Source organism: Streptomyces sp. NPDC104381, from assembly GCF_055583745.1.
Window position 1 is genome coordinate 337,338 of record NZ_JBVJNK010000002.1, and the last position, 55,743, is coordinate 393,080.

A 55,743-nucleotide genomic window follows, 5' to 3' on the forward strand; every position below is an offset into this window, starting at 1 on the left:
AGTCGATCCCGAGATCAGCCTCGACATCCATGCCCGGCTCAAGCATCTCCACCGGGTAACCGGTCTTCTCCGCCACGACCTCGAGCAACGCCCCGAGAACAGCAGCGTTCACCTCGCCAGAAGGAGCAGCGACCACAGGCCCCGGGGCCACCGGAGCGGCGGGAGCAACTGGGGCAGGATCGGCCGGGGACGCGGTCGCACCGGAAGCAGAGGCCAGGAAGCCGGCGATGTCATCCAGCGTCCGCAACTCACCCATCTGCTCCGGATCCACCTCACCGGAGACCGGGAAGCGCTCCTGGAGCGCGCCCATGATCTGGACCCGCTTGATCGAGTCGATCCCGAGATCAGCCTCGACATCCATGCCCGGCTCAAGCATCTCCACCGGGTAACCGGTCTTCTCCGCCACGACCTCGAGCAACGCCCCGAGCACAGCGGCATTCACCTCGCCGGACGGAGCAGAGACCACAGGCTCCGAGGTGACCACCGGAGTGGCGGCCGGGGCGTCCACCGGAGCGACGGCAACCGGCTCAGCAGGCTCGACACGCTCAACAAGCTCAACAGCCTCGACAGGCGCAGCAATCGCAGCCGGGGCGGCCGTCGGCGTCTCCTCGCCCTTCAGGGCGTCGATCAGGAGTCGCGTCGCGCGCTCGTGTGCCGTCGTGATCGACGCACCGTGCTGCTCGATGAGCCGCAGTGCCGCGTCGGCGTCGGGGTGGGTGCCGGAGCGGACCGACTGTTCGAGGGTCTGGACGGCCTCGCGGATCGTCTCGACGTGCGCGTCGAGGATCTCGGCCTGGAGGTCCAGCCCTTCCTTGGCCACCGCGCTCAGGCTCTCCGCGCTGTCCTCCGTCGACGGTGCCGGCGACTCGGGAACCGGCCGGGGGACCGACTCGGAAACCGGCTCGGGCAGCGCCGCCGGCAGCGCCTCACGCGCCGGCTCGGCAAGCGCGTCGCGGTACGCCGAACGGCGGGCGTCCGTCACGTAGTTGATGCCGCGCAGCGGAATCGCCATGCCCTTGCCCGGACGTACCTCGGGCACCTCGGCGCTGTGGTCGTCGATGCCCGTGACCGGGAGGCCCAGGACCGCCAGTTCGATGACGGCGCGCTTGAGGGCGATCTCGCCGTCCTTGGCGGGGCCGCCGTCGACCGCGACGGTGCGTACGCCCTCGCGGCCTTCGAGCACGCGGTCCACCAGGTCGGAGAGGACCCGCTTGGGGCCGAACTCCACGAAGACCCGGAAGCCGTCGGCGTACATCTCCTCGATGCGGTCGGCGAAGGCGACCGGACGCAGCAGCTGGTCGACCAGGGTGCGGCGGCTCTCGGCCTGGTCGGTGCCGTAGGAGGCGCCGGGGGTGTTCGCGTAGACGGGTATGCGCGGGGAGTTCAGGGCGACGCCCTCGACCGCCTCGCGGAACGCGTCGGCCGCGTGGGCGACGAACCGGGTGTGGAAGGCCGCGGAGACGGGGAGCCGCTTCGCGGGGACCTTGCCGCTCGCCGAGTCGGCGACCAGGCGGTCGATCTCGGCGGTCGGGCCGCCGACCACGATCTGGCCGGGGGCGTTGATGTTGCAGACCGACACGTCCCGGTAGCCGGCGACGAGTGCCTCGACCGCGCTCAGCTCACCGCGTACGGCGGCCATGGCGCCGGAGTCGTGGGTGTGGGAGGCGTCGACGGGCGGGGCCATCGCGAGTCCGCGGGCCCGGGCCAGCTCGGCGAATCCGTCGTCGTCGAGGACTCCGGCCGCCCACAGGGCGGTCAGCTCGCCGAAGGAGTGCCCGATGACGCCGTCGGGGGCGAAGCCGAGCTCCCTGAACCAGGCGAACTGCCCTGCGGACAGGGCGCCGATCGCGGGCTGGGCGAACTCGGTGCGCCGCAGCGATTCCTCCTGCGCCTTGCGCGTGGCGTCGTCGAAGGCGGGCGGCGGGAACACGACGCGGCCGAGGGTCTCGGCCCCCGCGGTCAGCCGGTTGGCCCTGTCGTACGCGGCGAGGACCGGCGGGACGGCGAGTGCGGCCTCGCGGCCCATGCCGACGTACTGGCTGCCCTGGCCGGCGAAGACCGCGGCGGCCTTCGTGCCGGCCGGGACGCCGGAGCGGCGGTACGTGATGCCCTTGGGGTGCTGCCAGGCGTCCGCGCCCGCCTTGGCGCGCAGCAGCTCGACGGCGGTGGTGCGCAGGGCCTCGAACTCCTCGTCGGAGCGGGCCACGATGCCGATGCGCGCGTCGCCCGCGGGGACCCAGCCCAGCGGGTCGGGTGCCGCGCCCTGCTCCAGGCGGCGGATGAGCGCCTCCGGGTCGGCGGCGTGCCACAGGCCGGTGCGGGCGACGGGGCCGAGCACCTTTCCGCCGGTGGTGTCGTGCTCCTCCAGGACCATGTGGAAGTTGGTGCCTCCGAAGCCGAACGAGGAGACGGCGGCCCGGCGCTTGTCGCGGCTCGGGTCGGCGATCCACGGACGGGCCTGGGAGTTGACGTAGAACGGGGTCTCGGCGGGGTCGACGGCGGCGCTGGGCTGCTCGACGTTGATGGTCGGCGGCAGGACCTTCTGGTGCAGGGCGAGCGAAAGCTTGATGAGCCCGGCCGCGCCGGCCGCCGCCTTGGTGTGCCCGATCTGGGACTTGACGCTGCCGATCGCGGCGTAACCGCGGGCGTCCTGGCCCTCGGCCACGAAGGAGCCGAGCGCGGAGAGCTCGGTGTGGTCGCCGACGGCGGTGCCGGTGCCGTGCGCCTCGAAGAGCTCGATGGAGCCGGCGGGGACGTCGGCGTCCTCGTAGGCACGGCGCAGGGCGAGCTGCTGGCCCTGGGCGCGCGGGGCGTAGATGCTCTTGAAGCGGCCGTCGCTCGACGTGCCGATGCCGCGCAGGACGGAGTAGATCCGGTCGCCGTCGCGCTCGGCGTCGGCGAGCCGCTTGAGGGCGAGCATGCCGATGCCCTCGCCGATCAGCGTGCCGTCGGCGGACTCGTCGAAGGGCCGGATGATCTGGCTCTTGGAGAACGCCGGGGTCTTGCTGAAGCACATGTACATGAGGATCGTGTTCTCGGCGTCGCAGCCGCCGGTGATCATCAGGTCGGAGCGGCCCTCGACGAGCTCGCTGACGGCGAGCTTGACGGCGGCGAGTGCGCTGGCGCAGGCCGCGTCCACGGTGCAGTTGGTGCCGCCGAGGTCGAAGCGGTTGGCGATGCGTCCGGCGACGACGTTGCCGAGCATGCCGGGGAAGGAGTTCTCCTCCCACGGGATGTACGCCTTCTTGAAGCGTTCGGCGACCTCCTCGGCCTGGGCCTCGCTCAGGCCGACGCTGCGGACGACCTCCTTCAGGACCGGCGTCTGGAGCCGCGCGGAGAGCGGCTGGGTCAGCGAGTTGGCGCCGGTGACGCCGAGGATGACGCCGGTGCGGGTCGGGTCGTACCAGCCCGAATTCTCGGTGCCCGCGTCGCGCAGGACGTCGCGGGCGACGGTCAGCGAGAGGAGCTGGAGGATGTCGGTGACCTCCAGGGTGTTCGGCGGCAGGCCGAACTCCATGGGGTTGAAGGCGATCTCGGGCAGGAACCCGCCGCGCCGGGCGTAGGTCTTGTCCTCGGCGGCGGGGTCGGGATCGTAGTAGTCGTCGAGGTTCCAGTGGGTGTCCGGGACGTCCTCGATGCAGTCGTTGCCGTCGACGATGTTGTGCCAGAACTCGCGCACGTTGCGCGACTGGGGGAACAGGCCGGCCAACCCGACGATGGCGATGGGTGTCTCGGCCAGACGTGAGTGGTGCACGACGGTCCTCTCGTTCAAGTGCGGCGGGTGGGCGGGGCGCGGGTCCATGGGGTGGTTCAGACGACGGCGGAGCCGGCCAGCAGTCCGGCGATCGCACTCACGGCCTCGGGGTCCCGGAGCATGGTGTAGTGGTCGCCCGGGACGCCCACCTGTCGTACGGGATGTGCGCTGAGACCGCTCCAGCCGAGGTCCCCGCTGGCGGGCAGCAGGGAGCGTTCCGGCTTGACGAGGGTGAGGGGGCGGTCGATCGGGCCCGGCTCGTACGGGGCGGTGCAGCGGTTGTTACGGGACAGTCCGCCCTGGTAGGCGGCGTACAGCTTGCGCAGGCCGGCGAGCTCGGTGCCCTGCGGCAGGAGCCCCTGGGCGACGGCGGCGTCGAGCACCTGGGGCAGCCCGTCCTCCGGTGCGGCGAGGGACGGGACGCTCACGGTGAGGGGCCTGCGCCGTTTGGCTCCCAGGTACATCGCGAACCAGTCGAGGAGCATCGAGGCGTCGAGCAGTTCGTCGGTGCGCTTGAAGGCCGGTACGGGGGCGATGCTGTCGAGCAGGACGAGGTCCCGCAGGACGCCGCCGCGTCCGGCCGCGTGGAGCCGGGTGGCGATCTGGTAGGCGACGACGCCGCCGAAGGACCAGCCGACGAGCGAGAACGGCGCGGAGTCGAGCCCCGCCGCCGCGAGTTCGGTCAGACAGCGGTCCGCCAGCGCCTCGACGGGCACGACGGGTGCGCGCGGGTCGAGGGCCGCGGCGAGGAACTCGGGGACGTTGCCCAGGTCGAGCAGGTGCAGGGCGGTGTCCTCGGGCAGCCGCGCGGCGAGCGCCTCCCACTCACCGGCCGCGAGTGCGCCCGGGTGGACGGCGCAGATCCGGTGGGCGGTCTCCCCGCCCGCGTCCCGCAGGGTGCGCAGGACGGGGCGGGGCGTGGACGGGTCAGGCCGCGGCGACATGGTTGGCGCTCTCCTCGGCGATGTGCTCGGAGAGCGCGGCGACGGTCGGGTGGTACCAGAGCGCGGTGGCCTCCAGCTCGAAGCCGAGCCACTTCTCCAGCTCGCCGGCGAGGATGAGGGCCTCGGTGGAGTCGAGGTCGAACTCGTCGAAGTAACGGTCGACGTCGATCTCGGAGGCCTCGACCTCCAGGCGGACGGCCAGCTTCTCTACCAGCCAGGCCTGTGCTTCCGATGCGGTGACGGTCTGCATGGGATTCCCTCGATTCACTTCTTGACGGCGGTGGGGCGGAGATCACGGGCGATGGACTCGGCGGCCTTGAGCCCCGAGACGAAGCCGGCCTCGTGGGACCCGATCAGGTCGTGGCCGATCTTCGGGGAGTGGAAGTACGAACCGGCGAGCTTGACGCGCCCGGTCTCGTTGACGGAGTAGATGGTGCGCTGCATGGTGCGCACGTCCAGGTCGATGATCGGGTGGGTGAACGGCAGCTCGCGGATGACGAGTTCGTCCTTGGGGACGATCGGCGAGTCGAGCGTGACGAAGTAGTCCTTGGCCGCGGTGAAGCCCTGGAGCGAGTTCATGTAGTACGCGACCCAGGTGCGGGTGCGCCCGTCGACGGTCTTGAGGCCGTAGTTCCAGCTCTGCCAGCGCTCCCGGTTGGGCGGCATGGCGGCCGGGTCGGTGTGCAGGACGGCGCTGGTGGAGCTGTAGCGGACCTTGCCGAGGATGTCGGCCTGGAGCGCGGTGGGCTGTTCGAGCATCGCGAGTGTCTGGTCCGCGTGCGAGGCCAGGACCGCGTAGTCGTAGCGCTCCTCGCCGTCGGCCGTGCCGATGACCACCCCGTCGGCCTCCTCACGGACCCGGGTGACCGGGCTGGAGGTGCGGACCTTGCCGTGGATGCCGGAGACGACCCTGCGTACGTACTCGATGCTGCCGCCGGCCACCGTCTTCCAGTTGACCGTGCGGCCGCCGAGGCCCCCGGGGTCGTGGGACATGAAGAAGGCGATGACGGTCGTGGCGGGCATCTCCCAGATGAGCTCGGCGGGGACCGACCAGACGGCGGTGGCGAGCAGCACGACGTACCCGTACTTGAAGGCGTCGGAGTAGCCGCCGCGTCGCAGGTACTCACCGAGCGCCATGTCGGTGCGCTTGCGCAGGAAGTCGCGCGGCGCCTCGCGGTGGAAGCGCTCCGCGTCACGCCACAGGGTGAGGAAGTCGGCGGGATAGCGCTTGGCTATCTCCTCCTCGGTGAGCTCGAACTCGGTCGTGCCGTAGTCGAGGCCACGGTCGAGGTCGAAGAAGTCGAATCCGCCGGTGTGGTCCAGGGCGGGGGCGCCGATCTCCTCGAAGAAGGCGGTGATCTGCGGATAGGTACGGGAGTTGAAGACGACGAAGGCGGTGTCGATGCCGATCGTCCGGCCGTCCTCCTCCTCGACCTCGACGGTCAGCGCGTGGCCTCCGGGCCGGTCGTCCTTCTCGTACACGGTGACTTCGACGTCGTCCGGCAGGTGGTGGGCGGCGGACAGTCCGGATATGCCGGCACCGACGACAGCGACACGGGTGGTCATGGCAGGCAGCCCTTCGGCGTGAGCGGTACTCGTGGAACCGGTCGCGCGACGCGACGACGGCTGGGGCGCAGAGGAGTGGGACCTCTGAGGAGGGAGTTCGCGTGTGCCCCGTACGGCGTTGACGGCCGGTGTGACGGCGTCGCTGCGACAGCGGGGTGGAGCGGCGGTGTGAACGGTGTGCCGGCGACGGGCCGGCATGGCCAGAAAAGTAGGTCGGCCGCCGCGTGGGGGTCAATCGCCGGATCGGGGATGACCAAACACCCATCGGATTATCCGATGGACCGAAAACCTGGTGTCCGGATTCGAACGTCTCTGCGCTCGTGACTGTTATTCAGCCAACTCCGCACACGATCCGAAGTTCATCCTCCGCGACTGTCCGGATCGCGGTCAGGGTGGGCTCTTGTAGGAGGCAGGTACCCCTGCCCCCGATGCCCAGTGTCACGCCGTAGCAGTAGTAGTAGAGGAGGGGCTTCCATGCCCACCATTCCCTGGATGCCAGGGGCAGCCGCCGACGAAGCGACCGCCGACTCCGGCCAAGCCGTGGTCATGGCTTCCAAGTTCCATGTCACCTCGTTGCTCCAGGTCCCCCGCTTCTTCCTCCTGTCGCTGGTGGTCTGGAAGCAGGTCCGGTCCGCGCCCGGCGTCATCGGCGCCTCGCTGCGCGCCGAGCCGCTGAAGAAGACCTTCTGGACCCTGTCGGCGTGGAGCTCCCAGGAAGCCCTGGACACGTTCTCGCGCTCGGAGCCGCACGCCGGGATCGCCGGCCGCCTCCGCAAGGTGATGGCCCGTTCGGTGTTCGTCTTCTACCCCACCGGCCGCGACCAGCTGCCCGCCGGCTGGGACGACGCGGTGAAGCGTCTGACCGAGAAGGAGGCGGGCCGATGAGCGCCGTCACGGGCCAGGCCGCCACGGACACTCCCCCGAAGCCGGTGATCCCGCGCGGCGCGCTGGTGCTGACCGCCGCCTGCCTCGGGCTGTTCATGTCCTTCATCGAGGTGACGGCCGCCATCTCGACCCTGCGCGCCCTGCAGGTCGACATGCACGTCGCCCCCGCCGACCTCAGCTGGGTGTCGAGTACGTACACCCTGGTCGTGGCCGCCTGCGTGCTCTCCGGTGGCGCGCTGGGCGAACGCTTCGGCCGACGGCGTGTCTTCGTCGTCGGCGTGGTGGCACTCGCCGCCGGCTCGCTGGTCGTCGCGACCGCGAGCGACTTCCCGCAGGTGCTCGTCGGCCGGGCGATCAGCGGCGTCGGCGGCGCACTGGTGCTGCCCACGTCGCTCGCCATCATCACCACGACCTTCTTCGTCGACCTGCCGCGCATGCTGCGCTACATCACCATCTGGGTCTCCATGTCGGGTGTCGGCCTCGCCGTGGGCCCGCTGCTCGGCGGCGCGCTGCTGGACCGGTTCGACTGGCCCGCGGTCTATCTGGTGAACGCCCCGCTCGCGGTGGTGACCGTGGCCGTCACCCTGTACGCGGTCAAGGAGACGAAGGTCCCCGACCGCGCTCTCGACCTGCCGGGCCAGTTCCTGTCCATCGTCGGCCTCGGGACGCTGGTGTACGGCATCGCCGTCGGTGGCCGTGAGGGGTACGGCGACCCGGTGGTGGTGACCACGCTGGTGGTCGCCGTGGTCGCGCTGACCGCACTGGTCCTCGTCGAGCGGCGGGCCCCGGTGCCGATGCTCGACGTACGGATGATGGCCTCGGTCCCGCTGTCCGCCACGCTGGTGGTGGCGGCCAGCGCGCTCTTCACCTTCGTCGGCGTCGTCTTCCTCGAAGTGCTCTTCCTGCAGCGGGTCCAGGGCGCCGCGCCCATGGACACCGGCCTCAAGCTGCTGCCCGCGATGATCGCCTTCGTCCTGTCCACCCTGGTGGCGCAGCGGATCGCGACCAAGGTCGGCCCAGGCCGGCTGCTCGCCGTGGGCTCCCTGGTCACGGCCGCGGCCGCGGTCGTCCTGGTCGGGCAGCAGCCCGACAGCTCGTACGGGATCACGGCCGTCGGCCTGGCGCTGCTCGGCCTGGGCAGTGGTCTGGTCGTCGCGCCGTCGACGGCGGCGGCGTTCGCCGTGGCGGAGCCTGCCCAGATGGGCGCGGCGTCCAACGCGGTGACGGCCTTCCGCCAGGTCGGCTCGGTGCTCGCCACCGCGATCCTGGGCGCGGTGCTCGCCGTACGGTTCATCGGCGCGCTGCCGGACCGGCTGGACACGGCACACGTGCCTCCGCAGGTCGCCACCCAGGTGGTGGCCGTGGCGCGGGAGGGCGGCAACAGCGCGGGCCGTTCCACACCCGAGGTCACCGAAGCCGTCGCCGCGTCGTTCAACGTCGGTATCCACACCGGTCTGTGGGTCGTGGCCGGCGTGTCCGCACTGGCCGCCGTACTCGCTTTCGCATTCGTCTCCCGCAAGGCCAAGGCAAGTTAGGATTCGGAATTCCTGATAAGGCTTCAGGAATTCCGATGCCGCGCAGAACCTCCCCCGAAAACTATGTACTCGGCGCCACAGCGGTGGTGTCATTGAATCAACGCGGAGAACCCTCCGCGTTGATTCAAGAATTCGAGGGGAGGTAAGAAGATGGACATCGTCATCATCGAGGACCGCGAGGTCGTCGCCCACCACCCGAGCCTCTGATACGAGAGCACCGGCCGCCCTGGCCCCCGCACCGCGGGGGTCGCGGCCGACTCGTCCGGCATCCGCCTCCCGGAATTCAGCTTGAAGAATTCCGACGGGAGGTAAGGAGACGGACATCGTCATCATCGAGGACAGCGAGGCCCTCGCACATCACCAGGGCCTCCGAGAGAAAAGGCCCCCGCATTTCTGACGAGGGGCCCGGGCAATGAACGTTCCGGCTGCGAGACGGGCTGTGTCTCGCAGCCGGGCGTGCCCCGCCACTTGACTGCGCACCTTCCACCGTAATGCCCCGCAGCACGTCCAGGAAACAGACGAGGAGATTCGACCATGAAGGTCCGCCGCAGGGATCACCTGGTCTGCAGCTGGCATCAGGACGGGCTGCGCATGGGAATTCCCGGACACCGCCGCTGGATCGAGGTCACCCCCGATCTGCTCGACCTCCTGTCGAAGGCCGGCGACGGGGCCGACACCGACGAGCTCGCCGCACAGTTCCCCGCCGAGGAGCGCGACCGTGTGCGCACCGCCGTGGGGACCCTCACGGAACTGGGTGTGCTGGTGCCCCAGGAGGGTGCTCCGCCGCTCCCCCCGCTGTGGGAGCGCTGGGGCGCCGTCGCGGAGCGCTTCCACGACGAGGCCCGCAACGCCAACTACCTGGTGCACTCCCCCGCCCGCGTCGAGCTCGTGGAGGACATCGTCACCGAGGGCGGCTCCCCGGACATCTTCAAGGAGTACCCCGACAAGCCCGTGGTGATGCTGCCCCGCCGGCCGCTGCGCCTGGACGAGCGGGTCGAGGAGGTCTTCGCCACCCGGCGTACCCACCGCCGCTTCACCGGCGCCCCCGTCTCGCTGGACCAGCTCGGCACCCTCCTCTTCCACAGCTTCGCGCCGCACCGCTTCATCCACGGCGGCCCGTTCGGCGCCCAGCAGTGCCGCGTCAGCTCCTCGGCCGGCGGCCGCCACGAGGTCGAGGCGTACGTCGTCGTCTACGACGTCGAGGGGGTCCAGCCGGGCCTCTACCACTACTCGGCCGCCCGCCACGCCCTGGAACTGCTCGACCCGGACGCGCCGCGCGAGCGGGTCGCCGAGCTGACGTACCACCAGGAACCCTCGTACGAAGGCGCGTTCACGGTCTTCACCACGGCCGTCGCCAACCGGCTGGCCTGGAAGTACCGCCATCCGCGCGCCTACCGGCTGTGGATGTACGACGCCGGCCACTACGGCCAGACCTTCGCCCTGGCCGCGACCGCGCTGGGCCTCGGCCCCTTCCAGACGGTCGCCTTCGCCGACAGCGAGGTGGAGCGGTTCCTCGGCGTCGACCCCGACGAGGAGTTCGCCGTGTACCTGCTCTCGGCGGGCGTACCGGAGCGTCCCGGTCCCCTGGTCCCCACCGATTTCGCCTTCCCGCCACCGTCGGAGGTGCGCTGATGAGCACGGCACCGAGCGAGACCGCGGAGGCCGTCCGGACTCCCGTACCCGCCGATTCGCACGCCCCTGACGCCGGTGGTGAGCTCGCACGGCTCGTGGGTGACCCCGGGACGTTCCTGCGGGAGCACTGGACGAGCACCCCGCTGCTGCGGCGCGCCGCCTCGGCCGACGCCTTCGCCGGGCTCCTGACGCTGGCCGGTGTCTCCGACCTGCTCACCACCCGGGCGCTGCGGCTGCCCCACGTGCGTCTCGTGCGGGACGGACAGCAGGTGGCCGAGGGCCAGTACACCGGGGTGCGCGCCATCGGGCACGGCACCGTGACCGACGCGATCGTCCCGGAGAAGGTGCTCAGCCACTTCAGCCTCGGCGCCACGCTCGTCCTGGACGCCGTGGAACTGCTCGTGCCGTCCGTACGGGCGCTCTGCGAGCGGCTCTCCGCCTCCCTGGCCTGCCCCGTGGACGCGGTGGCCTTCCTCACCCCGCCCGACCGCAAGGGGCTCTCCCCGCACATCGACGACGAGGACGTCTTCGTCCTCCAGCTCTCCGGCACCAAGCAGTGGACCGTGCACGAGCAGCTGCGCCCGGTCCCGCTCACCCCGGGCGTGCTGTCCCCGTCCGCCCTCGGCCCGGTGGCCCTCACCCCGCTGCTGAGCCCGGGCGACGTGATGTACGTACCGCGCGGGACACCGCACCACGCGGTGTCCACGGGGGGCCACTCACTGCATCTCTCCCTCGCCGCCCGGCGCCCCACCCTGGGCACGCTCACCGCCGACACCGTCCTGGCCGCGTTGCGCGAAGCCGCGCCGGACGGCGACCTGGACAGCCTCGCCCCCGCCGAGGAGATCGGCGCCCTGGTGCGCGAACGCGCCACCCGCGCCCTCGGCCTGCTGACGCCCGCGCCCGCCGCCCCCGGCAGCGCGGACGCGGAGGGCGCCCCTCTGGCCGCCGTACTGCACGGCCTGGACGCCCTGGCCGCCCCCGGCGCCCGCTACGCGGCGACCGGCGCGATCTCGCTGCACGACGGGGAGGACGGCACGGTCGCGGCCGACTTCGGACGCTTCCGCGCCCAGTTCCCGGCGACCGCGCGCCCCGTCCTTCGACGCCTCGCCGACGGGGAGACGGTCCACGCGGGCGACTTCGACCCGGACGACCCGCACGCCGTGGCGGGCGGCGCACTGAGCCAGCTCCTGGTGCGCGGCGCCCTGCGCCTCGCCGGCTGACCCCGCACCCCACCGCGAGGCCCGCACCCTCACGCCCGTACCGCACCACCCGGCACCCGTACGCCGGCCGCACACCGTCCGGCGAGGCCCACACCGGCGCCCCGAACCGAGCAATCTGACCGAGCCCCCGAAGGGAGCGGACCATGGCCCTGGAACGCTGCGTCTCCACCTCCCCCGACGACTTCCGCGACCGGATCTTCGGCCGTCGGCATCTGCACAGCACGGCGGCCGAACTCCCCGGGGGCTTCGCCGATCTCTTCTCCCCCGAGGCGCTCGACGACGTGCTCGCCACCGGGCTGCGCACCTCCTCGATCCGGCTGCTCCGCGACAACGTCGAGGCCCCCGTCACCAAGGGCACCGTCACCGAGGAGGGTGACAGCCCGGGGAGCCCGCCGTTCGTGTCGACGGACACCGTGCGCGCGGCGCTCGCCTCGGGGCACACGCTCATCATCCGTTCGCTCCAGCGCATCCACCCTCCGCTGCGCCGCCTGGCGCACGAGCTGTCGGCCGAACTCGGCCACCCCGTACGGATCAACGCCTTCATCACCCCGCCGCACTCGCAGGGCGTCGACCTCCACTACGACGTCGAGGACGTCCTGGTCCTGCAGATCGCGGGCAGCAAGAGCTGGGAGCTCCGCACCCAGCCGTTCACCGACCCGCTGCCGCGCCACGCCTGGTTCCACTCGACGGACCGCCGCCGGGACGAGCTGCGCTCCGGGAGCGAGCCGCTGGCCGAACTGGTCCTGAACGAGGGCGATTCGCTCTATTTCCCGCGAGGGACCTTCCACTCGCCGCGCACCCGGGAGGACCTGTCCATGCATCTGACCATCGCCATACCCCCGGTCACCCGTCACGATCTGCTCACCGAGCTGGTGGCCCAGGCCGTCGGCGACGACGACTGGCTCCGGGGCACCGTCTCGCTCGACGACCTGGAGAACGACGGGGACCTGGCCCGCGGCCTCCTCCTGGAGGCCGCGGAGCGCCTGGCCTCGTCCGCGAAGACCGCCGATACGGCCGACGTCCTCTGGGCCGTACGCAAGGCCGCCTTCAGGTCCGTGGTCCCGGAACCCGTCCCCGTGCTCCCCGGCACCGGCGCGGGCGGGCCCTACCGGCTGCGTGACGGCGCCGTGTTCCGGGTGACGGAGGAGGACGACGGCAGCGCGCTGCTGACGACCCGTTCGCACGCCGCGCGCCTTCCCGCGGCGGTCGCCCCCGCGCTGGAATCCCTGCGGCGCGGCCCCGAGCTGGACTTCGGCGCGCTGGTCGACGCACTGGGCGTCAACGACGCCACCGAGGTCTCCCAGGCCCTGGTCGGCATCGGGCTCGTCAGCCCCGCGGGCCCGGCCGACCGTGACGAGGAGACCGCGGCATGAGCACCGACCTCACCGAGAAGAGGACCGGCCCGGACGTCGCCGGCACCCTGCGGGCGCATCCCCGCTTCGTGCGGGTCTGGCTGGGCCAGGCCAGCGGCGCCGTCGGCGACCAGCTGCTGCCGGTGGCGCTGAGCCTGTACGTGCTGCACGCCGGCGGCGGTGTCGCCGAGGTCGGTCTGGTGCTCGGCGGCCGCGCCGTGTCCCTCGTGCTGTGTCTGCTGGTGGGCGGCGTGCTGGCCGACCGGCTGAAGCGTACGCGCATCCTCTTCGGCGCCGATCTGTTCCGCGCCGTGCTGATCCTGACGGCGGCCGCCGTGCTGCCCTGGCTGCCGCTCACCGCGGTGCCGCTGCTGACCATGCTGATGGGCGCGGGCGAGGCGATGTCGCGCCCGGCCGCCCGCTCCCTGATCCCCACGCTGCTGCCCGACGCGCTGCTGGAGCGGGGCAACGCCCTGGTCGCCGCCGCGCACCGCAGTTCGGCCGTGCTGGGCGCCCTGCTCGGCGTCTCGCTGGTGGCCCTGATCGGGACCCGCTGGGCGCTGATCCTGGCCGGTGCGGTCTTCGCGCTGGGCGCGCTGACCGTCCTCAACGTGCCGGAGAACGCGCCCGGTACGCCGGGAACGCGGCGGCCGGTGCTGGCCGACGCCGCGCACGGGCTGCGCGCGGTACGCCGCCGGCCGTGGGCGATGGCCGTCATGTTCACCGTGTGCCTGCATCTGTTCGCCGGCACGGCGACCGCGCTGACCCTGCTGCCGGTGATCTCCCGGGAGCACTTCGGCGGTGACGTCGCCTACGGCGTGGTCCTGGCCTCCATGGCCGTCGGGGCGCTCCCCGCGATCGTGGTGGCGGGCCGCTGGCGGCCCAGGTCACCGGGCACGGTGGCCATGCTGATACTCACCGTGTACGCCCTGGTCCCCGTCTCGCTGGCGGCGCCCTTCCCGCTCGCGGGGGTGGTCGTCTGCTTCGCGCTGGGCGGCTTCGTCGTGGAGCTGTACTTCGTGTACTGGGCGAGCGCGCTCCAGCGGACCTTCCCCGGCGACGTCCTGGGCAAGGTCTTCGCCCTGGACCAGCTCAGCGCGTACGCCCTGCTCCCCCTGGGCTACGCCCTCGTCGGCCCGGTCGTCGCCACGTTCGGCGCCACCGCCACGCTGCTCGGCGGCGGTGTCCTCGTGGCGGCCTCCAGCCTGCTGTGCCTCCTCGTCCCCGGGGTCGCGCAGCTCGGCGGAGGCGACCGGGCGCGCTGAACGGGCTTCCCCCCGGAGCCCGTTCGGCGACCCGCCGGGGCGGTGCCGGGCCGGTCCGTCGGGCACTCCCCCGACGGACCGGTTCCGCACCGCCCCGTCGGCGTCGGCCACCGACCAGCCCGGCTGCGGACTCGCCGTGTGCTCAGGCGCGGGAGCGGCGGCTGCCGAGGACCAGGACGGTGCCACCGGTGAGAGCGAGCAGGGCGGCGCCGCCGAGCGCCAGGGTCCGCGGGGAGGCTCCCGTACCGGCGAGACCCGGGCGGGTGTCGTGGGCGGCCTGGAGGATCAGGTCGGTGATGTCACCGGGGTTGGTCTCCATCACCGCGTGCGGGGCATCCACCTCGACCGTGGTGGAGCCGGCCCGCTCGGCCATGAACCGCAGGTTCTCGGTGCCGATGGTCCGGTCGTCCGTGGCGACCAGGTACCAGGACGGGATCGTCTTCCAGGCGGGCGTCCCGGACTTCTCCGCGCCGGTCACCGCTGTCGCGGGGCGCTGGGAGGCCGCCAGGACGTTGGCGCGGCTCGCGTCGAGCCGGTTGCTCAGGAACACGTCGCTGAACTTGTCGGGCTTGACGTACAGGTCGACGTCGGTGGGGCCGCCGCCGAGCGGTACGGCGTCGAGCGCGGTGGGGACGGGGGCCGCGGGGTCGTCCGTGAGGCGGCTGCCGGGGTACTTGGCCGCCAACTGGAGGGTGGCCTCACCCCGGTCCGGGGCGAACGCGGCGATGTAGACGAGGGACTTGACGTTCGGGTTGCCGGTGGCCGCGTTGGTGATGACGGCGCCGCCGTAGGAGTGGCCGACCAGGACGATCGGTCCCTTGATCGTCTTCAGCCGGGCGGCGAGGTAGGCGGAGTCGCCGGTCAGGCTGCGCAGCGGATTGGCGGTGGCGACGACCGGATACCCCTTGGCCTGGAGGCTCTCGGTCACCTCGCTCCATCCGGAGGCGTCCGCCCAGGCGCCGTGCACGAGCACCACGGTCGGCTTGGCGCTGGTGTGCGGCTCCCCGCCGCCGGGGCCCTCGGAGGCCGCGGAGGGCCCGGCGGATATCAGCGCCGCCGCGGGGAGGAGCAGGGCGAGGGGGAGAACGCGTCGGATGCGTGCGGGTCTTGGCTGCGTCATGACCGCTCTTTCGAGGAGGAGGGGCGGAACGCTGATGACACTGCCGCCGGGAGGAACGCCCGGCACCGTCAGACGGTCCGGGCGGGTGAACGGGGTGGACCCACGCCACGAAATGATGCTTTTGAGCCTTGAAGGTATCGTTTGAAGCGTTTGCTCGAGGTCCTCGTCCTCCTCGACGACGGCGTACTCCGCCTCCCGGGAGGCACACGAACAGCACACGCACACCCGCACGCCACCGCTCCCCCGTATCACCGCGGTCCCACCGCACGAGCGCGATCCCAGCGGAAGGATTGATCATGGGCACGATCACCACCATCGACGGCACTGACATCTACTACAAGGACTGGGGCCCGCGCGACGCCCAGCCGATCGTGTTCCACCACGGCTGGCCGCTCAGCGGGGACGACTGGGACAGCCAGATGCTCTTCTTCCTCGGCCACGGCTACCGCGTGATCGCCCACGACCGGCGGGGGCACGGGCGCTCCAGCCAGAGCGCAGACGGGCACGACATGGACACCTACGCCGCCGACGTGTGGGCGCTGGCCGAGGCGCTCGACCTGCGGGGAGCGGTGCACATCGGCCATTCCACCGGCGGCGGCGAGGTCGCCCGTTACGTCGCGAGGTCCGGGCCCGGGCGGGTGGCGAAGGCGGTACTGGTCAGCGCGGTGCCGCCGGTCATGGTGAAGTCCGCGTCGAATCCGGGCGGCCTGCCGATCGAGGTCTTCGACGGGTTCCGCGCCTCCCTCGCGGCCAACCGCGCGCAGTTCTACATCGATGTGCCGGCGGGCCCGTTCTACGGCTTCAACCGCCCCGGCGCCGAGGTGTCGCAGGGGCTGATCGACAACTGGTGGAGGCAGGGCATGCGGGGCGCGGCCAACGCCCACTACGAGTGCATCAAGGCCTTCTCGGAGACCGACTTCACCGAGGACCTCAAGAAGATCGAGGTGCCGGTCCTGGTCGCCCACGGCACCGACGACCAGATCGTGCCCTACGAGGACGCGGGGCCGCTTTCGGCGAAGCTTCTGCCCAACGGCAGGCTGAAGAGCTACGAGGGCTACCCGCACGGCATGCTCTCGACGCACCCCGAGGTCCTCAACCCCGACCTCCTGGCGTTCGTGAAGGAGTAACCGCACACGGGACCCGCCTGCTCGTCCGGAGGCGGGGTACGCGCTGTGCCATGACGCAGGCACGCGCATTACCCGACGACGCGACCGAGTGGTGGATCTACCTCGGCGTACTGGCCCTCTACCTGCTCGCCCGCTGGCTCCTCGCCTGGAACCAGGCGAGGAGGGAGGGCGCCGAGCACCCCGTGCGCGCGGCCTTCGACGACGAGGAACCCCAGGAGACGAGCGCGGGGGTGGCCGCCGTGGGAAGCTTCCGCTCCTACCGGCAGCTCCTGGGGTTCGCGGCCGGTGCGGTGATCGTCGCCCTGGTCGCCGCCCTGACCGAGGGAGGACTGCGGCTGGCCCTGATGTGCACCCTGATCCCGGTCGTCGTCGTCCTGCTGGCCTACCTCGACTTCCGCCGCGCACGCACGCAGCGACTCGGGCAGGCGCGCACCTGAATCAACGGGGTCCTCGGGTGGCCCTGATCGGCACACGTCACCGGGCGGGCCAGTTCTCAGACGCGTGCGGCCGACCTGGCGGCCCGCTCGACCTTCGCGCGGTAGGCCGCCCGGGCCTCCTCGTCGATCCGCTCCTCGTGTTCGGCGCGCAGCCCGGTCCGGCCGTCGAGGCCCTCGCGCAGGATGTCGGCGTGCCCCGCATGCCGGACCGACTCGCCGAGGACGTGGACCATGACCGCGAACAGGTTGGTGTCGGTATAGGGCTCGGGCCACCACGGCACGTGGCCGGGGGCGTCGAGCGGAAGCTCGGTGATCGTCGCGTCCGAGTGTTCCCACACGCGCCGGTAGAACCCGGTGATGTCATCGCGGGTCTCGTCCTCGGTCACCCACAGATCACTGCCGTCGGCGTCCCGCCACCGGAGCAGCGGCTCCGGGTAGGGGCGGTCGAAGACCTCGCCGAAGTACCTGGCCCCGACGGTGGCCACGTGTTTGACCAGGCCGAGGAGGTTGGTCCCGGTCGCCGTCAGGGGCCGGCGGACGTCGTACTCGGACAGGCCGTCGAGCTTCCAGAGCAGCACCTCGCGTTCGCGCCGCAGTCTCCCGTGCAGGTTGTCCTTCGCGAATTCGTCGATCATGCGGCATGAGCCTGCCATGCGCCCCTCGCGGCCTCAAGATCCCGTACAGGCCGTCGGGCGACAGCCGAGATGCTCCGGTTCTGCGCCGACAACGGCATCGCCGCGGACATCGAAGCGCTCCCGTCCTCACGGGTGGACACCGCGCTCGACCGCCTCCGGCGCAACGACGTCCGCCACCGCTTCGTGCTCGACCTGTCCGACCTGGACCGAGGAGACGCACCCTGAGGACCCGCCCCTTCGTACACTGACGAGGGTGGAAGACCATACGGCCACCAGGATCGAGGCACGCCCGGCGCCCGCCCTGCGGCGGTACGTCGGCTCGTACACCGGGTTCGACCTCCGCGGGTTCCCGGCGGGGGTGCACTGCGGTCCGCCCGGCCGCATGCTCACCACGGTGATCAGCCTGTCGGGCCCTCTGGAGATGGCGGCGGGCGTCGACGACGGGTCACCGGTCACCCGGTTCGACGGCGTGGCCGGCGGTCCGATGTCCCGGGCCGTCGCGATCCACCACGACGGACGCCAGCAGGGCGTGCAGGTGTCACTGACACCGCTCGGCGCCCGGGCCGTCTACGGAGTGCCCGCCGCAGCGCTCGCCCACCGGCTGGTCCCCCTCGACGAGCTTCTCGGAGCGCTCGGCGTCGAGTTGGTCGACCGGCTGAGAGCGGCGACGACATGGGCCGCCCGGTTCGCCGCGCTGGACGAGTCACTTCTGTACGCCGTCGGCCGGGGCGGCGACCGCGTGCCCCAGGTGCGCCCCGAGGTGGCCGAGGCCTGGCGCCGCCTCGTCGCCGCGCGGGGCCGTGTCCAGATCGGCACGGTCGCCGCGGAGCTGGGCTGGAGCCGCCGGTATCTCACCGATCGGTTCCGGGGCGAGGTGGGGCTGTCGCCGAAGACCTTCGCCCGGGTTCTGCGCTTCGAGCACGCGCACGACCTGGCGACGGCGCGCGCCCCGCTCCCGTGGGCCGAGGTGGCGACGGTCTCGGGCTACGCCGATCAGGCCCATCTCGTACGGGACTGGAGCGAGTTCACCAGCCGGTCACCGACGGTCTGGCGTCGCGGCGAAGTCCTCCTCGGCACCGGGTAGTCGCCGGCCCCTCCGCCCGTCGCGTCGGCCTCCGTTCCCTTTCCTTCAAGACCACCCGACCGCCGTCCTGTGACGATCGTCGGCATGAGACTCCTCGACAACGCATCCGACGCCATCGACCTGCGGACCACCCCCGTGCACCTCGGGCTGGGATCGAGAGCGAAACCCGTCGAAGGTTTCGCCTGGGACCCGGAGGTGCTCCAGGCCTACGGCGCCGCGGTCGCGGCGGACGGCGCCGAGGGCCGGATGGTGACGCTCTTCGACGGCGACGGCCCCGGCGACCACTGGGAGCGCCACCCCGCCGGCGACGAACTCGTCGTCTGCCTCAGCGGATCGGTGACGGTCACCCGCGACGTGGACGGGGAGCCCGACCGCGTGGTGCTGGGGCCGGGCGAGGCCACCGTCAACCCGGCCGGGACATGGCACGCCGTCGACCTGACGGGACCGTCGTCCATCCTGACCATCACCGCCGGCCTCGGCACCGACCACCGCCCCCGGACCGACGGCCGCCCGAGCGAGCACGCCGGCACGCCCGGCCCGCGAACGCCGTGACGACGCGCGTCGCGTGCCTCGGCGACAGCCTCACCCGCGCACAGTTCAGCGTCGACTACCTGGACCTCCTCGAACGGCGCCACCCGCCCGGCGACGTACGCCTCGCCCGCTTCGGAGTCAACGGCGACTTCGTCCACAACCTCTCGCAGCGCCTCGACGCCGTCGTCGCGGAACCGCCCGACCTGATCACCGTCTTGATCGGGACGAACGACGCCCGGGCGAGCCTCGCCGGCTACCCCGTCGAGCGGGCCATGAAGCGCAAACAGCTCCCACGGCGCCCGTCGGCCGGCTGGTTCCAGCAGTGCCTGGGCGCCGTCGTCGAACGGCTGCGGACGGAGACCGACGCGACGATCGCCCTGCTGTCGCTCCCGGTCCTCGGCCAGGAACTCGACGGAGCGGCGGCGCGGGCGTCGCGGACGTACAGCCGGATGATCGCCGAGGTAGCCGCCACCCAAGAGGCGGCTTATCTCCCGCTCCACGAACGCCAGACCGAGGAACTGCGCCGAGCGGAGCCGCCGCCCCTCCCGTACCGGGAGCTGACGCCCGCGGCGGGCCTCGGCGTCCTCGTCCGGCACGCCGTGCTGCGCCGGAGCCTCGACACGATCTCACGGCGCCGCGGGCTCCTGCTCACGACCGACCACATCCACCAGAACAGCCGCGGCGCCGCCCTGGTCGCCGAGGTCATCGACACCTGCCTGCCGCCCCGGAGCGCTCGGCGGGCGCCATGAGCGCACCACCGGCCGTCGCTCAGGCGCGGGTGTAGCCGCCGTCGGCGAAGAGTTCGGCGCCGGTGACGAACGACGAGGCGTCCGAGGCCAGGAAGAGGGCGGCCTCGGCGATCTCCCCGGCGTCGGCCAGCCGCCCCAGGGGCACGACGGCCTCGGCGAACCGGTCGGCGTCCGCCCCGGCGGCGCCCAGCAGGCCAGGGGTCCGCGTGGGCCCCGGGCTGAGCACGTTGACCCGGAACCGGCGCTCCCGGGACTGCCGGGCCCAGTTGTGCACGAGGTTGCTCAGCGCCGCCTTCGAGGCGCTGTAGACCTCGAGGTGCTCGTTGGGCCGCACGCTGTTGCTCGAACCCACGACCACGACGGAGGCGTTCTCGGCCAGCAGCGGAAGAGCCTTCTGGACGGTGAACAGCGGGCCCTTGACGTTGACGGCGAGCGTCAGGTCGACGTTCGCCTCGGTGTGGGCGCCGAGCGCGGCGTCCGCGACGATGCCCGCGTTGGCCACCAGTACGTCGATGCGGCCGGCCTCCTCGCGGACCCGCTCGTAGAGCGCGTCCAGGTCGGCCAGGACCGAGGCGTCGGACCGTACACCGGTGGCCGCGGGGCCCAACTCCTTCACCGCCGCGTCGAGGCGGCCGGCGTCCCGGCCGGTCACGAAGACCCGTGCGCCCTCCCGGACGAAGCGGTGGGCGATGGCCAGCCCGATCCCGCTGGTCCCTCCGGTGATCACGGCCACCTTCTGCTGCAGCACACCTGGCATGTCGAACCCCTTGGTTATGGAATGGATCGTCCACAACGTAGGTCGTAATGGACGATCGAGTCAAGAATGGGTAGGCTGCGGCCATGCCGAGACCACGCGCATTCGACGAGCACCACGTCCTGGAGCGGGCCCGGGAACAGTTCTGGGCGACGGGCTACGCGGGGACCCGCATGGACGACATCGCCCGGGCGACCGGCCTGGGCAAGGGCAGCCTGTACGGCGCTTTCGGCGACAAGGGCAAGCTGTTCCACCGCGTGTTCGGCGACTGGTGCACGGCGGTCGTCGAGGTGGCCGAAGGGCGGCTGTCGGGCGGCCCGGACGCGGAGGCGCTGGCCCGGCTGTCGGAGTACGTGCACCTGATGGCGGAGAACACCGCCTCCGACACCGGGCGCCGCGGCTGCCTGCTGGCCAAGGGCGCGGCGGAACTGGCCGAGCACGACCCGGCGGTCGCCGGACGCTCGGCCGAGACCATGACGGCACTGATGACCTTGCTGCGTACGGAGATCAGCGCCGCCCAGCGTCACGGCGACATCGACGACGCCGCGGATCCGGAGCGGCTGGCGGCGCTGCTGCTGACGGTGGTCCGCGGTATCGAGGCGGTCGGCAAGGCCGGCCTGGCCCCGGAGACGGTGCGCGCCGTCGCGGACACGGCACTGGCACTCCTGCCGGTGCCCGGTGGGCGGAACACCCCGCAACCGGGCGCGGTCCGGCCGACGAGGACCGACGAGCGAGCGAATGAGGCCGGACATGAGTGAACCGACGAAGCCCGGGGTCCAGCTTCCGGAGGGTGACGCCCCCGCCGAACTGACGATCCGCGACCTCGTCGTCGGGGACGGGCTGGAGGCGAAACCGGGCCGGGTCGTCCAAGTGCACTACGTCGGGGTGACGTTCGGGTCCGGGAAGGAGTTCGACGCCTCCTGGGACCGGGACAGGACGTTCAAGTTCGCCGTGGGCGGCGGCAAGGTCGTCAAGGGCTTCGACCGCGGCATCAGAGGGATGAAGGTCGGCGGCCGGCGCGAGATCGTCGTTCCCCCGCGCCTCGGCTACGGCAACCGGTCACCCTCGTCGTCGATCCCGGCGGGCTCGACCCTCGTCTTCGTGGTGGACCTGCTCTCCGTCGCGGTCTGAGCCCTGGGAGTACGTCCGCCGGCAACGGACCACCTGGAAAAAGGAGCGGCACGGTCCCCCGGTTCGCGGTACGGTGCGCCGATGCCAGCGATCAAGAAGTTCCAAGTCACCTTCGACTGCGCGGATCCGGAGCGCGTCGGTCGCTTCTGGTGCGAAGTGCTGGGGTATGTCCCCCCGGAGCCGCCGGAGGGGTTCACCACCTGGGACGACTACAACCGCACCCTGCCCGCCGAGAAGCGGGGAGCATGGTTCGCGTGCAGTGATCCCACCGGCGTCGGCCCTCGCCTGTACTTCCAGCGCGTCCCCGAGGGCAAGGTCGTCAAGAACCGGGTGCATCTCGACGTCCGGGTCGGCACCGGCCTCGTGGGGGACGAGCGCCTCGCCGCGCTCGAAGCCGAATGCGCGCGGCTGATGGCGCTCGGCGCGACCCATGTGCAGACGCTGTACGCCGACGAGGAGAACGAGTCGTGCATCCCGATGCTGGACATCGAGGGCAACGAGTTCTGCGTCGACTGAGCACTCTCCGAGCCGGGGCGGCGACAGCGCCCCGGCTCGTCCCGTGTCTCACAGGTTCTGGCACAACCCCCGTGGCACGTAGGCCCCGTGCCCCGCGTGTCCCACGTACGCGCCGTCCTCGATGACCGGGACCCCGCGCGAGAGGACCGTCTCGACCCGTCCGGTGATCCGTTTGCCCTCGTACGCCGAGTAGTCCACGTTCATGTGGTGCGTCTCGGCCGACAGCACCTGCTCGGCCTCCGGGTCGTACACCACGATGTCCGCGTCCGTGCCCGGCGCGATCGTCCCCTTCCGGGGGTACAGGCCGAACATCCGGGCCGGTGCCGCGCAGGCGATCTCGATCCAGCGGCGGCGGGTGAGGTTCCCGTCCACCACCGCCTGGTGCAGCAGATCCATCCGGTGTTCCACGCCGGGCATGCCGTTGGGGATCTTCGAGAAGTCCCCCCGGCCCATCTCCTTCTGGCCCGAGAAGCAGAACGGGCAGTGGTCGGTGGAGACCACCTGGAGTTCGTCGTTGCGGAGCCCGCGCCAGAGCGCCTCCTGGTGCTCCCTGGGGCGCAGCGGGGTCGAGCAGACGTACTTCGCGCCCTCGAAGTCCGGTTCGGCGAGGTTGTCCGTGGAGAGGAAGAGGTACTGCGGACAGGTCTCGCCGAAGACCGGGAGCCCCTTGTGGCGGGCGGCGGCGATCTCGGCGACGGCTTCGTCGGCGGAGACGTGGACGACGTACAGCGGCGCTCCCGCGACCCTGGCGAGCTGGACCGCGCGGTGGGTGGCCTCGGCCTCCAGCGCGACCTTGCGCACGTCGCCGTGGTAGCGGGGGTCGGTGCGCCCCTCGGCGAGTGCCTGCTCGACGAGGACGTCGATGGCGATGCCGTTCTCCGCGTGCATCATGATCAGGCCGCCGTTGCCGGAGGCCCTCTGCATGGCACGGAGGATCTGGCCGTCGTCGCTGTAGAACACCCCCGGGTAGGCCATGAAGAGCTTGAACGAGGTGATGCCCTCCGCGACCAGGCGGTCCATCTCCTTGAGCGAGGACTCGTTCACGTCCGAGAGGATCATGTGGAAGCCGTAGTCGACGGCGCACCTGCCGTCGGCCTTCTCGAACCAGGCGTCGAGCCCTTCGCGCAGCGGGCGGCCCCTGGTCTGGATGGCGAAGTCGACGATCGTGGTGGTGCCGCCCCAGGCCGCCGCCCGGGTGCCGGTCTCGAAGGTGTCGGCGGCGTAGGTCCCGCCGAACGGCATCTCCATGTGCGTGTGCGCGTCGACGCCGCCCGGGATGACGTACTTCCCGGTGGCGTCGATCCTGCGCTCGGCGGTCCAGCCGGCCGCGGCGTCGGTGCCGGGTGCGGCGAGGGCGGCGACACGGCCGCCCTCGACGAGTACATCGGCGTGGATCTCGTCCGACGCGGTGATGACGAGTCCGCCGTGGATGACGGTGCGGCTCATGTGCCCCTCCTGGTGCGTGATGGCGTACGGGGACGTGGGCGGGTCCCGCGGCGGGGCGGGCCGCCGCGGGGCCCGGCGCTCAGGTGGCCGCGTGCAGCGCCTCGCCCAGGATCTCCGCGCCTTCCTCGGCCTCGGCGACGGTGAGCGACAGGGGCGGCGCGATCCGCAGGACGCTGGTGTCGTGGCCGCCGCCCTTCCCGATGAGCAGCCCGCCCGCGCGGGCCGCTTCGAGTACGGCGGCGGCGGCCTCCGGGTCGGCCTCGTCGGTGCCGGGCTTCACCAGCTCGATGCCGATCATGAGCCCGCGGCCGCGCACCTCCCGTACGGCCGGGAAGCCCGCCCCGATCGCGCGGAGCCGTTCGACGAGCAGGCCGCCGACCCGCCGGGCGTTGCCCTGGAGGTCGTGCTCCAGCAGGTACGAGAGGTTGGCGAGCCCGGCGGCCATGGTGACCGGCGATCCGCCGAACGTCGAGATGGAGTTGGCGTCCAGGCAGTTCATGACGTCGGCGCGGGCGACGACCCCGCCGATGGACATGCCGTTGCCGATGCCCTTGGCGAAGGTGAGGATGTCCGGCGGTCCGCTGCCGGCGTGTGCCTGCCAGCCCCAGAAGTGGTCGCCGGTGCGTCCCCAGCCGGTCTGCACCTCGTCGGAGATCCACAGGATGCCGTGCCGGTCGAGGACCTCGCGGAAGGCCGCGTACAGCCCGTCGGGGGGTGAGGTGAAGCCGCCGACCCCCTGGACGGGTTCGGCGATCAGCGCCGCGGGGTTCCGGGTGTGTCCGAGCAGGTCCTCCAGGTCGGCCACGCAGGCCTTGATGAACCGTTCGTCGCTCAGTTCGGCGTACGGTCCCCTGCTCCGGACCCCGCCATGGACGTAGAGCGTCTGGAGGGGCGACAGGCTGGTGGGCGACCAGGACCTGTTGCCCGTGATGGACACGGCCGAGAACGACCTGCCGTGGTAGCTGTTGCGCATCGCCAGGATCTGGTTGGAGCCGCGGTAGGCGGTGGCGAGCAGCAGGGCGGCGTCGTTGGCCTCGGTGCCCGAGGTGGTGAAGAAGACCCGGGCGTCGGGGATGCCGGAGAGCGTGGCGACCCGTTCGGCGAGCTCGACCATCGGGCGGTTGAGGTAGAGGGTCGAGGAGTGGATGAGCCGGCCGGCCTGCTCGGAGACGGCCTTGGTCACCTCGGGCAGGGCGTGCGCGGTCATCGTGGTGAGGATGCCGCCGAAGAAGTCGAGGTAGCGGTTGCCGTCCGCGTCCCAGACGTGGCGGCCCTCGCCGTGGGTGAGCTCCAGGGGGTGCCGGTAGTAGAGCGCCAGCCAGGCGGGGCTGACGGCAAGGTGCCGCTCGTGCAGTCCGGTCACGGCTCCACCAGCCCGTCGTACGCGTCGGGCCTGCGGTCCCGGTAGAAGGCCCACTGCTGGCGGACCTGGTCGATCAGCCCGAAGTCCAGGTCGCGTACGACGAGTTCCTCCTCCTTGTCGCTCGCGACGTCGCCGACGAACTGACCGCGGGGGTCGACGAAGTAGCTCGTGCCGTAGAAGTCGTTGTCGCCGTACTCCTCCTGGCCGACGCGGTTGATCGCGGCGACGAAGTACTCGTTGGCGACGGCCGACGCGGGCTGTTCGAGCTGCCACAGATAGCCGGAGAGACCGCGCGAGGTGGCGGACGGGTTGTAGACCAACTGGGCTCCGTTGAGTCCGAGTTGGCGCCAGCCCTCGGGGAAGTGCCGGTCGTAGCAGATGTAGACGCCGACCTTGCCGACGGCGGTGTCGAAGACCGGCCAGCCGGCATTGCCGGGCTTGAAGTAGTACTTCTCCCAGAAGCCCTTGACCTGCGGGATGTGGTGCTTGCGGTACTTGCCGAGGTAGGAGCCGTCGGCGTCGATCACCGCCGCGGTGTTGTAGTAGAAGCCGGACTGTTCGACTTCGAAGACCGGCACGACGATCACCATGCCCGTCTCCCGGGCCAGGTCGGCCATCCGCCGGACCGTGGGCCCGTCCGGGACGGGTTCGGCCCAGCGGTAGTGCTCGGGCTCCTGGACCTGGCAGAAGTAGGGGGCGTTGAACACCTCCTGGAAGCCGATGATCTTCGCGCCCTGGCGGGCGGCCTCACGCGCGTGTTCCTCGTGCTTGGCGATCATGGATTCGGTGTCGCCGGTCCAGGTCGCCTGGACGAGTGCGGCGCGTACGACGTGGGACATGAGCTGCTCCTTCGACGCGGCGTCAGAGAGCCTCTACGTTCTCTACGCCCGTAGACACGGTGCATAGGAGGAGAACGTAAGCCCCGTCACACAGCGGGGCAAGACCATCGCCGTGAACCGGCGGAGTCGATCATGTTTCATACCCGAGCGGTCCACACCGTCGCGGAGGGCGCGGAGTCCAGTTCGCGCAGTGCCCCGTACGCGGACTGCGTGAAGGGGGCGAGCGGGGTGGGGGCCGTGTTCGTGAGGGCCACGAGGCCGGTGCCCGAGCCGGGGAGGAAGCCGGCGAAGGCGGTGAAGCCGCGGGTGCCGCCGGAGTGGTGGAGCAGCGCGCCGCCCGGGCGCGGACGGAGGTTCCAGATCAGGCAGAGCCGGGATCCGGTGCGCGGGACGCTCAGCCGGGGCCGCTGCACCTCGGTGAGCGCGGTGCGCAGCGCCGGGCCGGGGACGGTGTCCGGGTCCAGGAGGGCGGTCAGGACGCGCAACAGGTCCCGGGCGCTGGACCGTACGGCACCGGCCGCGGTCAGCCCGGGCATCAGCAGGGCGGGACGCGGGCGGCCGTGCCAATGTCCGGTGGTCTGGGGGCGGTTGGGGTCGCAGTCCGTGTCGGTGAGGCCGAGGGGGCCGGTGACGCGGTCGGCCAGCAGCGCGGGGTAGTCGCTCCCGGTGCCGCCGGCGGCCCTGGCGAGCACGTGGCCCAGCAGGCCCCCGCCGAAGTTGGAGTAGAGGACCCGGGTGCCGGGCCGGTTCCGCAGCCGGGTGCGGCGCAGCGAGGCCAGCAGGTCGTCCTCGGAGAATTCGGCGTACGGATTGCTGAACCATCCGCCGCGTACGGCCCGGCCGAGCAGTCCCGGGGGCAGCCGGGGCAGCCCGGAGGTGTGGGTGGCGAGGTGGAGGAGGGTGAGCGGGGGCCCGGGGAGCCGGAAGGGCAGATAGCGGTCGGCGCGGTCGCCGTAGCCGACCTCGCCCCGGGCGGCCAGTTCGGCGAGCAGCAGTGCGGTGAAGGTCTTCGTCAGCGAGCCCGTCTCGAACCGGGTGCTCTCCCCCACCGGGCCGCGGCAGAGCACCGTACGTTCGGCGCCGCGCACCGCCGCGACCGCGGCCGCCGGCCCCGGGGCCGATGCCAGGAGGGGCCGGAGCGGAACGGTCAGCGGCGGCCGCGTCACCTGCTCACCGCTGCCCCGCCGCCCGGGCGAGCGCCACGGATCCGGCGACGGCCGCGACGACCACCGTGTGCTGGTGGTCCGTGAAGCGCCGCTGGGGGTCGTCGTCCACCGGGTCGCTGTCCCGGGGCACGAGTCCGTCCTCGTGCTGGAGGGCGGCGACGGCCTCCCAGTCCTCCGTACGGCAGTAGGGGTTCTCGATCGAGGCGCCCACGACGAGCAGTTCCGTGACGAGGTCCCACTGCCCCACCTCGCGCCAGACGTCGATCCAGACGGGGAGCCAGGTGCGTACGTAGTCGGCGAGTTCGGGCGGCAGTCCGCCCGGGTTGCCGCCCCAGTCGGTGAGGTGGAAGACGGTGTGGGTCACCGCGTAGGCCGTGATCCAGTTGATGGCCCACGGCTCCGGCCGCGCGCCGAGCCAGGTGGCCGCGGCCAGCGCGTTCAGGTCCTCCGCCTGGTCCAGGCCCACGACCCGGGCGGCGTTGGCGACGGCGAGCCGCCGGTTCGGCAGGACCTCGACGCTGCTCACCGACCGCATGCGCGACCGGTGGACGAGGAGGCGGTCCAGCGCCTCGTGGCGGTAGCCGCAGCGGACGAAGGGGGCGTACATCTCCAGCGGGTCCGTCATCAGGGTGTGGCGGAGCTGGCGCTCGTAGATCATGTCGCCCTGCCTGAACTGCTCCCAGGTGAAGTCCATCAGGCTCTGGGCGGCGGCCAGCCGGCCGGGGCCCGCGACACCGTCGCGCAGGATCAGGGAGGCCGCGAGGGTGGTCTCCCCCAGGGGCTTGTAGACGCTGTCGGGGTCGGCCATGGTCTCGGTCGTGCCCGGCGGCAGCCCGCCGAGGTTCCGGTTGGCGTGCAGCCACGACAGCGCCCGGTCGGCCATGCTGCGGGCCGCCCGGGTGACCGGCTCGGGGATCGTCGTCATGGGCGTGCCGCCTCCTTGGGAGCCGTACGGGGCGGCAGTTCGAGGAAGTGCCGGGCGATCGCCAGGTCCAGGGCGGCACGCGGGCCCGCCCCGCCCACCAGCCATACGTGCTCGGCGGCGACGTCCGGGTCCAGGGGCAGTTCCGCGCCGTCGTACCGCAGCCGGGCCAGCCAGCGGACGAGGCGCACGGCGGTGGGGAAGTCGCGGCGCAGGATCGAGCGGCTGACGCCGCGGCTCAGCGCCAAGGCCCCCTGGCGGGCGGCCTCGTGGACCGGGCCGTCGAGGCCGAGCGTGGCGAGGGGGGCGAGTTGGGCCATCCTCACGGACCAGGCGCTCCAGTCGGCGGCGTCACCGGGCGCGACGTCGTCGGCCGGTACGGGGGCGAGGGCGCGCAGCGCCTCGTCCCCGGAGATCCGGGCGAGCAGGACCGCGGTGGCGTGGTCGCGCAGGGCGACCGCCGCCTCCTCCGGTGCGTCGGACGCGGGGAAGGCGTCGAAGGCCTTGGCCACGACGGCGGTGTCCTGCGCCGGGAAGGGATGGCCCGCCAGGAGATGGGGGCTGAAGACGTCGGCCCCCAGCACACGGACGGCCGCCAGGGCCGCGAGGGTGTCGGGGGCGTCGTCGGCGTACCGGGCCAGCTGCACAGCGCCCCCGGTGCCGTCGAGGGCACCGAGGACACTGACTGCCAGGGCGTCGGCCGCCTCGGCGAACGCGGAGTGGGAACTCACTTGCCCCGGGGCTCCTTCGGCTCCTTGGGAGACAGGAGGAGGAGGGCGAGCAGGAAGCCCGCGGCCTCGGGGGTGTAGAGCGGAGCGTCGCTGACGGCCGCCTCGGGCTCCGCCATGAGGGCACTCAGCGTGGTGGTCTGGGCCGGTGTCGCAGTGAGGGTGATCTCCTGGGTGAGCATGGTGCCTCCACATCACTGGGGGGACATGTACCACTTGTGTGGTTATGCCTCGAACGACGATAAAGGGTGTCAGGGGATTTATCTCCCCAACCCCGTGCGGACCGGCGACATGCATGGACCACAGAGGGCGCACGGCGGCGAGGCGCGTCCGGGACGGCATCGGTGCACACGCGGGGACCGGCCCTTGCCTTCGAGCCCACTCCAGCTCGTAGCCTCCGTGCAGCGACGACCGAAGGGGATCTTGTGCGGTACACACTGTTCGGCAGGACGGGGCTGCGGGTCAGCGAACTGGCCCTGGGGGCCATGACGCTCGGCAGCCACGAGTCCGGGCCGGAGGCGGTCGGCAGGACCAGCGGGCGCATCCTCGACGCCTATCTGGAGGCGGGCGGCAACTTCGTCGACACCGCCGACATCTACGGCGGCGGCTCCTCGGAATCGGTGCTGGGCGGACTGCTCGGCGACCGCCGGGAGAACCTCGTCCTCGCCAGCAAGTACTCCTGCGCGACCGACCCGGACGACCTGAACGCGGCCGGGAACCACCGCAAGAACCTCGTACGGGCGGTGGAGGCGAGCCTGCGGCGGCTGCGCACCGACCGGCTCGACGTCCTGTGGGTGCACGCGCGGGACCACTTCACCCCGGTGGAGGAGGTCATGCGGGCGCTCGACGACCTCGTCCGCGCGGGGAAGGTGCTCTACATCGGGGTGTCGGACTGGCCCGCCTGGGAGATCGCCCAGGCCTGCACGCTCGCCGAGCTGCGCGGCTGGACCGCCTTCGCGGGCTCGCAGCTGCGCTACAGCCTGCTGGAGCGCACCCCTGAGCGTGAACTCCTCCCTCAGGCGTACGGGTTCGACCAGGCGGTCTTCGCCTGGAGCCCCCTCGCGCGCGGCCGGCTGACGGGGAAGCACCTCGATGCGGCCGCTCCCCCGGACGGCACGGCCGACGAGGCGGAGCGCCGTGAGTACGCGACGGTGCGCGCGGTGGTGGAGATCGCGGACCGGGGCGGCTGGACCCCGGCGCAGGTCGCGCTCGCCTGGCTGCGCGGGCGGCCGGGCAACATCGTCCCCATCATCGGCGCCTCCACGGAGAGCCAGCTGACGGACAACCTGGCCTGCCTGGAGGCGGAGCTCGACGCGGAGGCCGTCGAGCGGCTGGACCGGGTGAGCGCGGTGCCCCTCGGCTTCCCGCACGACTTCCTGCGCGAGCCCGCCGTCATGGAAACGGTGTACGGGGCGCGCCGGGCGGCCATCGACGACCGCCGCGCCGGCCATCGCCGCACGGCCCACGGGTCGCCCTTCTAGCCGTCCGACCAGCCGTACGACGCCGGGGGGCGCCCTTCTAGCCGTACGACGCGGGGGCGCCTTTCCGGGACGTACGCGCCCGCTCCTACGGTGTGGCGATGCCCGCCACCCGCAGCGCGTGGACCACGTCCCACTCCCGTGCCGCCGACACCTCGCGTGCCGCGGCGAGCAGCCGGGGGACGAGGTGGCGCGGCCCGCCCTCGGCGACGCGCGCCGCGTCCTGCGGGGTCCGTACGCGCACGAACGCGCCCAGCAGCGCACGGGCCTCCGGCTCCCACCCCGCCTGTTCGAGGGCGACCACGGCCTCGGCGATCTCGCCGGCGGGCCGGACCACCCCCTGCCGCAGCAGCTGTCCGCAGTCGTCGGCGTGCCCGGCGACGGCCAGCGCGCCCGCGGCGGCGGCCAGCCCGGCGGGCGGCAGCGAGGCCACCTCCCAGAGCAGGGTCGCCCAGTCGGCGTCCAGGCCGGCTCCGTGCAGGGTGACGGCGAGGACCGGCAGGTGCCCGGCGGGCCAGGCGGCGGCCTCGCAGAGCACGGCGTGCGCCTCGCCGCTGCGGCCCTCCGCGCGCAGCCGTACGAGCTGTGCGACGGCGTCCTCGGCGGCCCGGAGTGCGGCGGGGTCGGGTTCCTCGCGGGCCGGGTGCGTGCCCGTCCCGGCGGGGGCGCCGCTGAAGCGTGCCCCGCGCGGGGCGGAGGCGGTGGGCGCGGGGGCGGGAAGCTCGGGGACCCGCGAGGCGACCGGCGCGGACTCCGCGCCGTCCTCGATGTCCAGCCCGGCGAAGCGCGCCCCGCGCGGCTTCCCGCGCTTCTTCGCGGGGGCGGGCGCGGTCTCCGGGACGAATGCGCCGGCGTGCGCCCCCTCGGTGCGGGGCGCGTGAACCGTGGGTGCGCCGCCCCGGTCAGGAGTGTTCGCGTCCTCCTGCTCCCGGAACCAGCTGTCGGGCACGGTCCTCTCCACGGCCGCGAGCCGGTTGCGGAGCTCCGCGCAGCGGGCCGTGGCGCGGGCGTGGTCGTCGCGCGCCCAGGCGAGCGCCTCGGTCTCCCCGTCCCGCGCGGCCGCCCCCTCCGCACCGGCCGCGCGCATCCTGCGGGCGGCGTACGCCTGTTCCCGGAGCATCACGCCGAGCCGGTCCACGAGGGCCTGCCGGCCGCCCGGGCGCCTGTCGTACGCGGCGGCCGACGCGGCGCACAGCGCGGCGGCCCGTACGGACTCCTGCGCGGCGAACGCGGTGCCGCGCACCGCGGCGAGGTCCTGGAGCAGCGACTCGACCACGTCCCAGGGCGGGACCTCGGAACCGTCGAAGCAGGCGCGCATGCCCTCGGGGTCCCGCGCGCGGAAGACCCCGTACCAGCCCTGCCCGGGATCGAGCAGGTCGGCCAGTTCTCGTAGGTACTGTGCGAACGCCTCTACTTCCACCGCGTGCTGATGCACTGTCACCGCCGCCCTCACCGGTCGCCCGGGCTGGAACATTCCAGTCCGCCGGGCATTCGACCGCGGGCGTGTTACGGGTGGACTACGCGCGCTTTTCCGGCACGGTGCGTCCGGAGCGCGGCACGGGCGGCGCGCCCCGTCAGAGGGTGACGGCGATCCCCGTGTGGGGGCGCATGCCGAGCCGTACGACCATGGCGGGCCAGTCCAGGAGCCAGAACTTCCAGGTGTACTTGCGGGCCAGCACCTTGCGCACCGCCCTGGTCCCGTCCTCGTCGAGCAGGAGCGCGGTGCCGTCCGCGCTCGGCGCGCCCTCGGCGATCCGGCCCCGGACATCGCAGACGGTGACGCGGACGCGGCTGTCGTTGCGCAGCCGCTTGACCTTCCAGGAGTCGGACCGGGTCCAGACGTACAGCACCCCGTCGTCCGCCGCGGCCCAGACGGGCGTGGCGACGGGTGTGCCGTCCTTCCGGTAGGTGGTCAGGCTGACGTATTCACTGCGGGCGAAGTCCTGGAGAGTCACGGCCGTGACCCTACTCGGCCTAAGCCGTGAGGGGCAGTGCCCCCGGTTCCGGCAGCGGCCCCGGGACCGGTCCTGGCACCGGTGCGCAGTGGGCGAGCAGCTCGTCCATCGACAGCCCGAGGGCTCCCGCCAGCGCGGCGACCGTGAAGAAGGCGGGGGTGGGGGCCCGGCCCGTCTCGATCTTGCGGAGCGTCTCGGCCGAGATTCCGGCGCTCGCCGCGACCGCGACCATGCTGCGTCCGCCGCGCGCCGCACGCAGCAGTTCGCCGAGCCGCTCGCCGCGTCGGCGCTCTTCGGGGGTCAGGGGATTCCGTACCATGCCGTCATTCTAATACCGGATCAACCGGTATAGTAATTGGCATGGTGCAACTCAAGACAGATTCATCCATCGAGGCGATGCGCGACACCGGACGGGTCGTGGCCCAGCTGCTCACCGCCGTCAGGGAGGCCGCCGCGGTCGGCGTGTCCCTCCTGGAGCTCGACGACGTGGCGCGTGAGGTCCTGCGCGACGCCGGTGCCGGATCGCCCTTCCTGAACTACAAGCCGCACTTCGCCCCCACCCCGTTCCCCGCGGTCATCTGCGCGTCCGTCAACGACGCGATCGTGCACGGCATCCCGACCGGCTACCGGCTCCGCGACGGGGACCTGGTGAGCATCGACGCGGGCGCGGTCCTGAACGGCTGGGCCGGTGACTCGGCGATCAGCTTCACCGTCGGCCGGGCCCGCGCCGCGGACACCAGGCTGATCGACACGGCGTACGCCGCCCTGGACGCGGGCATCGCGGCGGCGGTCGTGGGCAACCGGATCGGCGACATCGCCCACGCCATCGGCACGGTGTGCCGGGGCGCCGGTTACGGCATCCCGGAGGGGTTCGGCGGCCACGGCATCGGCCGGCAGATGCACGAGGACCCGGGAGTCCCCAACGAGGGGCGGCCGGGCCGGGGGATGCCGCTGCGGCACGGGCTGGTGCTGGCCATCGAGCCGATGCTGATCGCGGGCGGCGGCGACGTGTTCCACCCGGACCGGGACGGCTGGACCCTCCGTACGGACGACGGCAGCCGGGCCGCCCACGCCGAACACACGGTGGCCGTCACGGACAGCGGCCCCCGGATCCTGACCGCGCTCTGACCGCGCTCCGACCGCGCGGAAGGGCCGGAGAGCCGGCTCAGCCCTGGTCCACGAACTTCCGGGCCAGCGCCTCGCCTTCGGTGACGGCCGCCCCGGCGCTCTCGATCGGGGTCACCTCGGAGTTCTTGAACAGGATGTACGTGACTCCGGACGCGGCCCCGCCGGTCCTCGGGTCGGGGTCGATGCCGAGCGCCACCGCGGCGGCGTACGACGCCTCCCCGATGATCCCGGTGGGGCCGGTGTCGCCGACGACGGCGTAGCGGACCTTGCCGTCGTGGATCACGGCGGCCACCCCGCCCCCGCGGATGCCCGACTTCCGGTAGTCCCAGAGCGGGCCCGGTCCCGGCACGACCACGTACGGCAGCCGGGCGGCGTCCAGGTGTGTGCCGGCCGACGTCTGGAACGCCGTCTGCGACTGGAAGGACGGGTCCGTCCTGCTGTTGCAGGCCTTGGTGATCCGGCCGTCGCAGTCGATGTCCATGTCCGCCTCCCAGAACACGGCTCCCCGCGTCCCGCACACCGGCACCTTCGCCGGGCCCCCTTCGTCCGTCCGGTACTTCCCCGTGGAGATCCGGTCGCAGCTCTTCACCCGGGCCAGCAGCTCGGCGGCGCTCACCGGATCCTTGCCGGTTCCGCCGGCGTCGTCGGCCACGGCGGGAAAGGCGGTGGCGGCGAGCAGGGCGGCGCCGGAGACGACGGAGAGGGCGTGCATGCGCGTGAGCACCGTGGGGGACGCCTTTCGCTGGACGCGAAGGACCCGGTGGGCCCTTCCTGGCCCGGGCGGCCGGGACATCCCCGCCGCCCGTCACGGCCTCGGGGCCGGCACGCCGCGACTCGGCGCGGCGTGCCGGCCCCGAGGTCCACTGCTACCGCCGACCGGTCATGGACGCCCGCCCGGCTGCACCACCATGGCCGAGCCGCCGCCCCGCCGCACCTTTTCCGCGGCCGCGAGCCAGCGCCCGTCCGGAAGCCGCTGGACACCGGTGGCAGCCCCGATCTCCGGGTTCGCCTTGAACACATGGCCGATGGCCTCGAGCTCGCCCCGGACCGGGCTGTCCCACAGTCCGGGCTCGATCTCGGTCGTGGCCGCGTTCCGCTGGCTGGCGCGGGGCGCGGCGATCGCGTCGACCAGCGGCAGCCCACGGTCCAGGTGGCCGGTGAGCGACTGCAGGACGGTGGTGATGATCGTGGCACCGCCCGGCGATCCCAGGGCCAGCACGGGCTTTCCGTGCTCCAGCACGATGGTCGGCGAGATCGACGAGCGCGGACGCTTGGACGGCCCGGGCAGGTTCGGGTCGTGCACCGCGGGGTCGGCCGGTGCGAACGAGAAGTCGGTCAGCTCGTTGTTGAGCAGGAATCCCCGCCCCGGCACGGTGATCCCGCTGCCGCCCGTCGACTCGATCGTCAGGGTGTACGCGACGACGTTGCCCCACTTGTCGGCGGTCGTCAGGTGCGTCGTGTTCTCGCCCTCGTACGTCGTCGGGGCCGCCTTCCCGCCGGTCGCGCAGCGGGTGGGGTGACGCGGGTCGCCCGGTGCGAGCGGGCTGGTGAGGACCGCGTCGTCCTTGATGAGGCACTCGCGCGCATCGGCGAAGCGCTGACTCAGCAGCTCACGCGTGGGCACGTCCTCGAACGCCGGATCACCGACCCAGCGGCCCCGGTCGGCGAACGCGATCCTGCTCGCCTCGATGAGGCGGTGCAGGTACTGCGTCTCGCTCACCTTCGAAAGGTCCGTCGACTCCAGGATGTTGAGGGCCTCGCCCACGCTGGTGCCCCCCGAGGAGGACGGCGCGATCCCGTACACGTCGAGGCCCCGGTAGCCGGTCCTCGTCGGGGCCTGGCGCAGTGCGCGGTACGCCTTCAGGTCGGCGGTCGTCAGGTCCCCCGGGCGCACGGTGCGCGTCGCCTCCGGGTCCACGGGCGGCTTCCGTACGGTCGACACGATGTCCCGGGCCAGGCTGCCCCGGTACAGCTCGTCGACGCCTTCACGCCCCAGGGTCCGGTACGTACGGGCGAGATCGGGGTTCTTGAACACCGAGCCGGTCACCGGCGGCTTCCCGCCGGGCAGGAAGAGTTCGGCGGTCGCGGGGAAGTCGGCGAACCGCGCCTGGTTGGCGGCGGTCTGGGAGCGGAAGGTCTCGTCCACGACGAAGCCGTCGCGGGCCAGCCGCTCGGCCGGTTCCAGCAGCCGCCCGAGTGGCTTGGTCCCCCAGGCGTCGAGCACCTTCTCCCAGGTGGCGGGGGTGCCGGGGGTCCCCACTCCGAGTCCGCTGGTGACGGCCTCCTCGAAGGGGAGCGGCTTCCCGTTCTCCAGGAAGAGCGAGGAGTCCGCGCTGCGCGGGGCCGTCTCTCGGCCGTCGACCGTCTGGACCCGGCCCGTCCTGGCGTCGTAGTGGACGAAGTACCCGCCGCCGCCGATGCCGGCCGAGTACGGCTCGGTGACACCCAGCGCGGCGGCGGTCGCGACGGCCGCGTCAACGGCGTTGCCGCCCTTGCGGAGTACCTCGATGCCGGCCGCCGAGGCATCCGCGTCGACACTCGACACCGCTCCCCCGTACCCCACCGCCACCGGTGACTTGGGAGGCGGGACGGGTGGCGCAGAGGCCGCGGGCGTCGCGGCACCGAGCGTGCCGATGACGGCGATCACGATTGAGAACGACACATTCCGGCTGACGGAATGACGCATCCGTACCTCCAGTGCAGGATCGTCCGCGCAGGGTAACGCCGCATCACCCGTACCGTCAGGACCGCCTCGGCCGGCGACGGAATCCGTGCGGCCGGCCCGCACCTGAGGGCACGTCAGATGCGCACCGCGGCCTCGTAGCTGCCGACGGTGCTCATCGACTCGTAGCGGACGTTCGTGCCGGGGTACGGGGCGTGCAGCACGGTGTTGTTGCCCGCGTAGAGCCCCACGTGCGAGGTGTTGCTGAAGAAGACGAGGTCACCCGGCTTCAACTGGCTGCGGGCGATGCGGGTGCCCTGGTTGATCTGGGTGTAGGTGGTGCGGCTGATCTGGGCACCCGCCTGGGCGTACGCCCACTGGGTCAGGCCCGAGCAGTCGAAGGAGTCGGGGCCGGTGGCGGCGCGGACGTACGGCTTGCCCACCCGGGTGCTCGCGGCCTGGAGGGCGGCGGCGCCGAGCGCGGACGCCGGGGCCTCGTTGCCGAGGTCGACCTGCTCGCCGGTGCCGCCCCCGCCGTTGCCGCCCCCGCCGTTGCCGAGCGCGACCCGCTCCCCGGCGGCGCGGCTGGCGCGCTGCTCGTCCTCGGCCATCTTGGCGCGCTCGGCGGCGGTGAGGGTGTTCAGCAGCTTCTGGGCCTCGGCGAGCTTGCCCTGGAACTTCGTCTTGCTCTTGCCGAGGGTCTCGCGGACCTCGGCGAGATCGGTGAGCTTGCCCTGCGCCTCCTTGCGCTGCTGCGCGAGGGTCCGCTGCTTCGCCTGGATCTTCCGCAGCGACTCGGCCTGCTTGGCCGTCAGCTGGTCGAGCGCGGAGGCCTGGTCGAGGAAGCTGTCCGGGTCCGAGGAGAGCAGCAGCTGGATCGAGGGGTCGAGGCCGCCGGAGCGGTACTGCGCCGTCGCGAGTGAACCGAGCTCGGCGCGCAGGGTGTTGAGCTCGTCCTGGCCGCGGGCGACCTTGTCCTGGAGCGCGTCGGTCTGCTTCTTGAGCTTGTCCTGCTGCTCCTTGGCGCCGTTGTACCGCTCCGTGGCCTCCTCGGCCTCGTGGTAGAGCTTGTCGACCTTCGCCTTGACCTCGTCCTTGGTCGGCTTGGGGTCGGCGTGGGCGGCCTGGGAGGTCAGGGCCACGGCTGCGGCGGCGGTCGCGGTGAGCACGGTCACGCGGGCGCGGCTCGGCTGTTTGGGACGACGGTGGGACGCCATGGAGGCGGGCTCCTCTTCCTCGAGCCGCCTACCGGGCTGTGGGGGGACGCGAGCGGTTCCCCGGCTCCGTGGACGTCACGGAATCGGCGGTTCCTTCGCTGCCGTCCCGGGTGGACGATCGTTCGTGCGAAGGTTCGAGGCCTGACTCTAGTAACCGTCTCGTGATCTACGCAATCTTCACAGGAAAGTCGCGGACGCGAGGGTCGGGAGACCTTGATGCCCGCGGGGAAGGTTCCACGATCTCCCTCCTGGGCCGGGGCGGCCGTTCCCCCGTGGGCGTGGGGCCGTGCCCCACGCCCACGGTGTCCAGGCCGGTCACCTCTCGGTCGGTGACCGTCGCCGGACCTCGTCGCATCGGCGGCGACCCGGCCGGCACGCAGCTGACCTTCTGCCCCGCCGGGCCCGGAGACGGATCTCGTCCCGGTCCCGCTGTGCGAGGAGTGATCACCGGCTGCTGCCGGGCGGACTCGCCGATGCCTACAGGCGGCCGGGCAGCACCGTTCCCGGTTCGGCGGCGGCGACGCCCGTTCCCTCCGTCTTCGGGTTGCGCCGCTGCCGTCTGGCCACCCAGGTGGCGGACCAGGAGAGCAACATGCACATCCCGATGTAGATGGGCGAGATGACCATCACCACCGGGATGAAGGGCAGGTCGTAGTCCAGGTTGGACGCGATCAGCTTGCCCGCGTGCAGGAACTCCTCGTAGGTGATCAGGTAGCCCAGCGAGGTGTCCTTGAGCGCCACCACCAGCTGGCTGATGATGGTGGGCAGCATCGCGCGGACGGCCTGCGGGGCCAGGACATGGGTGGTGACCTGCGTCTTGCGCATGCCCAGGGCGAACGCCGCCTCCCGCTGCCCGCGTTCCACGGACTTGATCCCCGTACGGAAGACCTCCGCGAGCACGGACCCGTTGTAGAGGGTCAGCCCGGCCACCAGCGCGGGCAGCGGCTGGACCTTGAGCGCCACGAAGATGAAGAAGATCATCACCAGCACGGGCATGGCCCGGAAGAACTCGACCAGCAGCGTGGCGATCCAGCGCACCGGTCTGTGGTCGGAGAGCCGTCCGACGGCGAGGACCGCTCCGAGCGCGAGGGAGAGGACGGCGGCGTAGGCGAAGGCCTTGAGCGTGTTGCCGAGCCCGCGCAGCAGCAGCTCCTGGATTCCCTTGTACGTGAAGGGCGTCCACTTCTGGCTGGTGAACTGGTCCGTGTCGAAGAGCAGATAGAGGACCCAGCCGAACAGCGCGAGGATCACGGCCGTGGCCAGGACCCCGTAGAGGAAGTGCCGCTTACGGGTGGCGGGCCCCGGGATGTCGTAGAGCGCGGTGGGGGTGGAGTGGGTCATCGGGCGACTCCCCAGCGCTTCTCCAACACGTTGAAGACCGCGCTGATGGCGAGGGTGATGATCAGGTATCCGACGGCGATCCAGACGAAGGACCAGATGATGCTGTATCCGAGTTCGTTGAGGGTCTTGTAGGTGCCCAGCAGCTCGGTGACGCTGAAGGCGCCGGCGATCGCGGAGTTCTTGGCCAGGGCGATGAGCGTCGAGCCCACCGGCGGGATCACCGACCGGAAGGCCTGGGGCAGCACGATGCTGCCCAGGGTCTGGCCGAAGGACATCCCGAGGCTCCGGGCGGCCTCGCCCTGCCCCGTCGGCACGGTGTTGATGCCGGAGCGCAGCGCCTCACAGATGAAGGCCGAGGTGTAGCAGCCCAGTGCCAGCACCGCGAAGACCTGGAAGGGCAGCACCAGGCCGAAGCGCGGAAGTCCGAGCAGCACGGCGAAGAACAGCAGCGTCAGCGGGGTGTTGCGGAGCACCGCGACCCAGACGGTGCCGATCGCCCGGAGCGCGGCGACCGGCGCGACCCGGAACGACGCCATGACGAAGCCGAGCACCAGCGCCAGGATCGAGGCGTACACGGTGAGTTCGACGGTGCCGAGGAAGCCCTTGCCGTAGAGCGACCAGTTCTCTGTCAGTACGTCCATGACGGTGGCCCGCCCCTCAGTTCGTCGGGTAGCGGTCGATGGGCGGGGGTTTCGGCGCCGGCACCCCGGACAGACCCAGAGTCGCCTCGAACGCCTTCTTCCAGTTGCCGTTCTTCTCGTTGGCCTCCAGTGCGTCGTTGAGCGCGGCCCGCAGCGCGTTGTCGCTGCGCGGGACGCCGATGCCGTACGGCTCCTCGGAGAAGGGCTTGCCGACCACCTTCATCTCGTCGGGCGCCTTGGCCGCGAAGCCCAGCAGGATGGCGTCGTCGGTGGTGACGGCGTCGACCTGGAAGGTCAGCAGGTTGTCGACGCAGATCGAGTAGGTGTCGTACGCGACGAGATCCGCCTTGGGGAAGTCGGCGGCGATGCGCTGGTACGGCGTGGATCCGGCGGCCGAGCAGACGGTCTTCCCCGCGAGGTCCTGCGGACCGTGGATGTCGTTCTCGTCGGTGCGCACCAGCAGCCCCTGGCCCGCCATGTAGTAGGGCCCGGCGAAGCCGACGAGCTTCTTGCGCATGTCGTTGATGGTGTAGGTGCCGACGTAATAGTCGATCTGCCCGTTCTGGAGTGCCGTCTCACGGTTGGCGGAGGCGATGGTCCGGAAGCGGATCGTGTCCGGCTGGAAGCCGAGTGAGGCCGCCATCATGCGGGCGATCTCGATGTCGAAGCCGGAGTAGATCCCGGTGGCCGGGTCCTTCTCGCCGAGGTAGGGCTGGTCCTCCTTGGCGCCGACGACGAGATAGCCGCGCTTCTTGGCCTTCTTCCAGGTCTTCGACTCCGGCAGCTGGAATCCGGTGTCGACCTTGTACCGGGGCAGCTGGTCGGCCCTGGGCCCCTTGACCGGCGGGCTGCCCTCCCTGCCGCAGCCGGCGCAGAGCGCGGCCACCAGGAGGCAGACCAGCACGGCCGCGATGTTCCTCGTACGCAACACGGTGCCTCCTGTCAGTGCTTGAGGATCTTGGACAGGAAGTCCTTGGCGCGGTCGCTCTCCGGCGACGTGAAGAAGTCCTCCGGAGTGCGGTCCTCGATGATGCATCCCTCGGACATGAAGACCACGCGGTTGGCCGCCGACCGGGCGAAGCCCATCTCGTGCGTGACGACCACCATGGTCATGCCCTCGCGGGCGAGCTGCTGCATGACCTCCAGGACCTCGTTGATCATCTCGGGGTCCAGCGCGGAGGTGGGCTCGTCGAAGAGGAGCGCCTTGGGGTCCATGGCGAGGGCGCGGGCGATGGCGACGCGCTGCTGCTGGCCGCCGGAGAGCTGCGCGGGGAACTTGTCCGCCTGCGAGGCCAGCCCGACCCGCTCCAGGAGTTCCCGGGAGCGCTGGTCGGCCTCGTCCTTCTTGCGCTTGCGGACCTTGAGCTGGGCGAGCGAGACGTTCGCGAGCACGGTCTTGTGGGCGAAGAGGTTGAACGACTGGAAGACCATGCCCACTTCGGCGCGAAGCTCCGCGAGTCCCTTCCCCTCCGCGGGGAGCGGTTTCCCGTCGATCGCGATGTGGCCCGACTCGATCGTCTCGAGCCGGTTGATGGTCCGGCAGAGCGTTGATTTGCCCGATCCGGAGGGGCCGATGACCACCACCACCTCCCCGCGGCCGACGGTGAGATTGATGTTCTGCAGTACGTGCAACGTCCCGAAGTGCTTGTTGACGTCCCGCAGCTCGATCAACGGATCGACGGCCATACGCTGCCCTACCCACTTATCGCTTGTGTCGAGGTCAGCGCAAACTATCCGGGGTGCGCACGCGCTCCGGGGCCGACACGCACCGGCGGCGCATAAGGCTGTTTATCGCGTTTTGGCCTCGGGTCCGCTCTCCGCCGATTCCGCATACATCTCGGAGAGCTCGGGGCTGCCCGACATCGCCCAGTCGAGTCCGGCGGTGACCACGTCGATCTCGCGTCCGGAGCCCAGGCGCACCACCGGCTTCCCGCCCGCCAGGATGGCCCAGGCGGCGCCGGGGACGGTGCGCACCAGCACGGTGCCGAGGTAGAGGCCCGCGTCGTTGCCCACCCAGGGCAGCTCCTCCGGGTCGTCCCGCCAGATGGGCGGCAGTTGGTCGAGCGCGGACAACGAGGCGGGGGTGTCGTCGAGTTCGAGGCCGCACTGCGCCGCCCGGGAGCGCAGCAACTCGCATTCCGCGAACAGCTCGGCCACGCCGTCCGGGTCGGTCTCGACGGCGGCCGCGAGCGCCGCCGCCCGCGTCCCGCCCTGACGCTTACGCCAGTTGTCCAGAAAAGGGATGTTCATGCCACCAGGATCCCACCCCTGGGACGTTCCGCACCGCAGGGCGCGCGACTGTGCCGGTTCCGGGACCCGCCCCGTACATGATCCGGCCACCTCTTTAGGGTACGAGCATGACGTCGCAGAACTATCTCTCCGAACTCTTCTCGCTGGAAGGCCGGATCGCCGTGGTGACCGGCGGCAGCTCCGGCATCGGCCGGAGCATCGCGGGGGCGCTGGCGCAGGCCGGCGCGAGCGTGGTGGTCGTGGCGCGCAGGGAGGCGGAGCTGGTACGGACCGTCGCCGAACTCGACGGCGAGGGCTGCCGGGCGGCCTGGGTGAGCGCCGATCTCGGGACCGCCGACGGCGTGCGTACGGCGGGCGACGAGGCGGCGGCCGCGTTCGGTGAGCCCGACATCCTCGTCAATTGCGCGGGCATCAACCTGCGGCCGCCGATGGGCGAGCTCGACGAGGACGTCTGGGACACCACGATGACGGTGAACCTCAAGGCCCCCTTCCTGCTGGGCCGCAGGTTCGGTCCCGGCATGGCGGAACGCGGGTTCGGCCGGATCATCCACATCACCTCCCAGCAGGCGCACCGGGCGTTCGTGCAGAGCGGTGCGTACGGCGTCTCCAAGGGCGCGCTGGAGTCCCTGGCCCGCTCGCAGGCCGAGGCCTGGTCGCCGTACGGGGTCACCTGCAACACGCTGGTGCCCGGATTCGTGATGACGCCGCTCAACGAGCGCCTGTCGTCGGACCCCGAGCGGGTGGCCGCGCTGGCCACCCGCACGATGGTCGGACGCAACGGGCTGGCCGAGGACTTCGCGGGCGCCGCGGTGTTCCTGGCGAGCGGCGCGTCCTCCTATGTGACCGGGCAGTCGCTGTTCGTCGACGGCGGCTTCTCGGTGCACTGAGGACCGCCCGTCGGGGCGGGGCGGGGCGGTCTCAGCCTTCGATGTCCGGGTCCGCCTCCCCCGTCGCCGCGGCGACCGCCGCGGCGATGTCGGACGACGCCACGTCCTTGTCGATACCCAGGCCGGTGAGCACGCCGGCGCCGCCCTCGAACTCCAGCAGGGCCAGCACGATGTGCCCGGTGCCGACGGCGTCGTGGCCGAGGCGCAGCGCCTCCCGGAAGGTGAGCTCCAGGACCTTGCGGGCCGCCGCGTCGTACGGGATCAGCTCGGGGACCTCGTCGACCGCGGCGGGCAGGGCGAGGACCGCCGCCTCCCGGACCGCCTCCGGGGCGACTCCCTGTCCGGCGATGGCCTGGGCGCCGGGAGAGTCCGGCTCGGCCAGGACACCGAGGAGCAGGTGTCCCACCCCGATCTCGTCGTTGCGGGCGGCGTGGGCCTCGTTGTGCGCGCCCATGACGACGTTCCTCGCCTGCTCGTCGAACCGTCCGAAGCCCTGACTCGGGTCCAGGTCGGAGGACTCACCGGGCTTCTTGGGCACGAACCTCTTCTGCGCGGCCTGCCGGGTGACTCCCATGCTCCGGCCGATGTCCGTCCATGACGCGCCCGACCGGCGCGCCTGGTCCACGAAGTGGCCGATGAGGTGGTCGGCGATCTCACCCAGGTGGTCCGCCGCGACCACCGCGCCGGAGAGCTGCTCCAGCGCGTCGGAGTGGGTGTTCTTGATCGCGTCGATCAGGTCGTCGAGACGGATGGGCGGATTGGCGTGCAGCGGCTTCGTCATGAGGCAACCTTAGGTTGACACCTCGGGGGCGTCAACCCGAAGTTGACAGTGGCGGGTCGCGGCGGAGCAGGCCGTCAGACGTCCAGGTCCACCACCACCGGGGCGTGGTCGGAGGCTCCCTTGCCCTTGCGCTCCTCGCGGTCGACATAGCTGTCCGTGACCGCCGTCGCGAAGGGGGCGTTGCCGTAGACGAGGTCGATGCGCATGCCCTTGTTCTTCGGGAAGCCGAGCTGGCGGTAGTCCCAGTAGGTGTACGGGCGGTCGTACTTCAGGGGGCGCGGCACCACGTCGGAGAGCCCTTCCTCGCGCAGCGCGGCGAGCGCCGCCCGCTCCGCCGGGGTGACATGGGTGGCGCCCTCGAAGAGCGCCGGGTCCCAGACGTCCTCGTCGGTCGGAGCGATGTTGAAGTCGCCGAGGACCGCGAACGGCAGCGTCCCCGCCGCGTCCGCGGCGACGGCCTTCCGCAGGGCCTCCAGCCAGCGCAGCTTGTAGGCGTAGTGGTCGTGGGCGACCTCACGGCCGTTCGGGACGTAGACGGACCAGACGCGGGCGGCGCCACAGGTCGCCGAGACCGCCCTCGGCTCCTGCACACCCTCGTACTCCGGGCCGTCGGGCAGACCCGTCACGACGTCCGTGAGGCCGACGCGGGAGAGCAGCGCCACGCCGTTCCACCGGCCCGTGGCGTTGACCGCGGACTCGTAGCCCGCCTCGCGCAGGGCTTCGGCGGGGAACTGCTCCAGCGTGCACTTGGTCTCCTGGAGGCACAGCACATCGGTGCCGCTGCTCTCCAGCCAGGCCAGCAGCCTCGGGAGCCGGGCGGTGATCGAGTTGACGTTCCACGTGGCGATGCGCATGCAGTCAACCTAACCGCTCCCACTGACAGCGGGGTCAGAGGCGGGTCGCGTCACCCGGGGTCAGCCGGCCGTGGTCCGTCCCGCCCAGGGAGCCGATCTGGGTGTCGTAGACCGGGCGCGCGAGGTCGGTCAGCAGGGCGTCGTGGATGTCGATCGCCCGGCGCGGCTTGACCTCGCGTACGTAGTCGATGACCTCCGAGATCTTGTTCCAGGGGGCCATGACCGGCAGCATCAGGGTGTCCACCGGGTGGTCGGGCACCGTGAAGGCGTCGCCGGGGTGGAAGACCGAACCGTCCACGAGGAATCCGATGTTGGTGATCCTCGGGATGTCCGGGTGGATCACCGCGTGCAGTTCGCCGTGCACCTGTACGTCGAGTCCCGCCGCGGTGAACGTGTCGCCGTGGCCGACCGTGTGCACCCGCCCCGGGAAGGCGGCGGACAGCTGCTCGGCCACGCTGCGCAGGGTCCACACGCGCGCGGCGGGGTTGGCGTCCAACGCCGCGCGCAGCCGTGCCTCGTTGAAGTGGTCCGGGTGTTCGTGCGTCACCAGGATCGCGTCGGCACCGACCGCGGCGTCGTCCTCGGCGAACCCGCCCGGGTCGATGACGAGCGTCTGCCCGTTCCGCTCCAGGCGGACGCAGGAGTGGATCTTCTTGGTCAGAGTGAGAGACGAATCGTTCATGTCCCCATCCTGCTACGCGGGCGGGGTCGTTTCCTCCTGGATCACGGACTGCGCGATCTCGAATGCCGCACCTGCCGCCGGGATGCCGCAGTAGACGGCGGTCTGGAGCAGCACCTCCTTGATCTCGACGGGGGTGAGCCCGTTGCGCAGGGCCGCCCTGACGTGCTGCGCGAGACCGCCCAGGTGCCCGGACGCGACGACCGCGGTGAGGGAGACACAGCTGCGGGACCTGCGGTCGAGGCCCTCCCGGCTCCAGATCTCCCCCCAGGCGTAGCGGGTGAGGAGGTCCTGGAAGTCCTCGGTGAAGCCGTCGGAGGCCGCCGTCGCCGCGTCCACGTGGGCATCGCCCAGCACCTCGCGCCGGACCTTCATCCCCCGCTCGTAGCGGTCGGCGCGCCCCGCCGGGGAGGCGTCGGGCAGGTCGACCGAGGCGGTGATCTCCGCGACGGGGACGACAGGGGCGAACGGGGCGGCGAAGCCCGGGTTCGGCGGCACGGGGATCGACGCCAGGGTGTCCTGCCAGGCGGTCGAGAAGTGCATCAGCAGCAGGTCGGTGACGGCGGCCGGCTGCTCGACCGGGGCGAGGTGCGAAGCACCGGGTACGAGCGCGAGCCGGGCGTCCGGGATGCCGGCGACCAGGGTCCGGGCCTCGGCGGGGCCGGTGACCTTGTCCTCGGCCCCGACCAGGACGAGGGTCGGGACACCGATGCGGGGAAGTTCCGTACGGATGTCGAAGGCGGCCAGGGCCTCGCAGGCGGCGATGTAGCAGCCGGGGTCGGTGGTGCGGACCATTTGTACGGCCCACTCGACGATGGCGGGCTGGGCGGCGGCGAACCCGGGGGTGAACCAGCGCTCCGGGGACGACCGGGCGATCGGCTCCAGGCCGTTGCTGCGGACGATCACCCCGCGCTGCCGGAACTCGTCGGCGGTGCCGAACCGGGGCGACGCGGCGACGAGCGCCAGGGCGGCGACCCGGTGGGGATGGCGCAGAGCGAGCTCGGCACCGACGGCGCCGCCGATGGAGCAGCCCGCGTATCCGAAGCGCTGGACGCCGACGCTGTCCAGGGTGGCGAGGAGGCGGTCGGCGAGGTCGGCGACCGCGACGGCGGGATGCGCGGGGGCTCCGCCGTGCCCGGGCAGGTCGTAGCGGAAGATCCGCCAGTGCTTGGAGAGCTCGGGTATCTGGCGGTCCCACATGTGCCAGGTGGTACCCAGTGACGGCCCGATCACCAGGACCGGAGCGTCTTCTGGCCCGTCAAAGCGGTATTGCATGGTGTTCGGTGGTGTCTCGGTCACCCGGAAAACCCTCTCATCTGTCACGAGATGTCACACCGCCGGGGTGGATCTGACCAGTCTCGGCTCTCCCACGATGCCAGCTCGAGCGCCGGGGGCCTGAAGAGGCCGGGTAGGGTTCGCCGGCATCTACGCGCGGTGATGAGGGGCCGGTCCGTCGTGGACGATCTTCAACTGCCGGGCTGCCCGAGTGCAGGACATGCCCGCCGTCCGCCGGCAGCGGCAGGGGGCACGCGCCCGCGCCCCGGCCGCTGCCGGCGGCGTCCCGCCGATTGCCTCGCAGGCCTCCGGCGCCGGCCTTTCACCAGCGGGTCGCCGAGCTGAACGCCGTGATCGAGGAGGTGGCGAAGGCCGGGGCGCAGCTGACGGTGAGGGCTCCGCCAGGTCGGGCCCTCACCGTCAGTCCGAGGTCAGATGCGGTCCGCCGCGATGAGGACGTACTGGAAGGACCCGTCCTTGTACGAGTTGATGAACGCCTCCTCGATTCCCGTGACCAGCGAGGACGTGGCCCGCAGCTCCCAGTAGGGCAGTGTGTCGGGGGTGAGGTCGACGACGGCCTGCGGCACGAGACGGTTGTCGGCCATGGCACGCAGGTACTCACGGCGCGAGTGGATGTTGCACTCGAAGTGGGCGTTGATCTGGGACACCCACTTCGAGGGCTGGCCGTAGCGCGGGTTCCAGCAGCCGGTGATGGTCACGTAGCGACCGCCGACCTCGAGGACACGGGAGTGCTCGGCGAAGAGGTCGTGCAGGTCGACGTACATGCTCGACTCGTTGTTCCACGAGGCCGCGACCGAGCCGGTCTCGAACGGCGTGGAGAGCATGTTGCAGACCCGGGCGCGGACATGGTCCTGGATGCCGAGCTCGACGGCACGGCCGTTGGCGAAGTCCGCCTGCTTGGCCGAGAGCGTGACGCCTTCGACCTTGCACCCGAAGCGCTGGTGAGCCATAACCATCGAGCCGCCGCGCCCGCAGCCGGCGTCGACCAGGGTGTCGTCCCCGCCGATGTCACCGAGGTGCCCCAGAAGGTACTCGGCCTGCGCCGACTCCAGCCGGTGCAGCTCGGCGATCAGCTTCTTCTCGCTCTCGCTGTCCTCGGCGTCGCCGAGAGCGGCGTGGTCCACGTCGCCGATGCCGTAGTGGTGGTGGTAGAGCCCGTCGACATCGCCGAGCCGCAGGTTCACAGGCCTGGCCTCACCGTCCCAGTAGCGGGCGATGTCCCCTTGGTAGGGGGACGCCGGGCTGGGGATCCGCACAGAGCCCGAGGTGTCGGTGGCGGCGGGGGCGAGTTCGGTGTGGGTCACAGATGAGTCCGTTCTTTACCAGAAATCGGGCAGGCTGTAGCGATAGGTGTTGTTCTGGTGCCAGTTGTGGTTGCCGTCGACCCAGGCGGCCACTCCCCGGAGGAAGCGGTGCACGGCGGGCGCCGGACAGGCCTCGGCCAGAGCCGCGGCCTCGCTCTCGAAGTCGTGCATGAGGTCGTTGTGGACCTCGACCGACTTCAGGTAGGCGTCCCGGTCGGAGAGGCCCTCCCGTTCGGCGATCACCACCGGAAGGTTCAGGTGATGGCCGGGAGCGTCGAGTTCCTTCGTGTAGGAGTAGAGGTCGTTCACGATGGTCGTCGCGTTCCCCGCGAGCGCGATGACCTTCTGCAGGCCGGGCTGGGCGTGCAGGTCCGCGGGCAGTTCGTAGCCGCCGACGGTGTCGGTGATGGTCGGGCAGGGGCGGAAGTTGTTGAACTGGCGCATCGCCAGGTACTCCCACACCTCGGGGACGTGATCCAGCTGGGCCCAGGCCGCTTCGGCGAGGTAGCCCATGTGCAGCCGGGCCATGTCGTGCCGGAACCGGTCCGCCTGGGAGGCGCTGGCCGCCCGTACGAAGTACTCCATGGCGGAGCGGTAGGCACGCCGGGGCGCGTCCGCGTGGAGCGACTTCGCCCACTGCGGCTGGTACTCCTTCGTCGTGTACAGCGGGTCCAGTGCCGTGTGCGCCAGCAGAAGCCTTTCGCCGAGGCCCACGGGCGAACCCCCGTGGTCCTCGCAGTAGCAGTCGTCCACCGCGTTCTCGGCCACCATCAGGCGCGTGGCGAGCATGAGGTGGTCGACGGTGGGCGCGTCTGGATGACAGCCGACCATGTAGCGGCCCACGGAGAAGCCGTCGAACTGCTCCTCCCAGTCATCGGGATACAGCGAGACCTCGTCCAGCGCCCAGGCCTTGATCCTTCGGCTGACCTCCTCGACCCGCACCGGGTCGGGTTCGGGCACGGGGTGGTGGTAGAGGCCCGGGACCGGCGTCCCCTCCGCTGTGGCCGCCGGCGGGGAGGGCGGGGTCTGCTGCTCGTCCCGCGGGAACAGGCGCAGGCCCGCCGTGCCCAGACCGCTGGGGCCACGCAGGATCCGTTCCAGGCCGGCGCCCGCTGCCACCGCCTCGGCTGCCGGGGGAGCCGGGACGGGACGGGCGGCGAGGGCGGATGCGGAGGTCACGGGCGGGACGGGCGGAGAGGGCACGCCGGGCAGGCCGCCGGTCATGCCCCTGACGTCGATGGTGTGCGCGACGGCGGAGCCGAGCAGGTGCGCCCCGGATCGGGAAGCGGCCTCCGGCAGGCTCGACTGTGGTGGTGGCAGCTCAGGTGCGGGCATCCATGGCTCCTTGGTGGGTATGCGCGGTTTCCCGAAGCCTTCCGGGGCCGGTGCGACCGTGCCCGGAGGTCTCGGTCCCGGGCCTTTCGGGCGGGGGTCCGTTACCGGGGCCAGCGGGCGATCTGCACGTTCTCCATCACGCCGACCGCGTCCGGCACGAGGATCGCGGCCGAGTAGTAGGTGGTGACGAGATAGGACGTGATCGCCTTCTCGTCGAGGCCCATGAACCGGACCGACAGGCCCGGTTCGTACTCGTCCGGCAGCCCGGTCTGGTGCAGACCGATGACGCCCTGGTTCTCCTCGCCGGTACGCATGGCGAGGATCGAGCTCGTCTTCTCCTTGGTGACGGGGATCTTGTTGCAGGGGAGGATCGGAACCCCGCGCCAGGCAGGGACCTGCTGTCCGCCGAGGTCGGTGTGGTCGGGATAGATCCCCCGCGCGTTGAACTCGCGCCCGATCGCCGCGATGGTCCGGGGGTGAGCGAGGAAGAACTTGGTGCCGCGCCGTCGGCAGAGGAGTTCGTCCATGTCGTCCGGGGTCGGCGGCCCCGAGTGCGTCTGGATGCGCTGCTTGAAGTCGGCGTTGTGGAGCAGGCCGAACTCCCTGTTGTTGATCAGCTCGTGCTCCTGGCGCTCCCGCAGCGCCTCGATGGTGAGCCTGAGCTGTTCCTCCGTCTGGTTCATCGGCCCGTTGTAGAGGTCGGCGACCCTCGTGTGGATCCGCAGGATGGTCTGCGCGACCGAGAGCTCGTACTCCCTCGGCCTCAGCTCGTAGTCGACGAACGCGCCGGGCAGTTCCTGCTCGCCGACGTGGCCGGCCGACATCGCGATCTCGGCCTCACCACGATGGTTCTGCCGCCGGTGCGAGAGTGACGCGAACGCGTCGAGGTGGGCCCGGAGGCTCGATGCCGTGGACGCCACGGCCGCGAAGTCCGCGCGGGACAGGGTGAGCAGGGTGCCCGACGTCTCGGCCGTGACGGTGTTCTCCCAGCGGGCGTCCTCGTCCAGCAGCGCGTTCTCCCCGAACCGGTCGCCGTCGGCCAGTACGTCCAGGACGACCTCGTCGCCGTAACTTCCGACGGAGGTCTGGCCGATGCGGCCGTGGGCGATCAGATACAGCTTGTCCGCGGGTGCCCCGCGCTCGACCAGTGTCTCGCCGGCGCGGAACTCGTGCTGTACGCACCGGTCGGCGATGGCGCTCAGGACCTCCACGTCGTCGAAGCCCCGGAGCAGGGCCAGTTCGCCGAGTTCACGGGGGATGACGCGGACGTTCGCACCGTCCTGGACGAATTCCACGGTTCCGTCGCCGACGGTGTAGCTCAGGCGACGGTTCACCCGGTACGCCCCGCCCTTGGTCTCCACCCAAGGGAGCATGCGCAGCAGCCAGCGGGAGGAGATCTCCTGCATCTGCGGCGCGGACTTGGTGGTGTTGGCGAGGTTACGGGCAGCCGCCGTGCCCAGACTGGACTGCCGGGGCAGCTCCAGTCGCACGTCCGGGTTCGACACGTCCGGGTTCGAGTCGACAGTCATCGGCACGCTCTCCTTGGTCAGTCGGTGGCGCACGTATGCGGACGCCGTCGGGCGAAAGGAGTGATAAGTGATCAATGGACGAGAAACCGTCCAGATCCAGGGGAACACTAATCGCGGCTCCGGCCGCTGGACCAAGGGAAGTCGCTGACATTAGCTCGATACGATGATCGCGACCGCCCCATGTTTGTCCGGGTACCGAATAGATTCAGCCGTGGCGCGTGGTGCACGGCGACCTCCGGGCCGGGTGTCGGCGGTGCGGGACCGGTGACGGGCCGGAGCGGCGAAGGGCCGCGAAGGGGCTTGGCGCCAAAGGCCGAGGGGCCGTTCGGGGCTGGAGGGGGCGGGTGTGTCCACCGCCGTCCTCCTCGACGCGCGGTATGCCCGATGTCACGACACGACGTCAGAAACACGACATGACCGGGAGTGCGACCACGCGGAGGGGGCGATACTGCGGCGCGCTCGGGGGTTACCGGGCCACGAGCAGCTGTCGAGTTGCTGGTACCGGTTCCAGGATCCTCCGGCTTCAGTGACCGGGCGGGTGGCTGTCTTGCCGTGGTAACCGGGGGCGGCGCCTGGAAGGACGAGTTGGCAGATCGCGGAGGTTCTGCCGCGCTGGGGCAGGACGCTCCTGGCCCGCTCCTGTCACACCTCCGTCCCCTCCCTGGCGGAATGCCCGCCCCGGCGCCGACGCGGTCGTCCGGCACGTTGCCCGGCGCGACTCCGCCGCCCGACGCAAGCACTGGCGCCTCAAGATCATCACGTTGCCGGGCGTCTCGGTGGCCGTCACGGCGTCATCCACCGGACGGGGCGGGGCTCGACGCGTCGTGAGTCGCACTGAGACAGATCGTCAACTGATTGATTCTCGTGGGTCTGGTCGCCGTCCCGGTCCTGCGAAAGGGTTCCAAGAAGACGGCAGTGCGGCGTGTGCGCACTCGATCTGTTGCCGCGCCGAGTGTTCAGGCGCACACACGAGAGAAGGAAACACCCCTTATGCGCGCCCTTGTGGTCGATCACAGTGAAGCCGGCCCCGTCCGGTTCGCCGATGTCGATGAGCCCGTACCGTCCACCGGTGAGGCGTTGGTGGAGATACGGCACATCGGTCTCAACTTCGGAGAGCTGAATTACGTGCACCAGTGGCCGGCCGGCGCCGTGCACGGTCACGACGCGGCGGGCATCGTGGTGCGCGCCGCGTCCGACGGCTCGGGGCCGCCCGAAGGCACGCGCGTCGCCGTGGGGATGGCTCCCCACGCGTGGGCGGAGCGGGTGGCAGTCAGCCCCGCCTCGCTCGGCACCGTCCCCGAGGGTGTCGATCTGGTCGACGCCGCGGCGCTGGGGATCGCCGGAGTCACCCCTCTCCGAGTGCTGCGCACCCGTTCCCTGCTGGCGCGCAACGTTCTGGTCACCGGCGCCAGCGGGGGCGTGGGGCACTTCGCCGTCCAGTTGGCGGCGCTGGCGGGCGCCCGGGTGACGGCACTCGTCGGTTCGCCGGAGCGGGCCGCCGGGCTCCGCGAACTCGGGGCCGACAAGGTCCTGACCGGCCTGGCCGAGACCGGGGAACGGTTCGACCTCGTCCTGGACACGGTCGGCGGGCCACTGGTGCCCCAGGCGTGGAGTTCGCTCGCCGAGGGCGGCACCATCCACCTCGTCGGCTACTCCTCGGGGCAGGAAACCACCTTCCCGTCAGGGACATTGTTCGGCTTCGGCGAACCCCGCAGCATCGCCACCTACGGCGACATGACGCCGACCGGCGGGGAGCTGACGGACCTGCTGGGCCTCATGGCCACCGGGAGGCTCTCGGCGCCGGTCGGACTGCGAGGCGACTGGCAGGGCGTGGACGACGCCGTCCAGGCGCTGTTCGCGCGGAAGGTGCACGGAAAGGCCGTTCTTGACGTGGCCTGACGCTGCGGACGAGGACACATGCGCCTCGCCCGCCGGTGGGCGGTTCGCGGCGGTGGACGAGAATGGAACCATGGATGTGCTGGCGGAGGTCTTGCGCGTTTCGGGTGCGCGTGGAGGGCTCGGGGTCGTGCTGAAGGCCGGAGGAACCTGGGGCCTGCGGCTGGACTCCTCCCCGGGAGCGGCGCTGCACGTGGTGTCCCGCGGCACCATGTGGCTGCACGCCACGGGCGAGAAACCTCTTCGGGTGCAGGCCGGAGACGCCGTCCTGGTGCCGCCGGGCACCCCACACGGGATAGCCGGCGGCGCCGGCATGACGATGGGTTCCTGCGACCGCGAGGCAGCGGCCCGGTCTTTCGCCGATGGCCGGGCCCTGCGGCTGGGCCCGGCGCCGGTACAGACGGAAGTGATCGTCCTGCGCTACGAGCAGGACCCGGAGGTGCGCACACCGGTGCTTACCTCCCTCGCCCGGCCGATGCACGTCACAGCCCGGGAGAACGCGCAGCTCAGAAGGACCGTCGAACTACTCGCTGCCGAGCTCGCACAGCCGCAGATCGGCACCACCGCCGCCATCAACAGCATCGTCGACCTTCTGCTCGTCCAGTTCGTACGCGCCTGGCTGGCCCGCCACCCGCAGGAGCAGTCCGGCTCATGGCTGGGAGCGATGCGTGATCCGGTCGTGCGCGACGCTCTGGCATGCGTCCACGCCCAACCGGAACACCCCTGGACCACGGAGACCCTGGCCGCCGCAACGAGCGTCTCCCGAGCGACGCTGTCCAGGCGCTTCCGCTCCGCCCTCGGACAGACGCCGGGCGCCTACGTGACACAGTGGCGCATCGACCTGGCGTCCGTCCGGCTCCGCGACACCGACGACCCGGTCGAGTCGATCTCCGGCGCGGTCGGGTACGGCTCTCCGCACGCTTTCAGCCGTGCCTTCAGACGTGCCCGAGGCACGGCCCCTGGCGAATATCGTTCTCGGCTTCGCAGGTGATCCGGCCTCGACCGGTGACTGGTGGGCTCGCCTGTTGAGGTGTCGCGTATTCCTCGGTGAGGTCGGTCCCGGTCCCGGCGTCACCATGAGTGGTCGCCGGGGGCGTATCGGGCCCAGGTTCCTCCAGCTTCGGTGACCAGTCGGGTGTCGGTCTTGTCGTGGTAACCGAGGGCCGTCGCGATGACGGGGCCGGCGGCCGGGGAAGAGTCACTGCATAGACGGGTGCGAGGCAAGCATGGACCGGGAGTGGTGAACGGCCGGACAACGGTCAGGGGCGCGGCCGTGAATGCTGGCGGAGGGTACGCCTCCCCGCCTGCCTGAGCGCCCCGGGAGGCAGGTCTGCGTGCTTACGATCCGTCGGACCAACACCTCGGGCAGCGGCGTCTGTTCGGGCGTACACGGCTCCAGGAGAGAGGCCCCATGACCGTCACACAGATGGCCGGACCATGCCGCCCGCCCTTCCGTGCTCCCGCCCCGGCAATCGGCCTCACCGTCCCCGCCGCCGCCCCCGCGGCCGGTCCGCGGCCGGTCCAGGAGCAGGGCGTCCGGGGATGAGCGGGGTGTACGAGGCGGACCCGGGCGGTCTGCGGCACAGTGTCGAGGAGATGAAGAGCCTGCCCCTGCTGGCGAAGCGGATGGTGCAGGACTTCCGGCACCAGGAGGGCGCCTACACGGCCTGGCCCGGCTGGACGGACGACTTCGCTCTCCAGGTGCGTCCGCGGTACCAGCGGAGCAACACGTACTGCGCCGACGTCGTCCAGGGACTGTACGAGGCGCTGGACGCGCTGGTCTCGGCGACGCTCGCCAACCTGGACAGCATCGAGAGCACCCGCACCGACGCCACCGAACAGATCGAGGCCCACGGCAGAAGTAGGTACGAGGGCTCCCAGGGTCAAGGCGGGCAGGGGAAGCACTGAGTGCGGGAGATCGATTTCCCCGAGGACGTCAGGAAGATGCTCTGGGTCCTGCTCGGCGAGATGCCGTTGCAGGCCAGGGAGAACCTGGCCTGGAACAGCCGTGACCTCTACCTCGACCTGGCGAAACGGGTCGTCGAACTGCGGGGCGCCATACAGCAGTCCGTGCGCAACGCCGGCCACGCGCTTCCGGAGGACGTCGCACGCGGGTACACCCAGGGGCTGTCCCTGCTGACGGGTGACGGAGGGGTCGACCGGCTCCAGGGGTTCGTCGATCAGCTGGACGACATGGCGCGCGGTCAGATCGACTACTCGATGAAGATCCAGGAGTCGAAGTGGGAGATCATCGCCGAAATCGTCATGCTCCTGATCGAGTTGGCCTTCCTGGCCGCCTTGGCGTTCTTCACGGGCGGCACCTCGATCTCCCAGATGGCACTGGCCCGGGCCCGCAGCAGGCTGGCACTGCTGATGATCATCGACCGGCTGCTGCGGATGACCCACCTCGCACCCGCGCTCAGCGAGGCCTTCGTCGAGGCGATCCAGACGCTGGCGGTCAAGCTCACCCAGATCGCGGTCAACCCGCCGGGCCGCAAACCGTCGGGCATCGACTGGGGTGACGTCGGCAAGGCGGCGGCCTTCGGTGCCCTCGGTGGTGTCTTCGGGAGCGTCTTCGGACACTTCTCGAACAATTTCAAGAGCTGGTTCAGAAACGGGGGCGGCGAGTACCTCGACCACCTGAAGACCGACTTCCCGAAGCGGAATCCCGTTCTGTCCAAGGGACTCAACGACGCGTATGACGTCCCGGCGGTCTTCGTCGTCTCGGGACTCAGCGAGACACTCGCGGAGGTGCTGGTCACCGGACTCTTCGACGGGACATGGGAGTTCAAGTGGGAGACCTTCGTGGGGTCCGGCACCAGCGGGGTGTTCGGCATGTACGCCGAGTCGGCGGTCGGCCATGGCGCACTCTGGCTGAACGACAAGTTCCTCGCTCCGCCGGTGGCTCCCGGCGGGCTCAATGATCCGCCGTGGAAGGGCGGTACCCCCGGCGACGGGCCGGGCGCGCGTACGGCGCCGTCCACGGGGCCCGGTGCCGGCCCCGGCACGGTCACGGGACGCGGCCTGCCCCTGACCACGACGCCGCCGGCCACCGTGACTCCTTCCCCGACGACGACTCCTCCGGCCACCGTGCCTCCCCCCGTGACCATGCCGCTGCCGGCCGTGCCGCCCGCGTTCCTGTCCCCGGCGCCCGAGCCACCACCGGCGGCCCCGTCCCCGCCCGCCACGGCGCCGGTAGCCCCCACGGCATCCGGCACGCCCACGACGCCCGCGCCGTCCACGTCTCTGACGTCGACACCGTTCGCGACGTCCTCACAGACGGTCGACGGGCCCGCTTCGACGCCCGCCCCCATGCCGTCGGACAGTGTCCGAAGCGGTCTGCCGGACACGCCCCTGCTCGGAAGTGGTGCGTCGGTGCCGTCCTGGGGCTCCGCGCCCGTTTCGCAGCGGGCCGTGCCGCCGCCGCTCTCCGAGTCACTTCTGCCCCCTCCGGAGTCCGTGAGCGACGACGACACGGAGGCCATCCTCGGCAGTGAGCCGTCGGGGGCGCCGGCCACCGTGCCGCACGTACCGGTGTCGTCCTCGCCCACCGCTTCACCGGACGCTTCTCCCCCGCCCGCGCGAAGAGCGCCTGGCGTGGACCGAACCGGCCCGGCCGATGAGCCGGGGCGGGAGCTCCCCGACCATTCCGGAACCACCGAAGCCGGAACCGCCGACGCCGGGACCGCCCCGTCCCCGGCCCTTCCCGCCACCCACGGGCCGGACACTCCCCCGGCCCCGTCGACCGCGTCCACACCGCCGTCGCCGGACATCCGGTCCGCAGAACGACAGGAGCCGTCCGATGCAGC

At 71.5% G+C, this 55,743-nt stretch carries 53 protein-coding genes and 1 pseudogene (1 of these 54 cut by a window edge); 22 read left to right on the forward strand and 32 right to left on the reverse strand.

The window, feature by feature from the left end; genetic code table 11:
* The 4 genes from ACZ607_RS06485 to ACZ607_RS06500 form a co-directional block, all read right to left on the reverse strand.
* A partial coding sequence (locus tag ACZ607_RS06485) for a beta-ketoacyl synthase N-terminal-like domain-containing protein (protein ID WP_469732361.1) occupies positions 1-3,754 on the reverse strand: 3,754 nt, incomplete at its 3' end.
* 56 nt (positions 3,755-3,810) lie between these two features.
* Entirely contained in the window at positions 3,811-4,698 is an 888-nt protein-coding gene (locus ACZ607_RS06490; RefSeq protein WP_469732363.1) for a thioesterase domain-containing protein, read from the reverse strand.
* Entirely contained in the window at positions 4,682-4,948 is a 267-nt protein-coding gene (locus ACZ607_RS06495; protein ID WP_099175149.1) for an acyl carrier protein, read from the reverse strand. Before ACZ607_RS06495 ends, ACZ607_RS06490 begins: the two co-directional genes overlap by 17 nt.
* Positions 4,949-4,962: 14 nt before the next feature.
* A complete protein-coding gene (locus ACZ607_RS06500; protein WP_469732365.1) occupies positions 4,963-6,264 on the reverse strand; it encodes an NAD(P)/FAD-dependent oxidoreductase in 1,302 nt (433 codons plus the stop codon).
* 474 nt (positions 6,265-6,738) lie between these two features.
* Here ACZ607_RS06500 and ACZ607_RS06505 point away from each other — a divergent pair, with 474 nt between their 5' ends.
* From ACZ607_RS06505 to ACZ607_RS06530, 6 genes are all read left to right on the forward strand, one after another.
* Positions 6,739-7,149: a DUF3291 domain-containing protein gene (locus ACZ607_RS06505; RefSeq protein ID WP_469732367.1), complete on the forward strand. Its 411-nt coding sequence runs from the start codon at positions 6,739-6,741 to the stop codon at positions 7,147-7,149.
* Complete coding sequence (locus ACZ607_RS06510) at positions 7,146-8,684, forward strand: MFS transporter (RefSeq protein WP_469732369.1); 1,539 nt, start codon at positions 7,146-7,148, stop codon at positions 8,682-8,684. The genes ACZ607_RS06505 and ACZ607_RS06510 overlap by 4 nt, the downstream gene beginning before the upstream one ends.
* 534 nt (positions 8,685-9,218) lie before the next feature.
* Positions 9,219-10,316, forward strand: coding sequence for a SagB/ThcOx family dehydrogenase (locus tag ACZ607_RS06515; protein ID WP_469732371.1), 1,098 nt, complete (start codon positions 9,219-9,221; stop codon positions 10,314-10,316).
* A complete protein-coding gene (locus ACZ607_RS06520; RefSeq protein ID WP_469732373.1) occupies positions 10,316-11,536 on the forward strand; it encodes a cupin domain-containing protein in 1,221 nt (406 codons plus the stop codon). Before ACZ607_RS06515 ends, ACZ607_RS06520 begins: the two co-directional genes overlap by 1 nt.
* Positions 11,537-11,679: 143 nt before the next feature.
* A complete protein-coding gene (locus tag ACZ607_RS06525) occupies positions 11,680-12,909 on the forward strand; it encodes a JmjC domain-containing protein (protein ID WP_469732375.1) in 1,230 nt (409 codons plus the stop codon).
* Complete coding sequence (locus tag ACZ607_RS06530; RefSeq protein WP_469732377.1) at positions 12,906-14,153, forward strand: MFS transporter; 1,248 nt, start codon at positions 12,906-12,908, stop codon at positions 14,151-14,153. The genes ACZ607_RS06525 and ACZ607_RS06530 overlap by 4 nt, the downstream gene beginning before the upstream one ends.
* A 142-nt stretch (positions 14,154-14,295) precedes the next feature.
* On the opposite strand, the gene ACZ607_RS06535 is transcribed toward ACZ607_RS06530, so the two are convergent.
* Positions 14,296-15,273: an alpha/beta fold hydrolase gene (locus ACZ607_RS06535; protein ID WP_469732378.1), complete on the reverse strand. Its 978-nt coding sequence runs from the start codon at positions 15,271-15,273 to the stop codon at positions 14,296-14,298.
* Positions 15,274-15,569: 296 nt separating this feature from the next.
* Between ACZ607_RS06535 and ACZ607_RS06540 the strand changes: the two genes are divergently transcribed.
* A complete protein-coding gene (locus ACZ607_RS06540) occupies positions 15,570-16,400 on the forward strand; it encodes an alpha/beta fold hydrolase (protein WP_469732380.1) in 831 nt (276 codons plus the stop codon).
* Between the two features lie 50 nt (positions 16,401-16,450).
* The gene (locus ACZ607_RS06545) at positions 16,451-16,837 is read left to right on the forward strand and encodes a hypothetical protein (protein ID WP_469732382.1); all 387 of its coding nucleotides are present in this window, start codon (positions 16,451-16,453) and stop codon (positions 16,835-16,837) included.
* A gap of 56 nt (positions 16,838-16,893) precedes the next feature.
* Here ACZ607_RS06545 and ACZ607_RS06550 read toward each other — a convergent pair whose 3' ends face one another.
* Positions 16,894-17,472, reverse strand: a complete 579-nt coding sequence (locus tag ACZ607_RS06550) for a DinB family protein (protein ID WP_469732384.1) — start codon at positions 17,470-17,472, stop codon at positions 16,894-16,896.
* 48 nt (positions 17,473-17,520) lie between these two features.
* Between ACZ607_RS06550 and ACZ607_RS06555 the strand changes: the two are divergent.
* The 4 genes and pseudogenes from ACZ607_RS06555 to ACZ607_RS06570 form a co-directional block, all read left to right on the forward strand.
* Positions 17,521-17,697 (forward strand): annotated as a pseudogene (locus tag ACZ607_RS06555) (NAD(P)-dependent alcohol dehydrogenase); the annotation flags it as partial.
* A 28-nt stretch (positions 17,698-17,725) separates the two neighbouring features.
* Entirely contained in the window at positions 17,726-18,556 is an 831-nt protein-coding gene (locus ACZ607_RS06560; protein ID WP_469732386.1) for an AraC family transcriptional regulator, read from the forward strand.
* 84 nt (positions 18,557-18,640) lie between these two features.
* Positions 18,641-19,108 (forward strand): cupin domain-containing protein, encoded by a 468-nt coding sequence (locus ACZ607_RS06565; RefSeq protein WP_469732388.1) that lies wholly within the window; start codon positions 18,641-18,643, stop codon positions 19,106-19,108.
* The gene (locus tag ACZ607_RS06570) at positions 19,105-19,836 is read left to right on the forward strand and encodes an SGNH/GDSL hydrolase family protein (RefSeq protein WP_469732390.1); all 732 of its coding nucleotides are present in this window, start codon (positions 19,105-19,107) and stop codon (positions 19,834-19,836) included. Before ACZ607_RS06565 ends, ACZ607_RS06570 begins: the two co-directional genes overlap by 4 nt.
* A 19-nt stretch (positions 19,837-19,855) precedes the next feature.
* On the opposite strand, the gene ACZ607_RS06575 is transcribed toward ACZ607_RS06570, so the two are convergent.
* Positions 19,856-20,593: an SDR family NAD(P)-dependent oxidoreductase gene (locus ACZ607_RS06575; RefSeq protein ID WP_469732392.1), complete on the reverse strand. Its 738-nt coding sequence runs from the start codon at positions 20,591-20,593 to the stop codon at positions 19,856-19,858.
* 83 nt (positions 20,594-20,676) lie between these two features.
* On the opposite strand from ACZ607_RS06575, the gene ACZ607_RS06580 reads away from it, so the two are divergent.
* From ACZ607_RS06580 to ACZ607_RS06590, 3 genes are all read left to right on the forward strand, one after another.
* Positions 20,677-21,348, forward strand: a complete 672-nt coding sequence (locus ACZ607_RS06580) for a TetR/AcrR family transcriptional regulator (protein WP_469732394.1) — start codon at positions 20,677-20,679, stop codon at positions 21,346-21,348.
* On the forward strand, positions 21,341-21,721 hold the full coding sequence (locus tag ACZ607_RS06585; RefSeq protein ID WP_469732396.1) for an FKBP-type peptidyl-prolyl cis-trans isomerase: 381 nt from the start codon (positions 21,341-21,343) through the stop codon (positions 21,719-21,721). Before ACZ607_RS06580 ends, ACZ607_RS06585 begins: the two co-directional genes overlap by 8 nt.
* 81 nt (positions 21,722-21,802) lie before the next feature.
* Positions 21,803-22,237, forward strand: coding sequence for a VOC family protein (locus tag ACZ607_RS06590; protein WP_469732398.1), 435 nt, complete (start codon positions 21,803-21,805; stop codon positions 22,235-22,237).
* Positions 22,238-22,285: 48 nt separating this feature from the next.
* Here ACZ607_RS06590 and hydA read toward each other — a convergent pair whose 3' ends face one another.
* The 7 genes from hydA to ACZ607_RS06625 all read right to left on the reverse strand — a co-directional run bounded on the left by hydA (position 22,286) and on the right by ACZ607_RS06625 (position 28,883).
* Positions 22,286-23,683 (reverse strand): dihydropyrimidinase, encoded by a 1,398-nt coding sequence (gene hydA / locus ACZ607_RS06595; RefSeq protein WP_469732400.1) that lies wholly within the window; start codon positions 23,681-23,683, stop codon positions 22,286-22,288.
* Positions 23,684-23,762: 79 nt separating this feature from the next.
* The gene (locus ACZ607_RS06600; protein ID WP_469732401.1) at positions 23,763-25,046 is read right to left on the reverse strand and encodes an aspartate aminotransferase family protein; all 1,284 of its coding nucleotides are present in this window, start codon (positions 25,044-25,046) and stop codon (positions 23,763-23,765) included.
* Entirely contained in the window at positions 25,043-25,885 is an 843-nt protein-coding gene (locus ACZ607_RS06605; protein WP_469732403.1) for a nitrilase-related carbon-nitrogen hydrolase, read from the reverse strand. The genes ACZ607_RS06600 and ACZ607_RS06605 overlap by 4 nt, the downstream gene beginning before the upstream one ends.
* Before the next feature lie 137 nt (positions 25,886-26,022).
* The gene (locus ACZ607_RS06610) at positions 26,023-27,051 is read right to left on the reverse strand and encodes a serine hydrolase domain-containing protein (RefSeq protein WP_469732405.1); all 1,029 of its coding nucleotides are present in this window, start codon (positions 27,049-27,051) and stop codon (positions 26,023-26,025) included.
* Positions 27,052-27,055: 4 nt separating this feature from the next.
* Complete coding sequence (locus tag ACZ607_RS06615; protein WP_469732407.1) at positions 27,056-27,976, reverse strand: DUF6895 family protein; 921 nt, start codon at positions 27,974-27,976, stop codon at positions 27,056-27,058.
* Positions 27,973-28,704: a hypothetical protein gene (locus tag ACZ607_RS06620; RefSeq protein WP_469732409.1), complete on the reverse strand. Its 732-nt coding sequence runs from the start codon at positions 28,702-28,704 to the stop codon at positions 27,973-27,975. The genes ACZ607_RS06615 and ACZ607_RS06620 overlap by 4 nt, the downstream gene beginning before the upstream one ends.
* Positions 28,701-28,883: a hypothetical protein gene (locus ACZ607_RS06625; protein WP_099175108.1), complete on the reverse strand. Its 183-nt coding sequence runs from the start codon at positions 28,881-28,883 to the stop codon at positions 28,701-28,703. The genes ACZ607_RS06620 and ACZ607_RS06625 overlap by 4 nt, the downstream gene beginning before the upstream one ends.
* A gap of 243 nt (positions 28,884-29,126) precedes the next feature.
* On the opposite strand from ACZ607_RS06625, the gene ACZ607_RS06630 reads away from it, so the two are divergent.
* Entirely contained in the window at positions 29,127-30,182 is a 1,056-nt protein-coding gene (locus ACZ607_RS06630) for an aldo/keto reductase (protein WP_469732411.1), read from the forward strand.
* A gap of 85 nt (positions 30,183-30,267) precedes the next feature.
* Here the strand turns inward: ACZ607_RS06630 and ACZ607_RS06635 are convergent, their stop codons facing one another.
* The 3 genes from ACZ607_RS06635 to ACZ607_RS06645 all read right to left on the reverse strand — a co-directional run bounded on the left by ACZ607_RS06635 (position 30,268) and on the right by ACZ607_RS06645 (position 32,453).
* Positions 30,268-31,620 (reverse strand): hypothetical protein, encoded by a 1,353-nt coding sequence (locus ACZ607_RS06635; protein WP_469732413.1) that lies wholly within the window; start codon positions 31,618-31,620, stop codon positions 30,268-30,270.
* Between the two features lie 133 nt (positions 31,621-31,753).
* On the reverse strand, positions 31,754-32,134 hold the full coding sequence (locus ACZ607_RS06640) for a PPOX class F420-dependent oxidoreductase (protein ID WP_469732415.1): 381 nt from the start codon (positions 32,132-32,134) through the stop codon (positions 31,754-31,756).
* A gap of 19 nt (positions 32,135-32,153) precedes the next feature.
* Positions 32,154-32,453 (reverse strand): helix-turn-helix domain-containing protein, encoded by a 300-nt coding sequence (locus ACZ607_RS06645; RefSeq protein ID WP_469732417.1) that lies wholly within the window; start codon positions 32,451-32,453, stop codon positions 32,154-32,156.
* Positions 32,454-32,494: 41 nt separating this feature from the next.
* Here ACZ607_RS06645 and map point away from each other — a divergent pair, with 41 nt between their 5' ends.
* Positions 32,495-33,262 carry a type I methionyl aminopeptidase gene (gene map, locus ACZ607_RS06650; protein ID WP_469732418.1) on the forward strand — a complete coding sequence of 256 codons (768 nt, stop codon included), beginning with the start codon at positions 32,495-32,497 and terminating at the stop codon, positions 33,260-33,262.
* 37 nt (positions 33,263-33,299) lie between these two features.
* Here the strand turns inward: map and ACZ607_RS06655 are convergent, their stop codons facing one another.
* From ACZ607_RS06655 to ACZ607_RS06690, 8 genes are all read right to left on the reverse strand, one after another.
* A complete protein-coding gene (locus ACZ607_RS06655) occupies positions 33,300-33,974 on the reverse strand; it encodes a glycoside hydrolase family 75 protein (protein ID WP_469732420.1) in 675 nt (224 codons plus the stop codon).
* Between the two features lie 168 nt (positions 33,975-34,142).
* Complete coding sequence (ggt, locus tag ACZ607_RS06660) at positions 34,143-35,948, reverse strand: gamma-glutamyltransferase (RefSeq protein WP_469732422.1); 1,806 nt, start codon at positions 35,946-35,948, stop codon at positions 34,143-34,145.
* 113 nt (positions 35,949-36,061) lie between these two features.
* Positions 36,062-37,141, reverse strand: coding sequence for a C40 family peptidase (locus ACZ607_RS06665; protein WP_469732424.1), 1,080 nt, complete (start codon positions 37,139-37,141; stop codon positions 36,062-36,064).
* A 477-nt stretch (positions 37,142-37,618) separates the two neighbouring features.
* Positions 37,619-38,482: an amino acid ABC transporter permease gene (locus tag ACZ607_RS06670; RefSeq protein ID WP_469732426.1), complete on the reverse strand. Its 864-nt coding sequence runs from the start codon at positions 38,480-38,482 to the stop codon at positions 37,619-37,621.
* On the reverse strand, positions 38,479-39,123 hold the full coding sequence (locus ACZ607_RS06675; RefSeq protein ID WP_469732428.1) for an amino acid ABC transporter permease: 645 nt from the start codon (positions 39,121-39,123) through the stop codon (positions 38,479-38,481). The genes ACZ607_RS06670 and ACZ607_RS06675 overlap by 4 nt, the downstream gene beginning before the upstream one ends.
* Before the next feature lie 16 nt (positions 39,124-39,139).
* Positions 39,140-40,054: a glutamate ABC transporter substrate-binding protein gene (locus tag ACZ607_RS06680; RefSeq protein ID WP_469732430.1), complete on the reverse strand. Its 915-nt coding sequence runs from the start codon at positions 40,052-40,054 to the stop codon at positions 39,140-39,142.
* Positions 40,055-40,065: 11 nt separating this feature from the next.
* The gene (locus ACZ607_RS06685) at positions 40,066-40,809 is read right to left on the reverse strand and encodes an amino acid ABC transporter ATP-binding protein (protein ID WP_469732431.1); all 744 of its coding nucleotides are present in this window, start codon (positions 40,807-40,809) and stop codon (positions 40,066-40,068) included.
* Between the two features lie 102 nt (positions 40,810-40,911).
* Positions 40,912-41,373, reverse strand: a complete 462-nt coding sequence (locus ACZ607_RS06690) for a DUF6278 family protein (RefSeq protein WP_469732433.1) — start codon at positions 41,371-41,373, stop codon at positions 40,912-40,914.
* 107 nt (positions 41,374-41,480) lie between these two features.
* Between ACZ607_RS06690 and ACZ607_RS06695 the strand changes: the two genes are divergently transcribed.
* Positions 41,481-42,260: an SDR family NAD(P)-dependent oxidoreductase gene (locus ACZ607_RS06695; protein WP_469732435.1), complete on the forward strand. Its 780-nt coding sequence runs from the start codon at positions 41,481-41,483 to the stop codon at positions 42,258-42,260.
* A 31-nt stretch (positions 42,261-42,291) separates the two neighbouring features.
* Here ACZ607_RS06695 and ACZ607_RS06700 read toward each other — a convergent pair whose 3' ends face one another.
* From ACZ607_RS06700 to ACZ607_RS06730, 7 genes are all read right to left on the reverse strand, one after another.
* Positions 42,292-43,041: a Clp protease N-terminal domain-containing protein gene (locus ACZ607_RS06700; RefSeq protein ID WP_469732437.1), complete on the reverse strand. Its 750-nt coding sequence runs from the start codon at positions 43,039-43,041 to the stop codon at positions 42,292-42,294.
* Positions 43,042-43,115: 74 nt separating this feature from the next.
* Complete coding sequence (locus ACZ607_RS06705) at positions 43,116-43,895, reverse strand: exodeoxyribonuclease III (protein ID WP_469732439.1); 780 nt, start codon at positions 43,893-43,895, stop codon at positions 43,116-43,118.
* 34 nt (positions 43,896-43,929) lie between these two features.
* The gene (locus tag ACZ607_RS06710) at positions 43,930-44,577 is read right to left on the reverse strand and encodes an MBL fold metallo-hydrolase (protein ID WP_469732441.1); all 648 of its coding nucleotides are present in this window, start codon (positions 44,575-44,577) and stop codon (positions 43,930-43,932) included.
* A gap of 12 nt (positions 44,578-44,589) precedes the next feature.
* Entirely contained in the window at positions 44,590-45,849 is a 1,260-nt protein-coding gene (gene pcaDC / locus ACZ607_RS06715) for a bifunctional 3-oxoadipate enol-lactonase/4-carboxymuconolactone decarboxylase PcaDC (protein ID WP_469732443.1), read from the reverse strand.
* A 431-nt stretch (positions 45,850-46,280) separates the two neighbouring features.
* The gene (locus ACZ607_RS06720) at positions 46,281-47,174 is read right to left on the reverse strand and encodes a geranyl diphosphate 2-C-methyltransferase (RefSeq protein WP_469732445.1); all 894 of its coding nucleotides are present in this window, start codon (positions 47,172-47,174) and stop codon (positions 46,281-46,283) included.
* Positions 47,175-47,189: 15 nt separating this feature from the next.
* Positions 47,190-48,509: a family 2 encapsulin nanocompartment cargo protein terpene cyclase gene (locus tag ACZ607_RS06725; protein WP_469732447.1), complete on the reverse strand. Its 1,320-nt coding sequence runs from the start codon at positions 48,507-48,509 to the stop codon at positions 47,190-47,192.
* Positions 48,510-48,610: 101 nt separating this feature from the next.
* Positions 48,611-50,038 (reverse strand): family 2B encapsulin nanocompartment shell protein, encoded by a 1,428-nt coding sequence (locus ACZ607_RS06730; RefSeq protein ID WP_469732449.1) that lies wholly within the window; start codon positions 50,036-50,038, stop codon positions 48,611-48,613.
* Positions 50,039-51,028: 990 nt separating this feature from the next.
* Here ACZ607_RS06730 and ACZ607_RS06735 point away from each other — a divergent pair.
* The 4 genes from ACZ607_RS06735 to ACZ607_RS06750 all read left to right on the forward strand — a co-directional run.
* Entirely contained in the window at positions 51,029-51,937 is a 909-nt protein-coding gene (locus ACZ607_RS06735; protein ID WP_469732451.1) for a zinc-binding dehydrogenase, read from the forward strand.
* 70 nt (positions 51,938-52,007) lie between these two features.
* Positions 52,008-52,925 carry a cupin domain-containing protein gene (locus ACZ607_RS06740; RefSeq protein WP_469732453.1) on the forward strand — a complete coding sequence of 306 codons (918 nt, stop codon included), beginning with the start codon at positions 52,008-52,010 and terminating at the stop codon, positions 52,923-52,925.
* 551 nt (positions 52,926-53,476) lie between these two features.
* The gene (locus tag ACZ607_RS06745; protein WP_469732455.1) at positions 53,477-53,842 is read left to right on the forward strand and encodes a hypothetical protein; all 366 of its coding nucleotides are present in this window, start codon (positions 53,477-53,479) and stop codon (positions 53,840-53,842) included.
* Positions 53,843-55,743: the 5' end (the start) of a WXG100-like domain-containing protein gene (locus ACZ607_RS06750; RefSeq protein WP_469732457.1), read on the forward strand. 9,169 nt of this gene lie beyond the right edge of the window; only the first 1,901 of its 11,070 coding nucleotides appear in the window; it begins with the start codon at positions 53,843-53,845; its stop codon lies beyond the right edge, outside the window.

What these genes read in the sequence shown, in the direction of transcription:
- ACZ607_RS06490 (WP_469732363.1), bottom strand. Translation starts at nt 4,698, where the DNA reads ATGTCGCCGCGGCCTGACCCGTCCACGCCCCGCCCCGTCCTGCGCACC.
- ACZ607_RS06495 (WP_099175149.1), bottom strand. Translation starts at nt 4,948, where the DNA reads ATGCAGACCGTCACCGCATCGGAAGCACAGGCCTGGCTGGTAGAGAAG.
- ACZ607_RS06500 (WP_469732365.1), bottom strand. Translation starts at nt 6,264, where the DNA reads ATGACCACCCGTGTCGCTGTCGTCGGTGCCGGCATATCCGGACTGTCC.
- ACZ607_RS06505 (WP_469732367.1), top strand. Translation starts at nt 6,739, where the DNA reads ATGCCCACCATTCCCTGGATGCCAGGGGCAGCCGCCGACGAAGCGACC.
- ACZ607_RS06510 (WP_469732369.1), top strand. Translation starts at nt 7,146, where the DNA reads ATGAGCGCCGTCACGGGCCAGGCCGCCACGGACACTCCCCCGAAGCCG.
- ACZ607_RS06515 (WP_469732371.1), top strand. Translation starts at nt 9,219, where the DNA reads ATGAAGGTCCGCCGCAGGGATCACCTGGTCTGCAGCTGGCATCAGGAC.
- ACZ607_RS06520 (WP_469732373.1), top strand. Translation starts at nt 10,316, where the DNA reads ATGAGCACGGCACCGAGCGAGACCGCGGAGGCCGTCCGGACTCCCGTA.
- ACZ607_RS06525 (WP_469732375.1), top strand. Translation starts at nt 11,680, where the DNA reads ATGGCCCTGGAACGCTGCGTCTCCACCTCCCCCGACGACTTCCGCGAC.
- ACZ607_RS06530 (WP_469732377.1), top strand. Translation starts at nt 12,906, where the DNA reads ATGAGCACCGACCTCACCGAGAAGAGGACCGGCCCGGACGTCGCCGGC.
- ACZ607_RS06535 (WP_469732378.1), bottom strand. Translation starts at nt 15,273, where the DNA reads ATGACGCAGCCAAGACCCGCACGCATCCGACGCGTTCTCCCCCTCGCC.
- ACZ607_RS06540 (WP_469732380.1), top strand. Translation starts at nt 15,570, where the DNA reads ATGGGCACGATCACCACCATCGACGGCACTGACATCTACTACAAGGAC.
- ACZ607_RS06545 (WP_469732382.1), top strand. Translation starts at nt 16,451, where the DNA reads ATGACGCAGGCACGCGCATTACCCGACGACGCGACCGAGTGGTGGATC.
- ACZ607_RS06550 (WP_469732384.1), bottom strand. Translation starts at nt 17,472, where the DNA reads ATGATCGACGAATTCGCGAAGGACAACCTGCACGGGAGACTGCGGCGC.
- ACZ607_RS06565 (WP_469732388.1), top strand. Translation starts at nt 18,641, where the DNA reads ATGAGACTCCTCGACAACGCATCCGACGCCATCGACCTGCGGACCACC.
- ACZ607_RS06575 (WP_469732392.1), bottom strand. Translation starts at nt 20,593, where the DNA reads ATGCCAGGTGTGCTGCAGCAGAAGGTGGCCGTGATCACCGGAGGGACC.
- ACZ607_RS06580 (WP_469732394.1), top strand. Translation starts at nt 20,677, where the DNA reads ATGCCGAGACCACGCGCATTCGACGAGCACCACGTCCTGGAGCGGGCC.
- ACZ607_RS06585 (WP_469732396.1), top strand. Translation starts at nt 21,341, where the DNA reads ATGAGTGAACCGACGAAGCCCGGGGTCCAGCTTCCGGAGGGTGACGCC.
- ACZ607_RS06590 (WP_469732398.1), top strand. Translation starts at nt 21,803, where the DNA reads ATGCCAGCGATCAAGAAGTTCCAAGTCACCTTCGACTGCGCGGATCCG.
- hydA (WP_469732400.1), bottom strand. Translation starts at nt 23,683, where the DNA reads ATGAGCCGCACCGTCATCCACGGCGGACTCGTCATCACCGCGTCGGAC.
- ACZ607_RS06605 (WP_469732403.1), bottom strand. Translation starts at nt 25,885, where the DNA reads ATGTCCCACGTCGTACGCGCCGCACTCGTCCAGGCGACCTGGACCGGC.
- ACZ607_RS06615 (WP_469732407.1), bottom strand. Translation starts at nt 27,976, where the DNA reads ATGACGACGATCCCCGAGCCGGTCACCCGGGCGGCCCGCAGCATGGCC.
- ACZ607_RS06625 (WP_099175108.1), bottom strand. Translation starts at nt 28,883, where the DNA reads ATGCTCACCCAGGAGATCACCCTCACTGCGACACCGGCCCAGACCACC.
- ACZ607_RS06645 (WP_469732417.1), bottom strand. Translation starts at nt 32,453, where the DNA reads ATGGTACGGAATCCCCTGACCCCCGAAGAGCGCCGACGCGGCGAGCGG.
- map (WP_469732418.1), top strand. Translation starts at nt 32,495, where the DNA reads ATGGTGCAACTCAAGACAGATTCATCCATCGAGGCGATGCGCGACACC.
- ACZ607_RS06655 (WP_469732420.1), bottom strand. Translation starts at nt 33,974, where the DNA reads ATGCACGCCCTCTCCGTCGTCTCCGGCGCCGCCCTGCTCGCCGCCACC.
- ggt (WP_469732422.1), bottom strand. Translation starts at nt 35,948, where the DNA reads ATGCGTCATTCCGTCAGCCGGAATGTGTCGTTCTCAATCGTGATCGCC.
- ACZ607_RS06665 (WP_469732424.1), bottom strand. Translation starts at nt 37,141, where the DNA reads ATGGCGTCCCACCGTCGTCCCAAACAGCCGAGCCGCGCCCGCGTGACC.
- ACZ607_RS06670 (WP_469732426.1), bottom strand. Translation starts at nt 38,482, where the DNA reads ATGACCCACTCCACCCCCACCGCGCTCTACGACATCCCGGGGCCCGCC.
- ACZ607_RS06675 (WP_469732428.1), bottom strand. Translation starts at nt 39,123, where the DNA reads ATGGACGTACTGACAGAGAACTGGTCGCTCTACGGCAAGGGCTTCCTC.
- ACZ607_RS06685 (WP_469732431.1), bottom strand. Translation starts at nt 40,809, where the DNA reads ATGGCCGTCGATCCGTTGATCGAGCTGCGGGACGTCAACAAGCACTTC.
- ACZ607_RS06690 (WP_469732433.1), bottom strand. Translation starts at nt 41,373, where the DNA reads ATGAACATCCCTTTTCTGGACAACTGGCGTAAGCGTCAGGGCGGGACG.
- ACZ607_RS06695 (WP_469732435.1), top strand. Translation starts at nt 41,481, where the DNA reads ATGACGTCGCAGAACTATCTCTCCGAACTCTTCTCGCTGGAAGGCCGG.
- ACZ607_RS06700 (WP_469732437.1), bottom strand. Translation starts at nt 43,041, where the DNA reads ATGACGAAGCCGCTGCACGCCAATCCGCCCATCCGTCTCGACGACCTG.
- ACZ607_RS06705 (WP_469732439.1), bottom strand. Translation starts at nt 43,895, where the DNA reads ATGCGCATCGCCACGTGGAACGTCAACTCGATCACCGCCCGGCTCCCG.
- ACZ607_RS06710 (WP_469732441.1), bottom strand. Translation starts at nt 44,577, where the DNA reads ATGAACGATTCGTCTCTCACTCTGACCAAGAAGATCCACTCCTGCGTC.
- pcaDC (WP_469732443.1), bottom strand. Translation starts at nt 45,849, where the DNA reads ATGCAATACCGCTTTGACGGGCCAGAAGACGCTCCGGTCCTGGTGATC.
- ACZ607_RS06725 (WP_469732447.1), bottom strand. Translation starts at nt 48,509, where the DNA reads ATGCCCGCACCTGAGCTGCCACCACCACAGTCGAGCCTGCCGGAGGCC.
- ACZ607_RS06730 (WP_469732449.1), bottom strand. Translation starts at nt 50,038, where the DNA reads ATGACTGTCGACTCGAACCCGGACGTGTCGAACCCGGACGTGCGACTG.
- ACZ607_RS06735 (WP_469732451.1), top strand. Translation starts at nt 51,029, where the DNA reads ATGCGCGCCCTTGTGGTCGATCACAGTGAAGCCGGCCCCGTCCGGTTC.
- ACZ607_RS06740 (WP_469732453.1), top strand. Translation starts at nt 52,008, where the DNA reads ATGGATGTGCTGGCGGAGGTCTTGCGCGTTTCGGGTGCGCGTGGAGGG.
- ACZ607_RS06745 (WP_469732455.1), top strand. Translation starts at nt 53,477, where the DNA reads ATGAGCGGGGTGTACGAGGCGGACCCGGGCGGTCTGCGGCACAGTGTC.